This window comes from Ureaplasma urealyticum serovar 8 str. ATCC 27618 (assembly GCF_000169535.1).
Taxonomy (GTDB): Bacteria; Bacillota_I; Bacilli_A; order Mycoplasmatales; family Mycoplasmoidaceae; genus Ureaplasma; species Ureaplasma urealyticum.
In genome coordinates this window covers 230,685-288,355 of the sequence record NZ_AAYN02000002.1, presented here as the reverse complement: position 1 = coordinate 288,355, position 57,671 = coordinate 230,685, and the positions used below count along the sequence as shown (strand labels likewise).

Sequence of the window (57,671 nt, the reverse complement as noted above, 5' to 3'; positions counted from 1 at the left end):
AAATAAATAATTGTTATAATCTAATCCTAATCCTAAGGCATTTCATTGTTTATGAATATAATAAGTTTGTTCATCTTTTCAAATTTTTAATTTTTCTAAAAAAGCTTTTCTTCCTAAAACAAAACGATCAACTTGTTCGTTTGTTTTTAAAATTTTTTCAAATTTAGTTTGAGTTGCAATTCCAGCATGATCAGTTCCAGGAACGATAAAAGCATCATATCCTTGTAGTTTTTTATAACGCATTAAAATGTCTGGCAAGGTAAAATCGTAAGCATGCCCAATATGTAAATGTCCTGTAACATTAGGTGGTGGTAAAACAATTGCAAAAGGTGGTTTTGTACTATTTGCTTGAGCTTTAAATAAATTATTTTCTTGTCAAAATAGAAGTTTATTAGATTCAACTTCTTTAAATAAATAATTTTTATTTAATTTCTTCTTCACTACTCTTCTTCTCCTCTTTTTTTAAAAGCAATTGCTTTTGTCTAGTTTCAATCACAACTTTTTTCATTAATGCAAACAATGTAGCAACATTGGTATTTTTTTGAGCAGAAACACATAATAAACGATCAACACTAATATTTAAAAATTTCGCGATTTTTTGTTTATTGTTATCAAAATGTGATTTATTAACCTTATCAACTTTATTTAAAACAACAAAATGAGCGTAATTTTGGTTTTCAAAATAACGACTCATTTCCACATCATCATTTGTTAATACGTTAATATCGCAAATTTGAAAAACAGCACACAAATTTTGACGATATCCTAAGTATTGATCAATAATTGTTGCTAAATCTAATTGTTTATCTTTACTAACTCTTGCAAATCCATAACCTGGTAAATCAACTAATCGAAAACTATTAAAATCAAAAAAGTTAACTAATTGTGTTCTTCCAGGTGTATTTGATGTTCTTGCAATTTTTTCGTTTGCTAATGCATTAATTAAACTTGACTTACCAACATTTGATCGACCAATTACACAAATTTCAAATTGTTTATCTACTGGGTATTGATCAAAATATTGTGCAGATTTAATAAATTTTGCCATATATTTACTTTTGTTTTACTGCTCGATTATAAATTTCATTAATTTGTGATTCACTTGGCTTACGCCCTACTTGTTGATAAATCATACGAATTGTATCTTTTGAAATTGGCGGATTTTTCTTTAATTGGCGCTTCATAATTTTCATTGAAACAAAATAACCTATCACAAGTCCTGCAATTAAAAATAAAACAATTCCAATACCTAAACCAACAGCTAATGAATGCGCATGGGCGTTAGCATTATCTAAATCAGCTTGAGTAACAATATCTGTAGCTTCATGAATAATTGATGAAAAAACCTCTGATACCTTAAATAAAAAATTTGAAAAACTCATAATTACCTCTAAAATATAAAACTTATATTATATTCATTTAATACTAATATATAATACTTTTTTAATTATAATATTTTAATGATTATAAATATCTATTATAATAAAAGTCTAAGTTAATTTTTTAACAATTTACTTAGAATTAGATTAAAAACCATGGAGGTTTTAAGTGAAAAAAAATAATGAAGATCAGACAGACTCCTTTGTTTCGTTTGATCCACAAAATACAGATCCATTAACTGGTTTAAATGACGAACAAGTTTTAAAAAGTCGTCAAATTTATGGCTTTAATGAAATCAAAAAGAAAAAGAAATCAAATATTCTTACAAAATTCTTTAAACAATTTTTAGATTTCATGGTTATTTTACTTGTAATTGCCGGAATTATTACTTTAATTTTAGCAATTGTTAAACCCCCGCATGATATAACAGAATTAATTGTCCAATATGTTGAAGTTGGGGTAATAGGCTTCATTTTATTTTTAAATGCAATTTTTGGAACCATTCAAGAAGTTAAAGCAGAAAAAAATACAGAAGCATTATCTAAATTAACATCTCCTCAAGCTAAAGTATTACGAAACAACCAAATTTTAATTATTGATTCAAGAGAGGTTGTAATAGGTGATATTCTAATTTTAGAAGCAGGAGATTGAATTCCCGCTGATGCTCTATTAATAAATAGTTCATCGCTTGAAGTTGATGAAGCTGTTTTAACAGGTGAGTCATTACCAGTTCAAAAAGATGCTAAAGCAATTGTTAAACAAGGCGCAGGGATTGGCGATCGCTTAAATCAAATTTTCTCTGGAACATCTATTACTAATGGTACTGCTAAAGCAATCGTTACTAACATTGGAATGAATACTGAAATAGGTAAAATTGCTAAATTAATTAATGACCAAAAAGTTCAATTAACACCATTACAACAAAAAATTAATAAATTATCAAAAATTATAGGTGCATTTGCATCAGTTTTGTGTATAGCTGTTTTTATTATTTATATTTATTTAGTTGGAGGTGGAAATTGAGAAATTAATTGACATCCAGCTTTAGTAATGGCTATTTCATTATCTATAGCTGCTATTCCTGAAGGAATTGTTGCAATTGTAACAATTATCTTATCATTTGGTGTTAAACAAATGGCAAAACAAAATGCTTTAATTAAACGTTTACCAGCTGTTGAAACATTAGGAAGTGCTAATGTGATTTGTTCTGATAAAACTGGAACTCTAACACAAAATAAAATGACTGTTACTAAAGTTTTTACTAATATATTAAAAACAACAGATTTAATTAATGAAAAAGATGTTTATGAATTAATTAAATGAGCTTCTATTGCAAACAATGGTTCAAGAAATTTTAATGATAAAAAACAAGAATATGAATTTATTGGCGATCCAACTGAAACTAGTATTATTGAAGCAGCTCTTAAATTAAATATAGATAAAAGTGAACTAGATAAAGAATTTGTTAGAATTCATGAATTTCCATTCGACTCAACACGAAAATTAATGAGTGTAATTGTTAGGAATAATGATAATTATTACTTAGTTACTAAAGGAGCAATTGATGCTATTGAAAAAATTGTTGTTGAACCAATTACAAACGATGTTTATAAAGCAAATGATTTTTTAGGTAAACAAGCTTTAAGAGTTTTAGGTGTGGGAATTAAAAAATTAGCATTCTTGCCAACTAATTTTAATCAAGATGAACTTGAAAGAGAATTAGAATTTATTGGATTAGTTGGTATGATTGATCCACCACGTCCTGAAGCACAAGAAGCTGTTGAGATTGCAATTAAAGCCGGAATTCGACCTGTCATGATTACAGGTGATCATATTAATACAGCATCTGCAATTGCTAAACAAATTGGTATATTAAATGAAGGGCAAGAAGTATTAAGTGGGCATGAATTAAGTTCCATGAGTGATGAAGAATTAATTAATAATGTTGAGCGTTATAGCGTTTATGCACGTGTTTCACCAACAGATAAAATTCGTATCGTTAAAGCTTGACAATCACACGATAAAGTCGTGAGCATGACAGGTGATGGTGTTAATGATGCTCCAGCACTAAAAGCCGCTGATATTGGATGTGCCATGGGAATCACTGGTACAGATGTTTCAAAAGCTTCGAGTGATATGATATTAACTGATGATAACTTTGCAACAATTATTAATGCTGTTAGTTTAGGTCGTTCAATCATGGACAACATTAAACGTATCATTGTCTTATTATTGATCACTAATTTAGCTGGATTAATTTCATTAATTTTTGGAATCATTATTTTGGGTATTAACCCAATGTCTTCATTACAAATTTTATGAATTAATGTGATCGCTGAAACTCTACCAGGAATCGCATTAGGTGTACATTTAGCAGATGCTAATTTAATGCGTCATAAACCATTAAAGAAATCTGCTCCAATTGTTAATAAAAAAATGTGAATGACAATCTTTATTAATGGTTTCTTTATTGGTTTAATTTCTATTCTATTGTTTTATTTAGGGGCATCATCACATTTTGACTTTGATTTTATAGCAATGAGAAACGAGTTTAAAGAACTTGCTAATCTTGAAGCAATATATCAAAATGTGTGAAATTGATTAGGCGAAAATCATGAAATTACTAATATTGTTCATGAAAAAATTATAGCGATAAAAACACCAATTATGGCCGGATCGTCATTGACATTTATTTTCATGGGAATGAGTTTGGCTTTTAATGCATTAAGTTTAAGAAGTAATCACTCAATATTTATTAATTTTTGAAAAAACTCTAAATATATTGTTTATTCAATAATAATTTCTGTAATTATGATTATTGTTATTACTTATACTCCTCATTTAAATGAAGTATTTAATATGAATCCATATAATATGAATGGTTACGAGTGATTTAATGTGTTTCCATTTGTTTTATTTACAATTCCCTTAGGTATTTTTGAAGTAATAAAATATGTTAAATATTTAAAGCTACGCCGTAGTTTTGATTATAAAAATAAAACTTATGCTTCATTAAATCAAGAAATAAAATCATTAAATTTAAAAATTAATAATACAAAAATTAACTATGAAAAAGAATACTATAAAGCACTATTAAACAATTTAATTGTTAAAAGAAAAATTTTAATTAATAAGTGTCACAAAGAAATATAATTATTACAAATTTATAAAAATAAATCTAGTAGAATAATTAACATTCGCTAGATTTTTTATTTTAAATGTGTAAATTATTAAATTATACAAATTAATATATTATAAATATGTCTAAATTTTGTACAATTTAAGGTGAGGCTATGCAACTTTTTTTTACATTATAAAGATTTTTACTTCATGAAAACACGGTTTAAAAGAAATATTTTGTTAGCATTTTTAAGTGCTATTGTTACACCGGTTCCCGTTATATTGGCTTGTGTGTTAACAAAAACTAACAACGAAAACAATTCACAATGATTCAAAATTTTTTCAGAAATTAAAAACGAAGCTAATACAAAAATTAGTTATGTTTTTGCAAATAATCATAAATTAAATTATCTTATTGATAAAGCTAAACAAATAGATAATTTTATTAAGATTTTAAATTTAAATGAAAATAGTGGAAACAATTGACTTATATATGGATTTTCAAAAATATGAAAATTAATACAAGAGTTTGATTTTATTCTAAAACAAAAAACACAAGAATATAATAATTGATTAACTAAAGTAGATGACGTTATTAAATTATTAAAAGACAAAAAAATAGAACTTTTAAAATTTAAAAACAAAAATAATGTTAATGATGCTAATCTTAATTTAATTCAAAAAAGAATTGATGAAATTTTGGATAATTATACAAAAGCGCCAAATGATGAAAATATTGATGATATTAAAATAAGATATCAAAAAATTGTTGAATCATGTAATTATAACTACCAAAAATCAATTAAAGAAGAAACTAATAAAACTAAAAAAATTAAAGAAGAGATAAAAAATTTAAAAAAAGATTATTTCGACAAAATTGAAAATGGCAAAGAATATTACAAATTGTACGATGAAGAAATTGCTAAATTGCTTTATGAAGCTAATCAACTTAATGATAATATTCATTCAATTCTTGATCATATATTAAATAGAAAATCGCTTGAAAATAAATTTAATGATCTTAAAAAGGAAGTTGAAGAACATAAGAAAATATCAAAATATATTAAAGAAAATGCTAATAAAAATAACGAAAACTTTTGAGGTACATGAAGAGAGAATATTTTAGGAAAATATTTTGTATATCAAAATTTTATGGATAACACTAATGTTGCTATTTGGTATGGATTGGCATTAAAAATCGAAAATTTATCAAAACAAAACTTCATAAATAATAAAGTAAATGAATTAAAACAATTATTAGAAAAATGAAAATTGTATGGTCAAGCACTTATAAGAGATACATTTGACGCAATTGGTATTAGTGGGTTATTCTTTACTGTCAACACAAAAGTGAGAATGTTAGAAAATTATTCACCACTTATAGATCCAAATCGCCCTTCAAAAAAAGGTGAATATTACATTTTGATTGAAAAATTAAAGAATTTATTAAACGAAATTCAAGAAAGATCAAGAAAAGCGAGCAAAAATCTTCAAAATATTTACGATCAAGTTGTTAAAGATGATGTCGAAAAAATTCTTGAATATGTTAAAGCAAATGGTTATGGTTTTTCTCCGCAAGAAGCTTTTAATGAATTAATGACTTGGTCTAATTATTATTTAAATCAAATGCCAGAAATTTTCCAACATTATAAAGAAAAAATAATCAAACCTGTTCTTGATCAAATTAAAACAAAAGGTAATTCAGCAAGCGATGTTGTTAAATTAGAAGAACTATACAATTACAAGTACAATTATACTAATTTTTATGAACCTTATAATTTTGAAAGAGATTCTTTTTACTGAGAAAAAGATTATAAAAATAATGACAAAAACGAAAAGGTTAAAGATGATGAAGGGCGATATATATTAAAAAAACAAATTCCTCACCACCTGAAAAATGAATACGACACTGCGCGCTTGTTTTTAAAAATAGAAAGAACTATTGATGAAGTATGTAAAAAATACTCAATAACTAATCCTTTAAACTAAAAAACAATTAAACTTTTCTTAACCAAAAACGCTAAGAAAAGTTTTTTTATATTTTAATAATCATTTTTAACAAAAACAAACTGAATATGAGAGGTGTAAATATCGATTTTAATAAGTGATCTAATCTCTAAAACAACACTATTACTATCATAGTTTTCACTGAGTTTTTCATAATCAATTGATGCTAAAATTTGACTAGCAAATTTGGTGTCTTTTAATTTATAAGTAACTTTATAATAAAAATATTTTTGTAAATTAATAATTTCGCAAAGTTCAATAATTTCTTTTGCACATTGAGTATATGCACGAATTAATCCGCCAGCACCTAATTTAATACCACCGAAATAACGAATAACGAAAATAATAACATTTGTTAATGCTTTTGTTTTAATCATATTTAAAATTGGTAATCCTGCAGTACCATTTGGTTCTCCATCATCTTGTGCTTTCATATAATTAGATTGTGGACCAATAATGTAAGCATAGCAAATATGTGTTGCATCAGAATATTCATCTTGATATTTTTTTAATAACATTGATACTTCTTTTTTAGTATTAACTTTATTAATAGAAATATAAAATTTTGATTTTTTAATAATTACTAAGGAGTTTTGATCATTTTTAATTGTTTTAAATGACATGGACTTTTTTAAACTCTTCTAAATCAATACAAACTTGTTCAAGCTCGACAATTGTTAAATGCAAGTGCAATTGTTTATTTAAAATAAATTTTAAAATATTAATAATATTTTTATAAGATAATACTTTTTGATTGCGAAGTCATTTCAATAAATTTATTGAATAATTATTAACAATTTTTACATGTATACAAAAAACGATTAAAACTCCTAAAATTAAACCAACACCCATCAAGCTAATTAAAGGGTCAAAATAATTAGCTAAACCAAATATTAATAAAAAAATAAAAATTATTAATGATGATAAAAAAGCAAACGCATATTTTTTAATAAAGTATGGTTTATTTTTAGAATTATTCTGATTAATATAATCAATAACTTGTTGTGTGTAATTATTCATAATCTCTTTTTTATTTTGCTTTTTTCAATTAAATTATAATAAAAAAAGCATTAGAAATACTAATGCTCATTAATATTATTTGATTAATTAGAATCAATATCAACAAATGAAAAACGAATTGCTTTACCACCAAACTGATCTCCATAAACTTTAATTTCAAGTGGTGAATGAAAATTAATAGCATTGTAATCATATGAATTTTCAGTATAATTAGCCAAATTGAAATCGTGTTTTATTGTATGATCATTAAACATTAATTTAGGTAAAGTTTTAATTCATGGCACTAAACTAACTTGTCGTGAAACCAATTTTTTAGTTTTATCATAATTTTCTTCAATAAAAATTGTAAAAATAAAACCTTCTTTATTTAATAAAGCAAATTTAGCAGTTTTACTAAAATCAGTATATTCATCTAATTCTTCTGGTTTTTTATCTAAATTAGAACTTTCTATCACATATAAACCATCAATAAATTCATTAGAAGAGGCGCGATAGAAAGAACTATGATTATTAACTTTTGAATCTTTTAAATTCTGCACTGTTTCTTCGCTTGATTCTTGAAATAAATTATCATCAGGGTATAACATAAAAATTTGTTTTGTTAAATTAAATAAGAATCATAATCAATTTTCATTAAATAATTTGTTGTGAGCTTTACGAGCTTGTTGATAAGCAAAAGGATTACTTACTGATCCGCCACCAAAAGGATTTTTCTTTGGTTTGTTTTTTTTAGGGTTTTTATCATATACAGGTCCTTTATTAGCATCATTTTGTACAGTATTATAATAATTTAGTCAATTAGCAATTTCTTGTGTATAATCAGGTTTAATATTTTGTTGAGATTTAATATACTCTTCACGTTCTTTTTGATCTGGGTAAATACTTAATAAAAGATTGTGAATAACCTTATTATTTAAAAATGTTGTTCAATTATTTTGTGAATCAACACTTGTTTTTGTAGTAATTATACTATTATCTAGTTTAATTACATCATCAAGAAAAATTCTTATATTAATAGGTTTAAATAATGGATTATTACTTGTAATAACTAAACGATCATTTCATTTTATTAAACGAGGTAGTTTAATTAAAATTTGTTTATCTTTAATAATATAATCTTTAACTAATAAATCATTCTTTTGGTTTTTTTCATCAATTAAACTTACATTAAAAATCATTTTTTTATTGTTCTTTAATGATTGATCAAAAGCTAAATTAACATAATAATTTTTAAATCCATCACTAATAAAACTAATTTGATTACGTACTAGTTTTTGTTGTTTTTGTAAACTTGAATTATTACATGCACTAATAATAAAGGGAATAATAACTAAAGGAAGACAAAATAAACTTCATTTTCATAAATGTTGTTTCTTAAAAAATTTAGACATAACTATTCCTTTCATAAAAGTAACATTTGGGCTGGTATTCCATATTCATATTTATCAATCATATCTGTTTCAAATAACTTATAGTATTCTTTGCTTTGATGAAAAATAGCTTGATGGAAAATCGATGTTATTAAATCAATTGATAATTTATTTTTAGTTTTAGGAAAGAAATAAACTAATGGATTTAAATTCAAACGATTTTTGTTATTTGCAAAATCAATTTTAATATTAAATATTGATTTGTTTTTTGTGATATATAAATCTTTAAATGAACCAATTAAAATAGAAGTATCGCCTTCTTGTTTTTTATCTAAATAATTATTAATAAAATAATAATCTTCATAAGGTTCAAGATTAGTTAATCTTTGTAAATATTCTTTACTTGGTTCAACTATTTCTTTTGTTATTGGATTTGTTTGTTTTGGTAGTGTAAATCAATTATTAAAACTTAGTTCAAAATGATTTAAATTCATTAGAATAAAGTATCAATTTTGAGAAAATAATTGTTCGTAATCTTTTAATTTTTGTTTATATTCCAAAGAGTCTTTTGCCATTTTTTGTGATTTAAAATAATTACTAAATTCTATTAATTGTTTAATTAATTTTGTTTGATATTCTTTATTGTTTTGTTGTGTTAAATAATTGGTAATTTGCGCATCATCATTATTAAAAGCATCTAATAAAAGGTTTTTAATTATTTTTTGTGTAACATATGCTTCTTTTGAAATTTTATGAATGTTAATATCTAAATTATGATCAATATATTTTTGAAAATGATTTAATTCTTGTTGATTTGGTTTAGAATTAATTTTATTTTCTTGATGATATTCTTTTTGTATAAAATCACGAGCACCAACCTCTTTTTGATTTACATTTCTTAAAACATATCGTTTAAAGCCTAATTGATCTTTTAACTCTAAAAACATTTCATAACTAAATTTTTGAAAAAATGATTTTTTAACATTCAAAAAGTTAAAGTTATTAGTTTCATTATATTTTTGTTTAATTCGATCTAATCCTTGTTGATAAGTTGCTTGATCAAATTGTTGATTTTCATCTAAATTTTCTTCATAATAATTTTTATAGTTAGCAACATCTTTTTCAAAACTTTTTTCACGCTGTTGATCAATGTTTGTTTGCATTTGGGTTGCTATTGATTTTAGATCATTAATTTTTTGATCAAATTGGAAAAGATCAGTATCAAATCGTACATCAAAATGATTTTTTTTGTTAAATTTTAGTAAACGCAAAACTAAATGATCTCCAAATTGTAAATAATAAACATCAACGCTATGATAAACTTCTTGATCAAATGTTTTTTGTTTAACTTTTACATAATTTACTAAAGGCTTATTAATATCAATAACTTTATTAAGAATTAATGATCCACTAAAATCTTGCTTTTCATTTTTATAAGGAGCATAAAAATCTGGTTTATAAGGTGTGTATACAAATTTTAAAGCATTTAAATTTGTAAAAAATCAATATCAATTATTAGCAAGTGATTCAAAAATAGTTCTTTTTGCAATATTTTTCATAATTGATATTGCATCATCATCACTAATATCTAATCGATTAGGATTTAATAGTGTTAGAGCAAATTTTAAATCTAATAATTGTTGATCAGAAACATTGTTTTGATCATATATATAAGTATTTAATTGTGCTTTATTTTGGTTAAAAACATCTAAAAATAACTGTTTTGATAAATCATTAACAAAAAAGTTTGTTTCTTGATAAATTTTTGAAGTAATTTTGCTTTGATTTTTAGATACTAAAGATAATCCTGTACCTAATCCAACAGTTAAGCTAGTAATTAAAAAAACTGATAGCAAGCTTGATATTAAAATTTTTCTTTTTTGTTTTTTCATTAATGTGTAAACCTAATTTCTAAATAGTTATTGATAATAAAATATATTAAAAAATCAATAATCAAAAACACAAATTCAATAATGAAGAATATTATTTTTTATTTTTTTAAAAAAGGTGGAACAAAACAGCAAAAGTTTAATAACTATTTAATTATTACTTTTTTATATTTATAATTCTTCGTATTTTTAAATGACTTGTGTTTAGATGGTTTTTGATTTTTAAAATCATTTTTTATTTCATTATTTTCAAGCATATTTTGTTGTTTTAAAAAACCTTGATAGCCAGCTTTAAAACCACTTTTTTTATTATTTATAGTTTTTTGTTCATTGTTATAATTTGTTTTGTCACTAAATTTTTTATCGTGCTTTATTTCTTTTTTTAATTTTGTATTATCTTTAACTTTCACAGGATTGTTGTAGTAAATTTTATTTTTTTTTATCTTCATTCATACTAGTTTGCTCTCTTTATCTTTTAAGAAATAAAAAACCAGTTAAAAGCAAAAATGCAAAACTGGTTTTTAGATTGATTTAATTAATTATTAATTGTTTGATTAAACTAATTGTAAAACAGCTTCTTCTGTATTATCTCCTGGACGATTACCAAGTTTAATAACACGAGTGTATCCACCAGCACGATTAGCATACTTAGGACCTAATTCGTTAAATAATTTACGTAATAAATCATCAGCTGAGTGTTGGTTTGTTCCTAATAAAATCGCAGCTGCAGCACGACGTGAAGCAAGTGTGTTTTTCTTAGCAAGAGTGATTAAATGATCAACATGACGTTGTGATTCTTTTGCTTTTGTTTTTGTTGTCACAATTGAACCATGACTTATAACATCAGATACTTGTTGACGACTTACCATTTTTCTTCATGCACGTGTTTTACCTGGTTTGTTAATGTAACTCATATGAAATTATTCCTTTCTTTTAAAGTTTTAGTCTTTTTTTAACTCAAGTGAACGTTCAGTTAATTTTTGAATAATTTCAGTAACTGATTTACGTCCTAAATTCTTAATTTTTTCAAGTTGTGATTTTGTTAATTCAATTAATTCAGCAGTGGTATTAATACCTGATTGTTTTAAAGCATTATATGCACGCACTGTTAAATCTAAATCATCAATTGAAATTGAAGCGTTTTGACGTTTTTCTTCTTCTTCACGCTCACGCATAATAATCATTTCATTAATTGTTTTATCAATATTCATGATTGGTTCTAAATGCGCTTGCATAATCTTAGCAGCAATCGCAATTGCTTCGCTTCCTGATATCGTACCATTTGTTGCAATGTCAATTGTTAAAATCTCAGACATTGATGATTTTGAATCTTTAATCATTTCTACATTATAAGCGTAATGTAGGACTGGTGAATAGTTTGAATCGGTTGCGATAATATGTAGTGTTGAAACAAAATCTTTATTTGTATTAAAGTCGACACGACCACGTCCTGTTTTTGCAAAAATTTCAATTTCTACATCAATTGGTTTTGTTACTTCTGCAATGTATAAGTCTTGGTTAACAATTTCAAAACCTACTGGACATACAATATCTTTAGCTGTAATCACACCAGGTCCTTTGAAATTAATTTTCATTTTTGGTCATTTATCAATTAATAAATTGTTGAAATAGTCTTCACTATAAATTAATTCATCAATTTTAATTGCTAAATTTTTTAAGTTTAAAATGATGTGAGTGATGTCTTCTTTAACACCTTCGTATGGTTGAAATTCATGCGAATATCCCCCAAATTTAACAGCGAACATTGACGCACCGGGAATTGATGATAAACAAATTCGACGTAAGGCATTTCCTAATGTGTCACCAAAACCAATTTCAAGTGGGGCAATTTTAACAACTGTACGATTTTTGTCTTCGCTATTAATTGATGGCACATCAAGTTGGTATTTTAAAAATTTACGCATGTTATTTCTCCTTTTGCAATAATCAAAACCAAATTACTATCTTGGTTTTTTAGGTGGACGACACCCATTATGTGGAATTGGAGTAACATCTTTAATTTTTGTTACTTCTAAACCTGCTGCTTGTAGGCTACGAATTGCTGTATCACGACTTGCACCTGTTCCATTAACATGAACTTCAACAGATTTTAATCCCATATCAATCACAGCTTTTGCTGCTGCTTCAGCAGCAATACCTGCTGAATATGGAGTTTTTTTCTTTGTTCCTTTATAACCGATTGAACCAGATGATGCTCAAGATAAAACGCTTCCTTGTTCATCAGCCAAAGTAATAATCGTATTATTTTTAGTTGCATGAATATATGCAATTCCATTAGTAAAACTAAGTTTTTTCTTCTTTGCCATAGTTTGATTATTCCTTTCTTATTATCTAGTTTCAATCTTTTTATTAGCAACTGTTTTACGTGGTCCTTTACGTGTACGAGCGTTTGTTTTTGTTCTTTGTCCACGTACTGGCAAGCCACGACGATGACGGATTCCACGATATGAACCAATTTCCATTAAACGTTTAATGTCCATAGCTACAGTTCTTCGTAAATCCCCTTCTAATTGTAATTTTTCGCCATTTGCTTTAACAAAGTTTAAAGCTACACGACGAATTTCAGCAATTTGTTCATCAGCCAAATCATTTACACGAATATTTTCGTCTATATTAGCTAATTTTAAGATTTTTTGAGATGTAGATTTTCCAATACCAAAAATGTATGTTAATGAAATTACAACTCTTTTATCATTAGGAATATCTACCCCTAAAATACGTGCCATATTGTTTATGTTCCTTTCTTTACTATATATTAACCTTGACGTTGTTTGTGTTTTGGATTAGCACAAATAACACGCACAACACCTGATCGTTTTACGATTTTGCAATCTTTGCAAATTGCTTTAACTGAAGCTCTAACTTTCATTATAGTTTTCCTTTCATTTAAGTTTAGCTATCACGATGACGATACGTAATTCTTCCACGTGTTAGGTCATATGGACTTAACTCAACATCAACAGTATCACCTGGTAAAATGTTAATTTTATTAACACGCATTTTACCTGATACGTGGCTCATAATCGTAATGCCATTTTCTAATTGAACTCTAAAATTCCCGCCTTGTAAAATTTCAACAATTTTACCAAGCATTTTTAATTTTTCTGTATCTGCCATTTTTATTCCTTGTTTAAAATATATCCCTTAAGCTGTTAAAACTTCACAACCATCTTTTGTAATTAGAATCATGTGTTCTCAATGACAAGTCATTTGATGATTTTTAGATTTCACAGATCATTGATCATTTGGATCAATATAATAAGCATTTGATCCACTTAGAATCATTGGTTCAATACAAATTACCATATTCTCTTCTAATGTAACATTACGATACAATAAAGATCGATAATTAGGAATCAATGGATCTTCATGAATTTCATTACCACAACCGTGGCCAGCAAAATCACGAAGAATAAAATAACCGTTTTTTTCAATAAACTTTTGAATTACATTTGAAATTGCATGTGTTGTTACTTTTGGTTTAATAATTGCAACGGCTTCGTCGATTGATTTTTTACAAATCTCTGACATTTTTAGTGCTTCAACATTTGAGTTGTTAATAATAATGGTAAATGCCGCATCACAATAATGATTATCGTATTTAACACCAACATCAAATGTTACCTTATCACCATCTTTTAAGATGTAATCGGTTGGGACTCCATGAATAACGCACTCATTCACTGAAATACAAATATGACCTTTAAAACCTAAATAGTTGTGAAAAGCAGCAATTCCACCATTTGCTTCAATAACTTCTTTAGCTAATAAGTCTAATTCTTTTAATGAAACGCCTGCTTTGACTTGTTCATAAATTGCTTCACGAGCAATTTTTCAAATTCGTACAGCTTCTTTAATAGCAGTAATATCTTTTTCTGTTTTAACAATAACCATGGTTTTAACTTCATCTACTTTTTCTACTTGTTTTGTTTTAAATAATTATTGATGTCTTCATAAACATCTTTAATAGGTTGATTAGCATTGATTTTAATAAAACGTGGATTAGTTTTATAATGCTTAATCAAAGGTAGGGTTAATTTATCATATTCATCTAATCGAATACTTACAGCATCTTCATGATCATCAGCACGTTGATAAAGAGTAGCTTGATCATTATCACATACACCATCAACCTGTGGTTTTTTAAAATGAATATTATAAATTCCTGCACATTTTGGACACATTCAACGTCCAGTTAAACGTTTCATTAATTCTTGATGATTAATATCTAGATAAAAAATATAATCTAAATCACAATATTGTTCTAAAGCTAAAGCTTGATTAATTGTGCGTGGATAACCATCTAAAATAAATGATTGTTGATTTTCAATTAGTTCATCAATTGCTGATTTAGCAACTTGATTCGTGATTTCATCTGGTACTAATTTACCACCAGAAACATTAATCTCTTTAATTTTACGTGCTAATTCACTATCCTCTTTTAAAATTGCACGAAATAAATTACCTGTGGAAACGTGTTTTAATGCATTATTTTTAGTTAATAATTCACTAACACTTCCTTTACCACTCCCTGGGGGGCCAATTAAAAGGATTTTCATAAAATACCTCTATCAAATTTGTGACTTACTACTCTTGTCACTTTCAACACTTATTGTAATGGCTGTTTCTAATTCTTTTCTTTGGTAAGCGTATGATGTTGAAGTTGATGTCGATTTAATTGCATTTCATAATTCAAGCGTTGCTGTAACCATAATAATAATTGAAGTTCCTCCAAAAATTGTTGATGGTTGAATTACAGGAATTCCATGATTAATTGTTTTAGCTACTAAAGCAACTAAGTGAGGCAAGCATGCTAGAAAAGCAAGGATTGGTGCACCAATTCAATTCACACGATAAATTACTTTTGTAATATGTTTTTCAGTATCCATTCCAACTTGAACCCCTGGAATAAAACGACCAGCTTTTTTAATGTCTTCAGCCATTTTTGGTGGATTAAGTTGTACATATGAAAAGAAGAATGTAAATAATAAAATTAAAACTACATAAATTGCTAAACCAGTTCAAGAATCAACAATAAAATAATTATGAATCACATAATATCCCATACTTTGTTTATCTAAAAACTCAGCAACCTGTGCGGGAATCGCTAAAACAGATGATGCAAAGATCACTGGCATTACTCCCGCTGTCATAATTTTAATAGGAAGAAATGGTAGTTTCTCATGATCTAAAATTAGAGCTTGACCAGTTTGTTGAATTGGAATTTTTCTTGTTGAGTTATTAACAAAAACAACCCCAATCAAAATCATGATATAAAATAAAATGTATAAAATGAAACCGATGATTTGTGAAACTTTACTGCTTGTTAAACTACCTAGATTTGAAAAAATAGCAATAAAGTGATTAAATAATGAAGCAACAATTCCTGTAAGAATTAATAATGTAATTCCATTACCAACACCTTTTTTTGAAATTAGATCAGCTAAAAATAACGAAATGTAAGTACCACCAACCATTAAAAAAATGTATGTTACATAAAATAATGGTGAACCAATGGCAAACGGTGCGTTTGGAACAATAGAAATAAATCCATTTGCTCTTGTCATCAAATTAATAATAATGACAGCTTGCATTACTGCAAGTGGTAAGGTAATAATTCTTGTAATTACTTCAATTTTTTTACGACCACGTTCACCAGATTTAGATAATTTGGCGAGCGGTGGCACAAGCTCACTTGATAAAAGTTGCATAATAATTTGAGCGGTAATGTAAGGACCTATCCCAATTGCAAAAAGCGAGAATTGTGATAGACCTCCACCACCCAATAGGTTAATAATTGAAAAGAATGAACCTTGATTACCAAAATTACCATTTAATTTAATATATGGCATTGGGATAACAGATCCAATTCTAAACAAGATTAATATACTTAAAGTTACAATTAATGCAACTAAAACTTTTTTATTTTTAAAGATCATTAACAATTGTCTAAAAGCATTTTTTTTCTTCTGTTTGTTAGTCATTGTTAATCCCCTTATTTTGGTTTAGTAATAAATTATATATTATAAACTTCTATTACTCTAAAATTTGTGCTTTTGCTTTTGAATTGCTAATTGATTCCAATGCACCTTTGCTAAATTTGTGAGCACTTACTACTGTGCCACTTGGTAAAACTGCATTACCTATAACTTTGATTGGTAAATCTTCATTTTTAGCAATTTTGTTTGCATACATAAATTCAGCTGTTAATTCTTTTGTTTCATATTTTACTAATGAAATTAAAGTTACAACGTTGTATTTATTTGCAAAACGATCGTTGTTAAAACCAACTTTTGGCACACGACGATAAAGAGGTGTTTGCCCCCCTTCAAAAGCTAAACGTACCATTCCTGATTTACGTGCTTTTTGTCCATCTTGTCCACGTCCAGAAGTTTTTCCTAAACCAGAACCATGACCACGACCTACACGTTTTTCTTTGTGGTTTCTTGAACCTTTTTTATATTCTAAATTATGTAATTGCATGACAAACTCCTAATCACTATAATTCTTTTAAACTTTTGTCACGTAAACGTGCAATTTCTTGTGGTGTTAATTGTTGTAATAACCCATTAATTGTGGCACGAATAACATTCATTGGAGCATTAGCACCACGCGATTTTGTATAAATATCAGTAAATCCAGCCAATTCAACCACAGCACGTACAGGTCCACCAGCAATAATTCCAGTACCTTCAGGAGCAGGTAATAACATTACTTTAGCAGCTCCATGGCGACCATTTACATCGTGGTAAATTGAACCTTTTTTTGTTTGCTTAACTTTAATTAAATTATTGTTTGCGTTTTTAATCGCTTTTTTAATTGCATCTGGAACTTCGATTGATTTACCCATACCAAAACCTACAGTTCCATTTTTATCACCAATAACAACTAAAGCACTAAAACGCATCATACGTCCACCTTTTGTTGTTTTTGAAATTCGTTTAATTTTTACTACACGTTCTTCAAAATTAGATGTTGTTGTTTCACGTTTAAATGTTTTTGCTTTTGGTTGTGTATTTTCTTTTTTGTTAACTACTGGCGCAGTTACTGGTTGTTGTTTTTCAACTTTTTCACTATCTACAATAGTTTCTTTTTTAACATTGTTTTCCATATTATAACTGCTCCTTTTTAAAATTCTAATCCAGCTTCACGTGCTGCGTCTGCTAGTGCTTTAATACGCCCATGGTATTTAGCACCATTTTTATTAAAAATAACTTGTTTAAAGCCTTGTGCTAAAGCTTTTTTAGCAATATCAGCACCTACTAAACGTGCATTATCTTTATTACCATTTTGTAAATCTAATTGTACAGATGATGATGAAGCTAAAGTAATATTTTTGTTATAGCAAATTAATTGTGCTCAAATGTGTGCATTTGTTTTTGTAATAACTAAAACAGGTTTGTTTGCAGCTAATTGAAGGTTACGAATTTTAACATGAAGACGTTTAGCACGAAGTGCACGTTGTTTAGCACGACTAAAATTAATTCTTTTCATACTTTATGAATGACCTTTCTATTTTTTCTTATCTGCAGTTTTACCTGCTTTACGCACAATTCTTTCGCCCTTGTACATCACACCTTTACCTTTGTAAGGTTCAGGTTTACGATAAGCACGTACTACTGCTGCAAAAGCACCAACAGCAGCTTTATCTGATCCACTAATACTAATTTCTGTTGCAGATGGTGTTTCAATTTTTAAACCTGTTGGAATTTGAATTAATAAAGGGTGAGAAAAACCTAAACCTAAATTAAGTTTTGATCCTTCAACTTTCGCTCTAAAACCTACCCCTTTAACTTCTAATTCTTTTTTTCAACCAGTAGTTACACCAACTAAAGCATTAGCAATATTTGCATTTACTGTTCCATGGAACATTTTTGTTTGTTTTTCATCGTTAGCACGACTAACTTTAATAGTATTATCAACAACATCTACACTAATTAGATTCACTGGAAAATCAACACTTAATTTTGCAGTTTGACTAACAATATGTACTTTACCAGATTCAACACTAACATTTACATTAGCTGGAATAGTTAATTTACGATTTCCAATTCTTGACATAAATATTCTTATCAAACGTAAGCGATTACTTCCCCGCCTACATTTTCCTTTCTTGCTTGTTTATCTGACATAACACCTTTTGAAGTTGTAATGATAGCAATTCCTAAACCATTTAATACTTTTGGTAAATTTAAGTGTGTTGAGTAAATTCTTAATCCTGGTTTTGAAATTTGTTTAAAACCATTGATAGAAGATGTTGTTTGGTTTTTGTATTTTAGTTTAACAACTGTTTCAGATTTGTTGTTTTCAGTTGGACGAATATCATAAGATTTGATATATCCTTCTTTAACCAATAATTCTAAAATCGCTGTTTTAAGCTTTGAAGTTGCAAAACTAACTTCAGCTTTATGGGCCTTACGACCATTATTAATTTTTGTAATTAATTCAGCAATTGGATCTAAATACATATCTATCCTCCTATCAAGATGCTTTCTTAATTCCTGGAATTGCACCAGCGTAAGCTAAATCTCTAAAGCAAAGACGACATACACCAAATTTACGATTAACAGCATGTGGACGACCACATTTTACGCAACGAGTGTATTCACGAACTGCAAATTTTTGATGTTTTTTTTGCTTAGCAATTAATGATTTTTTCGCCATAAATTATTTGTCTCCTCTTACTTTTTGAAATGGAGCACCTAGTCCCACTAGTAATGCTTTAGCTTCTTGGGCTGTTTTTGCAGTTGTAACAAATGTTACATCAAACCCACGCACTGATTTAACATCATCATAAACAACTTGAGGGAAAATAATTTGTTCTTTAATACCTAAAGTGTAATTACCTTGGTCATCAAACGAATTATTTGAAATTCCTTTAAAATCACGTACACGAGGTAAAGCAATATTAAATAAAGTTTCAATAAAAGCTCACATACGATCGCCACGTAATGTAACTTTAGCACCAATACTTTGGCCAGCACGTAATTTAAATGTTGCAATTGATTTTTTAGCTTTTGTTTCAACAGGTCTTTGTCCTGTAATTAAAGTTAATTCTGAAATAGCTGCTTCTAAATGTTTTTTATCAGCAACAGCATTTCCAATTCCTGCGTTAATAACTACTTTTTCAATTTTAGGAATTTGCATTACAGAAGAATAAGCAAATTCTTTTTGCAAATCTTTAGCAACTTTATTTTTATATAAATCTTTTAAGAATGCCATAACTTATCCTTCCTTTTTATTTTTTATTTGCATCAAGTTCTGAACCACTTTTACGTGCTACACGAACTTTTTTGTTATCTTTAAGTAAATATTTAACTTTAGTTGCTTTACCTTTATCTTTTCCTTTAGGATCAACTAATGCTAATTTACATAAACGAATTGGAGCTTCTTTTTCAATAATTCCAGATTGTTCATGCGTTTGATCTTTCTTTTGATGACGTTTAATTTTATTAACGCCTTCAACAAGTGCTGTTTGTTCTTTAGGGTTAACTTGAATAACTACGCCAGATTTATTTTTGTTTTTACCTGAAATAACAACAACTGTATCGCCTTTTTTAATTCTGTTCATTATCTGCTAACCTCCTATAATACTTCAGGAGCAAGAGAAGCAATTTTTGTGTATCCACGATCACGAATTTCTCTTGCTACAGGACCAAAAATACGTGATCCTCTTGGTGTCTTATCTTCTTTAATAAGTACACATGCGTTTTCGTCAAATCTAATTAATAAACCAGATTCACGACGAATTGATTTTTTTGTTCTAACAATTACAGCTTTGGCCATTTGTCCTTTAGCAATTAAACCAGCAGGTGTTGCTTTTTTAACTGAGACAACTACAATATCGCCCACTGATGCATAACGTTTTTTAGAGCCACCAAGCACTTTGATTACTCCAACTTCTTTAGCACCTGTGTTATCTGCAACTTTTAGTCTTGTCATATGTTGAATCATAATCTTCTCCTTAGTTGCACTAACGTGCTCTTTCTAAAATTTTGCTAACTCTTCAATTTTTTGTTGCACTTAATGGACGAGTTTCAGTGATTTCAACAAGGTCACCAACTTTAGCATCATCATTATCATTGTGTGCGTGGTATTTTTTATGACTAATTACAAGTTTTCTATATATTGGGTGTTTGCTTTTAGTTTCAACACTAACAACAACAGTTTTTTGCATTTTATCTGAAACTACTAACCCTTCTAAAACTTTACGACGGCTTCTTTCCATTATTTATTAGCCTCCTTGTTGTTTAATTTTTCTGCTAATTCACGTTCATTTAAAATTGTTAATGCACGTGCAATTGTTTTACGAATCTCTTTGGCTGTATGAAGTTTTTCTGCTTCCCCATTCGCAGCTGCAAAACGAAGTTCTAATAATTTGGCTTTAAGCTCAATAACAATTTTTTCAAGTTCTAAGCTATCTTTTTTACGAAGATCTTGTGCAATACTACTCATTAGTTAGCTTCTCCCTTCTTAACAATTTTTACTTTAATTGGTAACTTATTTCCAGCAGCACGTAAAGCTTCACGCATTAATTCTTCTGAAACATTAGCAATTTCAAACATTACTGTTCCAGCTTTTACAACTGCTACTCATTTTTCTGGACTACCTTTACCAGAACCCATACGTACTTCTAATGGTTTTTTAGTTAATGACATATGTGGAAAAATACGAATTCACATTTTACCAGTTTTTAATAAACGTTTTGAAATTGCAATCCGTGCTGATTCAATTTGACGCGCATCAATTCATGCACCTTCTAGTGCCATTAATCCAAATTCACCAAAATCAACTTGTTTATTTCCTTTAGCTTTACCTTCGTAGCTTACTTTATGAGGCTTACGAAATTTTGTTCTTTTTGGTTGTAACATAATTTTATAATCTCCTATTCGCTAACTGCTTGCTTTGGAGCAGGTTTAGTATTTTTTGATCTTGATGAACGATTAAATGATCCTTTTTTTGGTTTTGAACTACGACTAAATTCTTTATTTGCAGCATGCGCAACACTGTTTACTAATTTATTACCAAATAATTCGCCACGATTAATTCAAACTTTAACACCAATAATTCCATAAGTTGTATGTGCTTCTTGCATTGAATAATCAATATCTGCACGTAATGTATGTAAAGTCATTACACCTTGTGTATATCCTTCTTCACGTGCCATTTCCACGCCACCTAAACGACCTGAAACGTGTGTTTTAATACCTCTAGCACCAGCTTTTAGAACTTTTTTAATTACCATTTTTTGAGCTATTCTAAATGAAACTCTATTTTCAATTGCGTCAGCAATTTCACGTGCCATTAATGAAGCTTGTAATTCTGGAATTTGAACTTCAACTACTTTTAAAGATACTAATTGTTTACGACCAACAATTTTGTTAATTGCTAATTCAATTAATTTCTTTTCTGATGCTTCTGTTCCAATTAATAAACCACTTTGTACAGCATATACATAAACATTTACCCGTTGTTGGTCACGTTCAATTTCTACATGATCAATACCAGCATTTTTATATTTTGTTGATAAATATTTTCTAATCTTATCATCTTCAACTAATCATTTAGCCATTTGTAATTGATCAGTTGGCACTCAACGAGATAGTCATTGTTTGTTGATTCCAAATCTTAGTCCATTTGGATTTACTTTTTGACCCATTTGTAAAATCTCCTTTATCCTATTTTAAATATTGGAATCCACTTGGACCTTTAGTCATGTTGTATTCGCTAAGATCTTTTGGATTACGGTATTTATATGCTTTTTTGCTTACAAGTGCATGTGCTTTATCTTTTCCTTCATAGTAAGCATCATATTCTTTTTTAGAAATTACAGATTGTTTGTTGTATTTTCTTCAAATTGATGAGATTGCACCAATTTCAACTGATTCTAAATCAAATTCACCAACAACTTTTTTAGTTGGGCTAGTTACATAAACTAGTACACGTAAAACTTTATTAACAGGTGTTGTTTTATAAAAGATTACATTTTTTTCTAAATCATCAAATAAAACTTGTGCATTCTTAGGTGATGTTGAAATCATAATTGTTTCAGTTGTTTCTTCTTCTTTTTGTGAAGCAGTTTTTTCAACAACTTTTAAAACTTGTTGTTCACGTTTTAAAAGTTCTGGATCAACGTTTTCGTCTTTTTCAACTGGTTTTGTTTCTACTTTGCTTGGTTTAGCAACTTTTTTAGTTTCAACTTTAGCGACTGGTTCAACTACTAATGGTTTTTTTGATTTTTTAGCTTTAATAGCTGCTAATTCTTTTTCACGTTCATTAACATCATCAGATAAAACAATTTCTAAATGTGTTGTACGTTTAAATAATTGATCAGCAGAACCCTTAGCACGTGGTAGTGTTCTTTTCATTGTTGGACCTTGATTAGCTACAATTTTGTAAATATATAGTTTACTTGGATCCATATCTTTAGAGTTATGTTGAACGTTTGAAATTGCTGAGTTAAGTAATTTCAAAACGATTGGAGCAAACTTCTTTGGTGTATTGCTTAAAATTCGAATTGCTTCATGTACTGGCTTGTTTCGAACTAAATCAATTACAAGAGAAGCTTTACGGTGCGAAATATGAATATTTCTTTGAATAACTTTATTTGTCATATCTATAAATTACCTTTCCTTCTAACGTTTAGCTTCTGTATGGTTTTTGAAATTACGTGTTGGTGCAAATTCACCTAATTTATGGCCAATCATATCTTCTGTTACGTAAACTTTTAAGAAAGTTTTACCATTATGAACTTCAAATGTTAATCCAACAAAGTTTGGAAAAATTTGACTTCTTCTAGATCATGTTTTGATTGGTTTTTTAGAAACTGATGCATTAGCTGCTTCAACTTTTTTTAATAAACTAGGATCAGCGTAAGCACCTTTTTTTAAACTTCTAGACATCGCGATTAATCCTTTCTATATTATTTACGACGACGAACAATCATGCTCGTTGATGATTTCTTATTGTTACGAGTTTTAACACCCATGTGACGTTTACCTCAAGGTGTACGAGGTGCATCCATACCAACTGGTGAACGACCTTCACCACCCCCATGGGGGTGATCATTGGGGTTCATTGCAGAACCACGAACTGTTGGACGAACACCTAAATGACGTGATTTACCAGCTTTACCTAAATTTTCAAGAATGTGTTCATCATTTGAAACAGTTCCAATTGTAGCACGACATTCTTTTCTAAACTTACGAACTTCGCCTGAGTTTAATTTAACTAAAATATATTTTTTAGTTTCATCAAAACCAAGAATTTGTGCACTAGCACCAGCACTTCTTGTAATTTGACCACCAGCATTTGGTGATAGTTCAATATTGTGAACTAATGTACCTTCTGGAATGAATTCAAGTGGTAATGAATTACCTAATAAAATATCAATGTTTTCATTTCCTGAAATAATTTTATCGCCCACTTTAATTCCTTTAGGAGCAATAATATAACGTTTTTCTCCATCAGCGTAAACAACTAATGAAATAAATGATGTTCTATTTGGATCATATTCAATTGATTTAATAGTTCCATAAATATTATCTTTATTTCTTTTAAAATCAATAATACGATATTTACGTTTATGACCACCACCATGGTGTCTAATTGTAATTTTCCCTTGGTTGTTTCTACCTGCTTTTTTAGGTAAAGTAACAAGCAATGATTTTTCTGGTTTACTTGTTGTTAAAATCGATTTGTAATCAACAACAACAGTTTGTCTTTTACCACTACTATGGTTTTTAATACGTTTAACTGCCATAATTGCCTCTTTCTAATTTGCTTTTCGACTGTTATTTTTAATTTTGTTCTAAACTACTTTGCGTTTGCTGCTTCAACTTCTTCTTTACTTACAGCTACTTTAACACCTATTGGCATTACTATATAAGCAATTTTTTTTGCTTTTGTATATCCTGGTCTAGCTGTTGAAGTACGAATTTTTGCAGGACCACGGTTTGTAGTACGAATTTTAAGTGGTTTTAAACCAAAAATCGCAATAAACGCTTCACGAATTTGGTATTTATTAGCATTTTTATCAACAATAAAAGTTAATGTTTCATGCTCGCTTTTATTACGAATAGAATAAGTTTTTTCTGTCGTATATGGATGTAAAATAACTCTTGTTAATTCCATGATTATTTACTTACCTTTCTTGCGTAATTTGTAAATGCTTCTTCAGCTACAACAACAACATTTGCATGCATTAAATCACGAACTGAAACTTGGTATCATAATTTTGTTGTAACTTTTTGTAAATTGTTTGTTGATTTTTTAATATTACTAAAATGGTCTGCTATTACTAATAAAACTTTTTGGTTTTCTAAGTTAGCGTTATTAATGAAATTTACCATTTTTTTAGTTGAAGGTGTTTCTAAATCGCTATTTGCTACTAAACCTAACATTTTTCCTTCATTTAATTTAATAGTTAATGCTGATTTGAAAGCTAATAGTCTTACTTTTGCGTTAACTTTTAAATTGTAGTTACGATTTGGTTTTGGACCAAATACCACACCCCCACCTGTTCAATGTGGGTTACGTGTTGAACCTGTACGTGCTTTACCTGTGTGTTTTTGTCTTCATGGTTTTTTACCACCACCACGAACTTCACCCTTTGTTAGGGTTGAATGTGTACCTTGACGTTCAGCTGCATTTTCAGCAAGCACTGAGTCAAACATTGCTTGTTTGTGAGGCACTTCAACAAAAAGATCAGAAGTTACTTCAAGTTCTTTTGCGAAGTTACCATCAATAGATAATAATTTAATTTTTGCCATGACTAACTCCTTATTTGTTTGCTTCACTTGATGATGCTTTATTAGCTAAGTAGTTAACAACTTGTGGATCGCTTACGATATGGCCAACTTTTTTAGCTGATTTTAATAAAACAATTGAACCTTTTGGTCCTGGAATAGCGCCTTTGATTAGGATTAAATTTTCATTTGCTTTAACATCTAATACTAGTAAGTTTTTAGTTGTTACTAATTCATGCCCATAATGGCCAGGTAATTTAGTTCCTTTGAAAACACGTTGAGCTTGACTACCCCCACGTCCTTTAGCAATAGAACCAACATAACGATGTGGATAACCAGCACCATGACCCATTGGACCCATACTAAAATTATGACGTTTAATTGAACCTGTAAATCCGTGTCCTTTAGTATATGCTTGTGCATTAACTAATTGTCCTGGTTCAAATTCACTAACTGTTAATTCAGCGCCAACTTCAGCAACAACGTCTCTAAATTCTTTAATGTGACGTTTTGGATCTGAGTTTGCTTTTTTGAATTGACCTAATAATGGTTTGTTTAATGCTTTTTCTTTTACTGTTTCATAACCAATTTGAATTGCATTGTAGCCGTCTTTTTCATTAGTTTTAACAGCTAAAACCTTATTTGGTTCAACATAGATAACTGTGGCAGCTACAGCTTTACCTGTTTCTGTAAAAACTTGAGTCATGCCAACTTTTGTTCCTAATAATGATTTCATTTTTTACTTGCCTCCTAATGAATTAAATTTTGAAAGTAACTTCAACACCAAATGGAACTGATAAACGTTTTAAAGCTTCCATTGTTTTAGGTTGTGGATTTTCTAAAATAATTAAACGTTTGTGTGTTCTTCTTTCAAATTGTTCACGACTTGATTTATTAACATGTGGTGATCTTAAAATTGTAAAAATTTCTTTTTTAGTTGGTAGAGGAATTGGACCTCTTAATTTAGAACCTGTTGAGTTAGAAATGTTTACAATTGTTTTTACTGTATCATCTAATAATCTATGGTCATAAGATTCTAATCTAATTCTTAATTCTTGATTCATAAAATGTTGTCTCCTTTTGCATCGATATATTATGCGAATCATAAGAATTGTGTATTAATGAGTTACCTGATACGTTTTATTGACAACGTTTCTTGGCGTATCAGCAATCTCAACAATAACAAAACCTTTAAAATTATACACGAAACAAAAGTAAAAAACAAGATAAAAATAAAAAAAATATACTATAACCAACAATTGAATAGTATATTTTTATCTAATTTTATTTCATTACTTTATTAACTAATTGATTAAATGCTTCAGGGTTATTAATTGCTAATTCAGATAGCATTTTTCTATTTAAACCTTGGCCATCTTTAGTAACAACATTAGCTTTTACTAATGCATTCATAAATTGTGAATATGTATATCCTAATTCACGAACTGCAGCATTAATTCTTGAAATTCATAATTTTCTAAAATCACGCTTTTTATTACGACGATCACGATATGCATATTCTGCAGCACGAATTACTGTTTGACGAGCAATTCTATATGAGGTATTACGTGTTCCTCATGAACCTTCAGCTTTTTCTAATCATCTTTTACGACGTTGACGTGTAACACTTCCGCCTTTTACTCTCATTGGTAATTTACTCCTTAAATACTATTTATAACTATTAAATTATTTATATTCTAACTATAAGCATTGAGTATATCTTTTTGTGTCAGATGTGCTCATAATTGCGTCTTTTCTTAAATGACGTTTAGCTTTTGTTGAACGACCTAGAGCTAAATGTGATCTATAAGCGTGTTTACGTTTTAGTTTACCATTTTTTGTAATACTAAAACGTTTTGCAGCGGCTCTTTTTGTTTTTTGTCTAATTTTAGCCATTATAGTTACCTTCCTTATTTTTTAATTGGTTCAATAATTGTTTCATATCGATAATTGCTAACTTTTTTATTAGCTTGAACAACTGTACCATAATCTTTAATTAAGTCGATGAATTTTTCATAAGCTTGTAAAATAAATTCATCTTTTGTACACATACGTCCACGTGCTTCAATCACAAATTTCACGTTGTCTTTATCTTCTAATCAACGTTTAGCATTTTCTGCTCTTACTTTTAAATCATGTTCACCAATCATTGGTTTGATTTTAATTTCTTTTACCTTAATAATTGTTTGATTTTTTCTTGATTCTTTTTGACGACGTTTTTGTTCGTATTTATATTTGCCATAATCTAAAATTTTTGTTACAGGAATATTGCCTTTTTTAGCAATAACAACTAAATCTAAATTCTTTGAAGTAGCTAAATTAAGGGCATCAATACGATTCATTTCACCTAAATTATTACCATGGTCATCAATTACAACCATTGTTCGAAAACGAATTTGATCATTAATTAAAGGTTGATTTTTACGTGCATCATTATTTGATGACATATGGCGTTGATTGTTTGGTGTATTCATTAAACACTCCTAATTAAAAATTAAATGTATAAAGAAAATCATTTATATCTATAACATGAATAAATGATGTAATAATCGAAATATTAAGCATTAACCTATTCCCAAATAAGTAGAAATCAGGTGAGTTTTACACTACTTTCTTTATACAGTATAGAATTATATATTATTTATGGGTAAAAAGCAACTTAATAAGTTAACTAATATAGTTTAGGAATAATAATATTTTTAGATTTATAAAATTCTTCTAATCCTTTATAAATTGATTCAGAAAATGATTTATCTTTTAGTACATCAACTGATTGTCCTAAAAATATCTTAACTAAATTTATTTGATTAGCATCTTTAGCATTTCAATAATTATAAAAAGCTTTTGAAGCTTGGCGTTTATTTAGATCTTTTTCTAAATAAAATGAATTAGATAATTCATATGGATATAGTTCATTTTTTTGATCAACATAAACTAATCCACCTAACATTTTTTGTAATTGTATAAATGATAAATTTTGATATTCGCTTTTTAAAACTCAATCACCTTGTTGTGATTTAGTAGCAACTTCATCTAATTTTTTAGTTCCAGTTTGTGATAAAAGTTTAAATAAAGGATCTTCTTGGATTTTTTCAACAATTGTTTTGTAATCATTTACTTCTTTTAAACCACTTAATTTGATCGCATCAATTAAATACTGATGTCCAGCCTTTGATAATTCAACTAACGCTGTATTATCAACATAGGTATTTTTATTAAAACTTGCTTCAGTGTGTGTTCCTAATTTATAAGCGTCTTTGTTAATATCATTAGTTAATTGTGCGCCTTCTGATGCTTTTAATAAAGCGCCTTTAAAAGCTAAATCTAAACGTTTAACAATAGAAAAAATGATTGTTTTACCATTAGCTAATGTTTTATTATTTTCGCTAATACGTGCTTTATTTGTATTATCATCTAATTCTTGTTCTGTATCAACACCAACAACAACGATTGGTTTACTTGATTCAGCTGCTGCTGTTGTTGCATAATCAATTTGAAGTCCGGCCACTGGTAAAATTAAATCAACATTATTAGAAACTAATTGATTAACAATTGCTTTTGCTTTATCTGATGTTGGTGAAAAATCTCCTGATTGATAATCTGTAGCAAAGACTTGTTCTACATTAATTCATTCTTTTTCTTCATTATTTTCTGTTTGTTTAACTTTTTTGTTTTTTAGTTTTTCATTTGCTCATTGAATACCAAATTTAAAACCTTGAATAAATCTTGTAGTTGATGGTAAATGAATACCAACAAATCCACCTCATGTTAATTTATTATCTTTACCAAAAACATTTTGATTACTATTTAAATAATAAGCTGCAGCAATTCCAGCTAAAAAAGCAGCTTGATCTGCACGATATGTGATTGATGCAATTCGATCTTTACCTGTTTGTAAATCATAAATTTCATCAATTAATATTGCTGAAACTTGTTGATTATCTTTTGGTGAATTAAAGTATTTTGAAATTGGATTCTTATGTCTAAATGAAATTAATCCTAACATACGTGCACCATCTTGAATTTTAGACTCATAGATTGCTTGATATGCATCATCACCATCACTTGATGGGCGACCATAAAAATTGTTTAAAGTTAAGTTTTTAGAATCAGATTTTGTTTTATTTTGACTACATGCAACCAATGCTGTAGGAACCAAAGCTACGCCTAATGTTCCAATAACTGATGCTAAAATAATTTTTTTATTTAATTTAATTTTTCTCATGATTTTCTCCAAACAAATTCTCATTTACACAAATTAAAAAGTTAATTATATATTTATATATACAAAAAAGGCGTAAAAAAGAAACGAAGCAGTAATTATCGTCTTTTTAGTGTAATATTTGGAACATTAAAGAGGTAATAAAAAATGACTTTAAACCAAAGTCATTTTTTATTTTATATTAAACTAGGTTCGTTTTGTTGTTTATAAAATTTATTTAATTGTACATAAATAATAATTGATCCGATTATAGGTATTATTCCTAAGCACCCTAAAATGCCAAAAACAAATGGCAAGACAAAGTTTTCTTGTCTTTTTAAATTTAAACCAACATTGACTGTTGTTGTTACAAATAAAGCAAAACTAGCAATTTCGATTAAAGCAAAAATTACTAAAAAAGCCACTCCAGCATTATACATAGCTCAAGCATTTACAACATTTGTTGTGGCTATATCTTGCGTTAAATATGGTGATCCATAATATGAGTAAACCATATAATAAATGCCAAGATGCACTAAAATAGCGCCAATTATTATAAAAACAACTACTCCTATACTTAAAATTAAATTTGCTAATGCAATATCTAAATCTTTTTTATTAACAATTTTGTTCTGATTCACGATTTATCCTTAATTTTGTCCTAATGTTTTTTTCATTCCATCAATTGAAACTTTTAATGAAGCTGTTAATGCTTTATACGCTTCATCAGATAATTTTTCACTCTTATTAATTTGTTTATTAATTTCTTCTTTCAAAGTACTAAAAGCTTCTTTAAGTACTGGCATTTTTGAAGCTAATTTGTCTAATCAACTTAAATATTCTTTATAAGTTTTTTCAAATTCTTTTTGGGCTTCACTCTTAGTAGAACATGAAGCAGCAACAATTGGAATAGCAACTAATAAACTAGTTGGTAGTGCAATTGTTAAAATTTTTTGTCATTTTTTCATATTTTATTTCCTAAACTATATTTTTTGTGTTTTATACAATAAATTATGTATTTAATTTATTTTGTTGAAAAACTTAAGCTAGCTAAAAGCTCTTCTGTAATTTTGATTGATTTATCATCATATCTAATATCTTCAATTACAAAATCACTATTAGCATCTAATCCATTTAATGTGAATTGATAGCTTCCAATAGGTTTTGATTTTTCATTGAAATTAAATTCTTTGATTGTATTTGTTGCTTTATTTTTAACAAAGAAGCTAAATTTTATTGCTTTGTCTTTTTTATTAATTAATTTGTTAGCACCAGCAATAATTGAATTACCATTTAATTTTAAGCTTAATGTTATATTGGCACTGCTACTATTTTGTTTTGTAATACTAATAGATTTTAATTCTTGATTACCAAAAACTTTTTTAGTGATATCGATGATTTTTTCCACATTTTCAATATGTTTTTCACCAACAGTAATTGTGAATGATTTAAATAAGGAATTGTTTGCAGTGATTTCTATTTTTTCACTAATTACAGGTACTCTTGGTAATTTAATTTGAATTTCTGAATAATCTTCTTTAACGTAAGGTCTTTGATTTTCTAATATTGCATTTTTAAGATTTGCAACATTTGAGATTTTTGAAGTAAAAGTTACAGATTTTAAAATTTCTTTTGTTGGTTCATTTAAATTTTGAGGGTCTTTAACTTTTAGAACAACATAATATGTTTTATCATCAAGTTTTAAAATTTTTTCTTGTACTTCATATTCAATTTTAGGTTTAGTTTTTGTAGTAAATACTTGATTATTACTTAAAATAACTTCTTTATTTGTTTGATATAAAATTTTGTCAATTTTATATGTTTGACCGTCTTGTAAATTATTTAGTTTTAAAACTAATTTTTGATTTTCAATTGTTGCAGATAAATTATTTGCTTCAACAACTTCATTAGTGTTTTGAATATTTTTTAAAATAACTTTAAAATTATCTAATGATTTAAAACTATCATTATTATCAAAAATTAATTTAGCTTCATTAAAACCTGTTTCAACACTTGATAAACTTAATTTATATTCTTCTATAGTTGATTGTTTATCTGGTTTTGGATTAGATTTCTTTTCGTCTTTACAACTTGTTAATGCTAATGTTGATAATCCACCAATTAATAATACTGGCGTTGTCATTAATAATCATTTTTTATGATTTTTCTTCATATTTTAACTTTCTTTTATACATTTAATAAATAAGAACTTTAATATTTAATTTGTTATCTTTATTTTAGATAATAATATGCATTTTCATTATATATATATATATAATATGTCAAGCGTAAAATAAAAAAATAAGCCAAAAATACTTTTTTAAAAGTATTAAAGCTCATTTTTGTTTTTTTAATGTTCTTCTTCTGGTGCAAATCTTGTTGCGATTTCAGCTGCTAAATATTGCATTTCATTCGCAACTAACTCTCTTTGCACTTTATCTTTTGTTGTTCTTACAATTACTTGTTTTTGTTGTAATAATTGTACATGACGTTCAAATTTAGCAAATTCTTTTTGATTTTTATATAAATGTCAATTATTAATTACATCTAAAACATTTTGATCAACGTTTGTTAAGTTTGAATGTTCTGATAAATTAATACCACGTTTTTTATTTCAAGCATAATTAATTAGATAAATAAATAATCCAAGTAATAATGTGCATACAAACATTGGTAATGCAATTGAAATGAATACATAATAAGCTTCTTGACCAGGGTATAATTCTGGAGCAGCTGGTAAGTAAGTTGCAACAACTGCAAATGTATTAACACCCATCGCTAATAAAGCTAAACTAATTTGTAATCAAGGTCATTTAACTCTAAATTCACGACGTAATCAATTAGCTTTAAACACATATCTTAAATATCCAATTAAGAAAATGTTGTATCCAATGTAGTACATTGAAATTTGTGAAACAACGTTTGAAATAAATGAAATATTAGTAATTGATGCTGGTGTTCCAGATGCTACGGCATTAATACCAATATAATCTTTAATTTTTTCATAAATTGCATTTACTTCACTATTAGCATGTTTATTAAAATCAAAATGTAAAACATTAGCTTGTGCTCCAGGAGCATGACTATGTTCGTAAATTGAACGTGCCATTAATTTAATTTCATCTAAATTTTGATTAGATAATAAAGCCATTGGTTCTTTTTGGTTTTGATCAATACGAATTTCGTTTGCTAACACGTCACTAATTGTTTGACCTTTGTATTGCATTAATGAATTATAACCAAACATATAAATTGCAAAAATGCACATTAGTAATGCAATTCATAAAATTGCTACTGTTAACGCTGACCCATTCTTTAAACGATATGTAACCCATACTGGGAAGTGAGCTTTACGCATTGCATAATTTAATCCGGTTGAAAGGTTTGACATTCAAACAGCAACTTCAACAAATACACCTATTCCAATAAAGAAAGTAATAGCTTGTAATCCTTGCATAGCCATTTTATTTGTTTCTACATTCATAACAGAAATAAATAAAGATGGATTTTTTAAAGGATCATTAACTTCTGATGTTAGTGTTAATAAATCAGAACGTGCTAAGTCACTACCTGTATTAATTGGATGGCCATACACAAATTGATACATAACTTGGTTAGCAGCAGCTGTACCATATTGAGTTTCAACCACTGAGTATGCATGTGCTAGTGTTTTATAATGAGCAACTGTTCCATCTGGTAGTTTAACATCAATTCCACTAACAGATAAGTTAAACATAATTGTTTGTACTAATCCACCATTGAATGATAATGTTGATGTTGGTACAGTCATTGAAATCATAACTGATCCAATAATAATGCAAAATAAAGCAGAAATTACAACAAACATCATGGCTTGTGGATATTTCTTAGATGGATTATCCATTCGATTAGCAGCAATAGCTGAAACTTCTACACCATGTAAGCTAAAACTAAATGCCATGAAAGATGCCATAACAACTGATGACATGAAAGTTTTATTTAATTCATAAGAAGTACCAGTTACACTTGGATCTAAATGTGGTTCTTTTTGGAAGTGTTTTCCAATAAAGTATAATGGATCTGGCATTGTTGCCACTGTATAAATTTGGAATCCTAAGATAATAAAGAATGGTAGTAAAATACCAATAATTAAGGCAACTTGTCCAAATTGGTGAGTTCGTTTTTGACCTAATAAACTCATAAAGATTAGACCTGCAACAACAACAATACCAATTCCATATAATGCCCCATTGTTAAAGTTTTTTGAGAAGTTAACTGATGTGGCTTGGTTTAAAGTTGTTCCCAACTTAAGTGTATTAAAATAATTATATCCATCAGCACCTGCGAAAGCAAATGAGAAGGATGAAAGGACGAATAAGATCATGGCCACAAATCCAAATGTGACTTGGAATTGTAATCAGGTTACAATAAACCCGTTTCGTGGACCTAATAAATTTCGCACCCAGGTAAATATTCCCCCCTCGGTCCAACCTTTAATTGTTGCCATTTCAGCGGCTGCAATCCCAATTGGAATGAATCAACACATAGCTGTAATAAAAGCAAAGATAATTGCAATTCAACCAGCTGTTGAAAGTGATGGGAATGTATAAAAAGCAATAATTGCTGAAGCTGTTAGTAAAACAAAACCCATTAAAGAAACTTTTTTGTTTTTTTCTAGTTTCTTTTTGATTTTTACTTCTTTTATTTTATTATTTATCAATTTTTTATCACCCTCTTATTCTAAAAATATTTGAAACTAATTTTATTTTTGATAAATCGCTTACGACCAATCAAAAATTTGCTCATAAATTCATTACTATATATAAAACCTAATTTCTAATTTAGATTATATAATAAATGCTAGTATTTCCTATGCTTTTTTAGCATAAAAACGTCGATTTTTAACATTTTTATTTTTTATTTTCACAAAAATTTATTCTGCATCATTTTGGTACATAATTTTGTTATAAATTCGACGATTTGTTTGTTCATTTAAATTTAAATAGCTAAACGTTGTTTGAATGTTTGCATGTCCCATTTGTAACATTACAGTTTTGGGATTTGCCCCTTTAATTAACATAAAAGTAGCAAAGCTACGACGTAATGAATGGGGAGTAAAATTCTTACCAATAATTTTTTTAATATATAAACGTAATGTTTTAGTTGTTTCAAATCCTTTTAGATTCTCATAAAACTTTTGTAATTGTTCAAAAGTTTGTTTTACAAAGAAAATTTGTCGTTTTTTATTTCCTTTACCTAGCACATACAAACGATTATTAACAGGTTCTAAAAAAAATAATTCATGAGCTCTAATTCCTGTTTCAAACAAAAATCTAATAATGGTTTTATATTTTTTAATTTCTAATGAATCATCATCTAAGATATCAGTTTTTTTATATAAATTATTTTTACTAATTACATCAAAATATTTCATTTCAATTTGTGGTAATTTTAATAATTTTAAATTTTGTAAATATCGTTTTAGTTTTTTAAATTCAAAAAAACTTAATAAAACGTTTTTGTGTAAATGAATTGTTCGTGGTTTAAAGTTACTATTAATAATTTTATTTCGTATTTTAATTCACGAATCTAAAACAGGTTCATAATGTTTTAATACCGATTCATAAGTACGAATTGTGTTAAGACTTAAATTTCTTTTTTTAGTATATCTAATAAAATCTTTCATATTATCTACTTTTCCTTTTTATGATTTCTTATTTTTTTATCTTCTAAAGTATGAAAAAAAATAAACAAGCATCTTTGAAGCGATCAACTTGTTTATTTTTTATTTTTTTTTAATAATAAAGATTTTTAATAGTTATTTCATCACGAAATTTTTGGCCGCTGGTTCTTTATTTAAGCCAGGCATACGATAAATAGTTGTTGTAATAGCAATGATTAATTTTGCAGCATAATTAATTTCAAAGCGTTCAATATGAATTTTAAAGTTCTTAGGATTATTTAATAATTTTGCATCATCAGAAATTGAATATGGTGTTTTAGCAATGCATAAATAAAAATCTAAATGTTCATAACGATTCAATTGTTCTTTAGCTTCATAACTTAATTCATATCCATCAGCACCATAAACATTTTCACATATTTTTTTTAATTTATATGATAAATGATCTTTAATATCATAAATTAATTTTAATTGATGATCATTAACTTGATTAGTTAAAGCAACTGTTTTTTTAGTTATCTCTTCACTTTTTTTTGAACCATAACTATAAGCATAAGAACGTGCGTGTTCAATTTGATTCTCATCTAATAATTTTTCTAAAGCTAATAAGTCTTCTTCGCTATCAGTATTAGTATTAACATTAATATAAACAATGAAAGGAACATTATATTTTTTAATGTGATTAATATGACATAAAACATTGGCAAAACCTTGCTTAATGTAGTCTTTTTCGTTTGTTTGAGCATGATAAGCGATTGATTTTAGACTAATAACTAAACCAATTAAATCTGGTTTTAAATCTAAACTAGCCATTTTAATGTTCATAAACTTTTCAAGGCCTAAATCGCTTCCAAAACCACATTCAGTAACAACATAATCACCTAAGGCTAAAGCGTTTTTGGTAGCAATTATACTATTGCAACCATGAGCAATATTCGCAAATGGTCCACCATGCACAAAAACTGGATTATCCTCGTTTGTTCGTACTAGATTAGCATATAATGCATCATCTAAAATTGTCATAATAGCTTTTGTTAATTCTAAGTCACAAATTCTAATAGGTTGATTAACAATATTGTAAGCAATAATTGTTTCAGCAAGTTTATTCTCAAAATCTTTATGATCTTTTGCTAAGCAAAATAAAGCCATTAAATCACTTGCAGCAGTTATATTAAAACCTGTTCTAGTTTGATAATGATTAAGGTTGTATTCAATATTACGCAAAGAACGATCATTAACATCTAAACATCTTTTAATTAAAATTTTTTGAGGATCAATCTGCATTGAAGATTTATTATGAATTTCATTTTCAATTACAGCAACAATTAAATTATTAGCTGCTGTAATGGCGTGAAAATCGCCACTAAAATGTAAATTAATTTTATCAAAAGGCTTTAAAAATGATAATCCACCACCAGATCCTGTTCCCTTCATACCAAACACTGGTCCCATTGATGGTTCACGTAACGCCCCAATAGCTTTATATCCATGTTTATTTAAAGCATCAACTAAACCAATAGTTGTCGTTGTTTTGCCCTCGCCAGCAGGATTGGGATTCATTGCAGTAATAACAATTAATTTTGGATCATTTTTATTTGTTTTTTTAATTGATTTAACTTTAGCAATTTCATTACCATAAAGTTCATAATCATCAATTAATAGTCCTTTTTTATTAATAACTTCTTCAATAATTTTTGGCATATAATGCACCTCCTTATTTTTTAATACTATATTTACGTTTTAAAATAGTATACATTAAGTAAAAAATTAAGCCTAAAATAATACTTAAAACTAAGAAGATAACTAATCCACGACGATTGGCTTGTTTTTTTAATTGAATTATTTCTTCACCACTAATAATTTCATTAACATAATAACTTTGAATACGATTGACACGATGGTGAGCATTAAATATTAATCATAAATGAATAATAAATGTTAAACCTAAAATAACGCCCAAGCCAATAATTGCTCATAAAGGGTTTTTATTAATGCTAGCTTTTTGTGTAAATTGTTCACTAACAATTGCTGGGATTTTAACAATTAAATCGCCAAAACGACTCCCTATTGCTGCGTTATAGTATAAATTCATAAAATAACTAACAACAAAAACGCCGAGAATCATAAATAGACTTGTTAAATAAAGGTATGAAGCAATTCAATTAACATTAATGTGCATTACAACTAGTTTACGATAAATCCCGACAATAAAATTTGTTGCTTTTGTTCGATCAAAATTATTTTGTTGGTAATGCATTTCTTTTTTGAAATTCGCAAAATTACTACAAGATAAAGCTAAAAAGAAAATCATTAAAACACAATAAACACTAACTGGTAAAAAAATCCATGGATTAAAATGATTAACAACAACTTCATAGACTAAATAAAAAAGTAGTCCCATACCTATTGCTAATAGCATTGTTCAGACAATAATTTTATTACGAATCGCATGAATTTCTTTTAAATAAAAATCAGGCGTGTTTTTTTGGTTAACTTTTTGTTCTAGTTGACTAAAAGTTAAATTATTTTCATATTGATTTTGATCAGCAATATCTTCATTATGATAAATAAACTCTGAAATATTTTGTGGAATGAATGATCTGGTTTTTTGAATAAATCCATTTCGTTTTTGACTTACAGATAAGTGTGGGTTATTTAAATCTTCTTGAATTAAATTTTGGTTTATTAATTCTTTTTTTGGTTCATAAATAATGCTATTTTTTTGATCAACTTCAACATCGCGCAGTTTTAAATTTGCATAATTTTGAGTTGGAGCAATTGTAATCAATTGATCTCCATCATCAAAATTTAAAGTTGGTTTTAATTTAGCACAATCATCTTGTTTTTTAATTAAAGTATATTGAGGATCATTGCTAGGATAAAAATTAGCATTATATTCTTTAGTTTCTAACAAACGAGCGTGTTCAATATCAGCACGAATTTTATTTTGATCAATTGTTTTATCATTATTATTTTTAATGGTATTTTTATCATCATTTTCATTAAAAACTTGTGTGTTTATTCGTGGCATTAACTCACCCCCATTTAAATTAAGAAAGAAATATTATTTCATCTTCTATAAATTATAAATAAAAAAGAAGTTAATTAAAAAACTAACTTCTCAATTAAATTTATTAATAAAACTATTTATTTACTTTTTGTGCATTCACGAGATTTAGATTGTCATGTGCAATCACTTTCGTGTTCCATAAAGACAGAAACTAATTTTGATGCTAAATCAGCTTTTTTACAACCACTTGCTTTTTGTTCTCAAACTTGATCAAAGCCTTCGTATGATGCCATTTCATCTTCTGAAGGGATAAGGAAATCAAATTTATATGCATCTTCGCCATGGTTGATGTAGTCAATATGACCTAATTGTTCACGTGCTGATAAACGAGGTTTACTTATATAAATAATTAAACAAGTGAAAGCAAATGCTCAAACAATAGCTAATGCTACTGCTCCTAATTGCAATCCAAATAGAAGACCATAAACTGGATTACCACTACTATCTAATCCAACAGCATTATATTTAATACCATTAGCAACTGTATCAGTAGCAAAAGCTCCTATTAATAATGAACCTACAACTCCACCCATTCCATGAACTGGTAAAACTTCTAGTGAATCATCGAAATGGAAATGATGTAATAATTTTGCGATTGAATAGCAAACTAACACACCCATAATAGCAATTGGCACAGATGCTCAGATTGGTACAAAACCTGCCGTTGGAGTAATTGTTGCTAATCCAGCAATTGCCCCTGTTACTAAACCAACAGTTGTTGGCTTGTGATTTTTATTAACAATTGTTTCTAACGTAATTCAACCTACCATTCCAATTGCTAAAGCAATAATGGTATTTAATCATGATGAAATGGCTTGTGAAATGTGGTTCGAACTATCTTTAACAAAACCTGCACCACCAACATTAAATCCAAATCAACCAAAGAATAGTAATGTTGCGCCTAATACAACCATTGGTAAATTGTTAGCACGATTTTTATCTGTAACTAACATTGTTCGTTTTCCCAACATAAATGAAGCAGCTAGTGCTCCAAAACCAGCAGTTGTATGAATTACAATACCGCCAGCATAGTCAATTACCCCAGCAGCTGCTAAGAATCCTTGACCTCAAATTCAATGTGCAAAAGGAATGTAAATTAAGTATTGTCATAGTACTAAAAATACTAAATAATTTTTAAATTTCATTCGATCTGCGAACGCACCAACCATTAAAGGTGGTGTAATAATTGCAAACGCTAATTGGTAAGCAAAGAATAAAATTAATGGTACCCCATTTGTGAAGTTTGCAAATACTAAAACTGCGCCTCCACTTCAACCATCTGCAAATAATAAGTTTCTAAATGCAAAATAAGTTGAAATATCACCAATTATTCCTTTACCAACAGAAGGCCCAAAAGCAAGTGAGAACCCTCCGAAAATTCAAATCAGTGTTGTAATTCCCAACGAAGCGACGCATTGATTAATAATTGTTAGCGTTGATTTACGTCTTACTAAACCACCATAAAATAATGCTAATCCTGGTGTCATTAATAAAACAAAAGCGATTGCTAAAGCTACTAGTAGTGTATTAGTAGGATTAAAACCAATTGCGTCAAGTGTTGATTGACTTGCGTCTGCAGGCACTCATGTTAATTCATGAGTTGAAAAATAAATATCTTTATTTAAACCTCAAGTTGACACAATTTTCACCTCGTGTTTTCTTTTTATTATTTATAAATATAATTTCGCATACAAATTCATCATACAAAAGTATATCTCTACTATTATATTACGTTAATACATAAAATCTTCATTTTTTGTATTAATTGAATAAAAAACTAAAGTGTTTTTGGCTTTAGTTTTTTTAAATAATTAATGACTACTTGTTGATTCACTAGCTTGCAGATTTGCTTTTTTAACTAATGGATGTTTAACGCCAGTTGATGAATGTCATGAACTATCAGCTAATTCGTATTGTTCCATTTCCTTTTCAGATGGAATTTCAATATCAAATGCATATGCGTCTTCGCCATGGTTGATGTAGTCAATATGACCTAATTGTTGACGAGCTGATAATCTTGGACGTGTAATGTATACTAATAAAATAGTAAACACAAATGCATAAACAGCAGCTAACAACATAGCACCTAATTGGACACCGAATAAAATACCTGTTGTTTCTGGTCCAATTGCTTCATACATAATTGAAGGGTTTACAGATTTAGATGCAAATGCTCCAATTAATAATGAACCTGTAACACCACCCATTCCATGGACACCTCATACTTCTAAAGTATCGTCAATCTTATGGAAATGATGTAGTGTCTTAGCACTAGCGTAGCAAACTAATACTGCAGCAACTCCAATTGGAACAGAAGCTCAAATTGGAACATAACCTGCTGCTGGAGTAATTGTTGCTAATCCAGCAATTGCCCCCGTTACTAAACCAACACCTGTGGGTTTATGATTTTTATTAAAGATTGTTTCAAGAATTGCTCAACCAATCATTCCAATTGCTAAAGCAATAATTGTACTAATTCAAGCGCTTGTTGCAAGTGATCAAACAGCAGCATTTCCACCACTTACAAATCCTGATCCACCAACATTGAATCCAAATCAACCAAAGAACAATAATGTTGCTCCAAGAATTGTCATTGGAATGTTGTTTGGACGACTCTTATCATTTTTAAGTAACACACGTTTACCTAATACTAATGAAGCAGCTAATGCCCCAAAACCAGCAGATGTATGAATTACAATACCACCAGCAAAGTCAATTACCCCAGCAGCTGCTAAGAATCCTTGACCTCAAATTCAATGTGCAAAAGGAATGTAAATTAGATATTGTCATAGTACTAAGAATACTAGATAATTTTTAAATTTCATTCGATCTGCGAACGCACCAACCATTAAAGGTGGTGTAATAATTGCAAACGCTAATTGGTAAGCAAAGAATAAAATTAATGGTACCCCATTTGTAAAGTTTGCAAAAACAATTCCTGCATCTCCACTTCAACCATCTGCAAATAATAAGTTTCTAAATGCAAAATAAGTTGAAATGTCACCAATTATTCCTTTACCAACAGAAGGTCCAAAAGCAAGCGAGAACCCTCCAAAAATTCAAATTAGTGTTGTGACCCCAAGTGAAGCTACACATTGATTAATAATAGTTAGTGTAGATTTTCGACGTGTTAGTCCACCATAAAATAATGCTAGACCAGGAGTCATCAATAAGACAAAGGCAATTGCTAATGCAACTAATAAAGTGCTAGTTGGGTTGAAATGTGCTAATGCTAATGTGTTAGCATCAGCTGTTGCTGGCACTCATGTTAACTCATGCTTTGAGAAATAAATATTTGGATCTATTCCTCAAGATGTAGTTGTAATCGTTGACACAATTTTCACCTCTTATTTATTTTTTTATACTTCAAATACAAAATAATGATTTTTAAGTACATATTACTATTATAGTACTAAAAAAATAAAAGACAACTATAAGTTAATCATAAAAATTGTTTTTTTAATAAACTATAGTTGTTCGTTTTGATTTTTATTCAAATATTATAGGCTTTTATCAATTATTATTGGTGTACTTATTTTTTATTTTGATTCCGTGTTTTAATTTCTAAAACGTCATTAGGTAATTTTTTCATTATTTTTAAATAATCATCATATCGTCAATTAACAATTTGATCATCATTAACTGCTTTTTTAATAGCACAATGTGGTTCATCAATATGTAAGCAGTTTGAAAATTTACAAAAACGAGCATAGTTTGCAAAATCACTAAATGCGTTTGCCATTTCATTTTTAGTTAAATTAACTTCTAAATTACCAAACCCAGGAGTATCAACTAAAAAACCATTAGCAAAACTAATTAATTTAGTGCTTGTTGTTGTGTGTTTTCCACGATTTAAAAATTGTGATATTTCTTGTGTACGTTGTTTAATGCTTGGATCTAATTTATTAATTAAAGTCGATTTACCTACACCCGAATTACCAGCTAAACATAACGTGTGCTTTTTAATGAATTTTTTCAATAATGAAATGTCATGTTCGTTTGTTAACACAAAAACTTTGTAATTATTTCTTTGATAATCTAGAATTAACTGATCTACTTTTTGTTTTAATGAATCGCTTGCTAAATCATACTTACTTAACCCAATTGCTACATTTTTAACATTTCGTGCTTCATAAAAAGCTAAATATTTATTTAATGTTAATGTATTTAAATCGGGTTGAACAATAGATGCTACCACTAAAACAATATCAACATTAGCCACTTTGGGACGAATTAATTGATTATAACGATCATAAATTTTCACAATCAAATAAACACCATCAACTAATTCAACTTCAATATCATCCCCAACCATTGGTTTTAGTTCATGACTATCGTGTTTAAAAATGCCCTTAGGAATGGCTTTTGTTTCAATTTTTAAGTCATAAATATATACATAAAAATTATTAACAATAACTGAAGTAATTTTGGCACGCATAACTAAATGGCTCCACTTTTTTTAAAAGATAAAATAATAATTAATAAAATAATTAAAATGATTGATAAGCAACCAACGAGAATGATAAATCATTTTTGTAAATATCATTTTCGATCTTTTCCTTTAATTTCATACAAGCCTGCGACATTCTTACGATAAATTCGCAATTTATTCAATGGCTTAATATAGTCTTGATTAAGACTTGATTCAGGATCCATAACATTATTTAAATCATCGATTAAAGTGTAAATATCTTTGTATAAAAGTTTATTGTCCTCTTTTTTTCAAGCAAAACAACGTATTAAAATATTGTCAATTCCTTTTGGAATTGTTTTATTAATTGACGATAATGGTTCAACATCATATGTCGTTCATTTTTCTAAATAATCACGATCATCTTTAATAGTATGTTCACTAAATGGATTAGTTCCAGTAATTAATTCATATAACATAACCCCTAAAGAATGAATGTCATAATTAACACCTAAAGCATCATTAATTAAACTTAAAGCGTTCTTATTTAATCCTTTACTTGCTTGTTCTTTAACTTTTTGACCAAGACTTAATAATTTAGGCGAAGCATAAATAATCGTACATTTAATTTCTTGGTCTTTTGTTAAATCTTCACGATTATAAAAAACTGATGCAGCCCCATAATCAATAATTTTAATTTTTGATAACGTTTTGTTAATCATACAATTTTCTGGTTTTAAATCACGATGAATGATTTGGGGATTACAGCTATGAAAAAAACTCACACCTAAAGCAACCTGACGAATAATTTCAACAGCTTTAACATAAGTAACTGTTTTAAATTCATCAAGATATTCACGCAATGTTAAACCATCAATATATTCAAAAACAATGTAAATTCGTTTATCATCAGTTTCTAATGAACCACTTTCGAAATATTCATAATATTCCATGATATAACTTCTTTTATCAGAGTTTGAATTCTTAATTAAATTTGAAATTCGTAATTCATCATAAACAACCATTTGTTGTTTTTCATCACCAATATCTAAAACTTTAACAACAATAAATTTAGTTTCATCAGATAAAAAACAACATAAATAAACTTTGCTAAAACCACCATCAGCTAGGTGTTTAACAACTTTATATTTATGGTTAAGAATTGAATTAGTTTGTATTTGTTCGCGCATAGAATTAAAAAATTAAAAAAGCTAAGGATAAATTATCATTACTACCATTATCAATGGCTTGATTTATTAGTTGTTGTAAAATTTGGTTATTTGTTTGTTGGTTGGTTACTATTAATTTATCATATAAATCATTTAGTTCAAAATAATTATGAAATCCATCAGATGTTAAAACAATAATTTCATTATGATGTAGTTTAGTAACAAATAAATCATAACTTAAAACAACATTACTTGTCCGTCCTACAAACTGTGTTAATGAAAATAAATTTTTTTCGTGTTTTTCATAAACTTCAGGGCCAACTTTTCGTTCATGTAAAACTTGTAATAAATTATGGTCACGACTAATTTGAGAAGATTGATTATTCGATAATAAATAAGCACGTGAATCGCCAATATTTAAAGTGTATACAAAATCATTAATAATAATAGATGCAACAACTGTTGTTCCCATATTATAAACATCTTTATCTAACAATACAGCACGATCAATTTCAATTTGAGCTAATTTAATAACTTTAATATATCACTTACGAATTTGTTGTTCATCATATTCATTAAAATTCGTAGCTAAAAAATTATCTTTAATTGTTTCTAATGTAATATGACTAGCTGCAGCGCCACCTTTATATCCCCCTAAACCATCACAAACAATTAATAAAGTTTGTTGATGTTCATTTTGAATCACTAAGGCACAATCATCGTTATGTTTACGCTGTGAGCCAATATCACTAATAAACCCAAAATTCATTTCTTACTCCTTAATTTTTAATTGTGTGAAACTAATGTCTAAGTCATTACTTTTACGCACACGTTTACTAATTCGTATTTTATTGATCGATAAAATGTTAAAAAATTCTTCTAAATTATCACTAGTTTTATGGTTCAAATTATAAGGAATTAAAAGCACATAGCATAAGATGTTTTTTAATAATTCTACTAATTCATTAGCATAATCCAAATTATCATTAATTTTATCAATCAATAAATATTCTAATACAACTCGATTATTAGTCATTTCTGTATATGTTTTAATTTGCTCAATTAGTTTAATAAAAGATCAATTTTGATTTGTTTTATTTAACATTAGTTTTTTATAAACTTGTGAGTTTGAAGCATTTAGACTAATAATTAATTCAATTTGATTTTGTAATTGTCCTCATTTAATTAAATCAACATCCACACCACTTGTTCAAACCACAATTTTTCTTTTACCAATATTTAAACCATTTTCATCATTAATGATATTAATAAAATTTGATACTGCTTCCATGTTTAATAAACTATCTTGTGATCCTTTTACAATAACATTAGTAATTTTGCCCAATTTATGTTGATCTAAAAATTGTTGCACTAATAAAGTTTGTAATACTAATTCATTAGTTGATAAATTAATAATTTCTTTTTTATCATTAATCCCAAAAGGATTTATCTTAATTAAAAAGCCATTTTCAAATTTAATGATCATACAATTAATAATTAAATTAATAGTTGTTAATAATTTAAATTTAATTGAACCATCAGAATTTGATTGATATTCATTAATTGTTAATAAATTATTATCAAAATTTTCTTTTAAAATGCTTTGATTACTTTTAGAAATATTAGAAAATTTATCAAAATCAAAAATTCGTTTTTGATAAATTCAAGAATAAATTTGTTTGCTAATGAATGGTTTTAAATTTAATTTTAATAATTCTTCTTTAAGTTCATTTAAAGATAGTGAATAAATTTGTTTTAAACTATTATCGTTTAATTTCATCTAAAATAATCTCCGCTAACTGGTCGGCTGCATGATCTGGATTATCATTAATAATGTTGTATTTATAATGATCTTTGATTGATAGTTCATGACTAGCTTTTTGAATTCGTTTTTCAATTGTTTCTAAAGTTTCAGTATTTCTTTTTAGTAATCGATTTTTTAATTCATCAAGACTAGGTGGTAATAAAAAAATAGAGATTAAATCGTCATTTTTAAATAATTCTAAAACCTGAAGTGCACCAACAACTTCAATTTCTAAAATTACATTTTTACCTTCATTCCTTAATTTTTCCACAACAAATCGTGGTGTTCCATATTTATTTCCAACAAATTCGGCTCATTCAATTAATTCGTTATTAGATATAGCTTTTTTAAACTCTTCATCATTAACAAAATAATAATCAACGCCATTGATTTCGCCTTCACGTTTTTTTCTTGTCGTCATTGAAACGCTATATGCTAAATTTAATTCTTTACGATCAATAATTTTTGATAAAATTGTGTGTTTGCCTACACCACTAGGTCCACTAAAAACAATTAATTTTCCCCGTTTCATAAATTAAATCCCTCTTTTTTTGTGTTTGATTGATTTTAATGCTTTTTATATAACATTTAAAATCACTAATAGTTTATAAGTTGTCATATTTATTTATAAGTTATTTTATATTATATTAAAAAGGTATACATCTAAATAAACAATATTTACTTATCTAATTATGTTATAATGTTTAAGCTGTGTATGATTTCAACTAACGTATGCAGCTTCAACCACTCAAAAAAGGTTTCTAAATAAATTTTTAAAATTTATACCTTATTGGTGAGTCTAAGTTGATAAGATATCAATTCTAAGGAGAAGTTTGTAATGTTTGCTATTTTTCAAACAGGCGGAAAACAATACAAAGTTCAACAAGGCGAAAAAATCTATGTTGAAAAACTAGATTTAGAAGTTGGTAGTAAAATTTCATTTGATCAAGTTATTATGGTAGAAGGTAGTGTTGGTACTCCTTTTGTAAAAAATGCTGTAGTTAATGCAACTGTGTTAAAACAAGGAAAACAAAAGAAAATTAACATTATTAAGTTCAAATCTAAAAAACACCATTTAAAACGTCAAGGTCATCGACAACCATATACACAATTAGTTATTGATTCAATTAGTGTTAAATAGTTTTTATGATTAAAATAAATCATTATCCAAACGCTTTACTAGTAAAAGGCCATGCAAATTTTGATGAACATGGCAAAGATATAGTATGCGCTGGAGTGAGTGCTATTATTATGGGTGCACTTAATTGATTTGATCAACAAAAAACAACAATTAAGGTTGAGCAAGGGTTTATATTAATAATTATTGATGATAACAATCAATTATATCGTCAATATCTAGAATTAATCATAATCCAATTAAAAGCAATTTATTTTAAATATCAATCTTATATTGAATTACACGAATATAAACAACAATATAAAAGAGGTTTATAATTACAATGAATAAATTATACTGATTAACTGATCTACAACTTTTTGCTTCTAAAAAAGGGGTAGGTTCATCTAAAAATGGTCGTGACTCAAATCCTAAATATTTAGGTGCAAAACTTGGTGATGGACAATCTACTAAAGCTGGTCAAATTATTTATCGTCAAAGGGGTAATAAAATCTACCCTGGTTTAAATGTTGGACAAGGTAAAGATCACACTTTATTTGCAAAAACTGCAGGTGTGGTAAAATACACTAAATTCATGGGAGACAAAACAAAAGTTAGTGTTCTTCCAAAAGAAGATAATAAATAATTAAAAGAGGACATCGTGCCTCTTTTTTTATTACTATTTTCTTTTTAGTTTTGTGCAAAGTTTAATTAATGATAAAATTTATCAGGATTAAAATTTGTTAGGAATAAAAAATGAAACAAGAATATAAACATTTAAAATATTTTTTTAGTCGTCAAGGTTGAAAAGTTTCAAATCATGGCCAATGAATTACGCCATTAATTGCTATTTTTTTTATTGCTTTTGCTTTATGAATGTTTGCATTAACAATTGATGTTCCTAAGTATAATGCAGCACTTATAGTAAATAGTAATTTTTATGAACAAAAACTGTTTGGTGGTTTTTATTATTTAGTTGGTGGCACTCCATATACAAGTAGTGCAGACACAATTAGTGTAAGTAATATCCACATTACAAAACAAGCTATTGCAGCTACAACGTTAACATTACTTTTTTATACTCTTTTATTGATAAATACATTAATAGGTCAATTTAAAGCAAAAAAGATAGTAGTAATTCCTTGAATTATTATGTTGTGTGCAACAATTTTATTAGTTAGTGGATTAACTGTTGGTTTTGGTTATAAATTAGATAATCAACAATTTGATCTACTAAGACGTAATCCCTTCGTCTTAAATGATCAAATTAGTGTTTTTTATAAAATTGCTTTTCTAAAAGATCTTAAATACGCAAATACTAATTTAACACAATTTGCAAAACCATTAATTGGACTATATGCTTTTGTTAATATTTTAAGTGCTTTAGCTTATTTCGTATTGGTATTTATAAACATTCCCAATGCTATTATTCAACAAAGAGTTTGATAGATTTAATTTTATAATTACCATTTAATTTTGTTATATTTATAATATATAGTTCGCATTAAAATAAATTTAATAATTAAAAACGGTTGTTAAATATTTAATGTGAATTATAAAAACTTATTTATGAGCATTACGTTTTAATTAAGTGGACTTTAATTAATAGGTTTAGTTAATAAATAAGCAAATAAAAAGATGTGCGATCAATAATTGATTACACATCTTTTTTACTATTAACAATTTAATTTACTAAGCTAATAAATTATGTTTTTTAAGTGTTTTTAGTGTTTTAGCTGAAACTAATACACGTTGGCTACCATTTTCTGTTTTAATAGTTGCTTTTTGTAAATTAACATTTCAACGACGCTTTGAATGATTCATAGCATGTGAACGTGTATTACCACTTAAAGGACCTTTTCCTGTTAATTGATCTCTTTTTGCCATCTTTTTAAACACCTCCACGTGTTAAAATTATTTAAATATTTAATTTATGTTTGATTAATCTTAATATTATAAAATATTTATAGTAATATAACAAAATTTTTTATAAATATAAGACGAATTTTATGAGATAAAAATATGTATAAAGAAATTTTAATAAAAAATAGTAGCGCAAACTATATCGTTAGCGATCCTTTTGAAAACATGATTGACGCATTTCCCATTATTTTATTTGAAAATAACAATTATGTTTATTATTTAGCTGGCCAAAATGCTTATTTACCATCACAAATGCGTCGCTGAAAAAATTGAGATGAAATTTTAGTCAATAAAAATGATTTATCAAAAGAAGATTTTCTTTACAAAGATATTTATATTAATTTATTTCAAATTTACATTACTAAAAAAACTAATTTAACTAAATATACAAATAATCAATTAAATTTTGTTTTAACAAAAAATGACTTTAAAAAAGAATTGTGAGATAAGTTAATCTATATACCAATTAAAAAACTAATTAACACTCAAAAACCACAAATTTTATTATTTGAAATTTTTAAAAAACAAGATCAAAAATACCATAGTGCATTGCTTTTTGCTAACAAAAATGTTTTAAAAAAATTTTATTTAAATTCAGCTACAAGAGTTAATTATGAAGATGTTATTAATTTAGCATTTGAGAAATTAGAAACTTTGCAAAAATTATCAAAAACAACAAAGGTTAAAAAACATTTAACAAATTTAAAGAAATATTAAGTTTATATTTGTTTTGTTTGTCTAAAAACATAAATAATCATTTTATAATATAATATAACTTTTGAAACTATAAATATAAAAATTAAAGTATGGGAGCGGGGTATGTTAAAAAAAACTAAATTTGATAGTCAACTTGTTAAAAGTTTAATTACATCCTCTATTTTAAAAGTTCCTGGAATTTTTAGTGTTGACATAAGCGACAAATTATCTGATTTTAATCAAAATCGTTTTGTAATTAAAATTAGTTTGCATGAAGATGTTGTTAATGTTTTAAGTGTGGCAAATGAAGCACGTAATTTAGTGTATTATGAATTATCAAAACAGCTAAATGATGATAGTGTGGTTATTAACATCATTATAAATTGTTAAAATGGAAGTGTGATATGAAAACAATTAAGTTAGATCTTTTTCAAAAAATGTTATACGCTGGTGCGAAAATATTAGAAATTGAGTGCCAATATATTAACGATTTAAATGTCTTTCCTGTTCCAGATGGTGATACTGGTTCAAATATGAAAACAACTACAGCAGGAGCAATTGTTGCTATTAAAGAAGCAGAAATCACTAATTTTTCCCAACTTGCTAAAATTTTTAGTCGCGGTCTATTAATGAACGCCAGAGGTAACTCTGGTGTTATTTTAAGTCAAATTTTTCGTGGGTTCATGGATGCTTTAAATAACGATAGTGATGAAGTTAATATAGATCAATTAAAACAAGCTTTTAATAGTGCAAAAGATAAAGCTTATGCAAGTGTTTCAACTCCAATTGAAGGAACAATTTTAACAGTTATTCGTGTTGTTAAAGAACGAATTAACGAATATGATAATTTTGATAGTGTTGAAGATTTATTCGCATTTGCTACAAAAGAAGCAGAAATCATTTTAGAAAAAACACCAGAAATGTTGCCTTCTCTAAAAGAAGCTAATGTTGTTGACTCTGGTGGATATGGTTTAGTTAGCTTTTTAAAAGGAATGTACCAAAGTCTAACAAACATTTTTGATGAAAAATTAATTATTAAAAACGAAGAAGAAAACATTAAATCAAAAACAAAACCACTTGATCTTGAAGTTGTTCATAAAGAAAAAGAAGAAGGTTTTGGTTATTGTAGTGAAATCATCTTATCATTAAAGAAAAAAATTGTACCTAATTCAGCAAACAAAAGTTTTTTTGAACTTGAAAAATATAAAGCTGAATTGGCCAAAATTGGTGATAGTATTGTTGCTATTCAAGATGAAGATCTTGTTAAAGTTCATTTACATACTCTAACACCATATAAATTTTTACAAATATCACAAAAATATGGTGAGTTTGATAAAGTTAAAATTGATAATATGACAAATCAATTTTATGAAAATTTAGAACGTAAGGGATTAAGTACTAAAAAAGAAAACAAAGCAACTTTAAATATGGAACAAAAAATTATTGCAACAGTTCCATCTGAAAAATTTAAAAAGATGTTTATTGAAGAACATGGCATTGAAAATGTTATAGTCACTGAAACAGAAGGTGCCCCATCAATTCAACGTTTTGTCGATGAAATTAACACAACTAATGCTGCACAAGTTTTTATTGTTACTGATGATTCAAATATTGTTTTAGCAGCTGAACAAGCTTCAAAAATTGCCGCTGAAAATAATGTTTTAGTTTCTGTAATTGGTGCTTATAACGTTTTTGAAGCACTTTTAGCAATTTCGCATTTTGAACAACAAAATGATTATCGTACTAATTTTAAAACAATGAATAAAATAGTTAAAAAAGCTCGTAGTGGAGTAATTAGCACTTCAATTAAAGATGTAAAATATCCACATATTACTGTTAATAAAGATGATTATATTGGTATTATTAATAAAAAAATTGTTGCTTCTAAAAAAACAGCTTATGAAGCTTTATTAACAACAATTGAAATGTTAATTGAAAGTTTAAAAAAACCAGAAATTTGTTATATATACTATGGTATTAACGCCTCGCAAACTGATGTTCACCAAATTGAAAAATACATTTCAGAAAAATATGGAATTATTTGTGATCTAAGATATACTGGTCAAAGTTTATATCATTACTACATAGGAATTCAATAATATTATGAAAAAAATTAAAATTTTATTAGATACAATGGGTTATGAGAATACTTTAGAACATGTGATTAAAGCTGCTAAAGATTTTTATTATCAACATGAAGATGATTTAGAAATTATCTTAGTAGGAAATGAACAATTAATTAAGCCGTTATTAGATAATGATTGACGTTTATTCCCTATTGTACATACTGAAGTAAGTATTGAACAAAATGACACTATTTTATCAGCTCGTAAAAAACAAAATTCATCAATGCATTTAGCTTTAAGATATTTAAAAGATAAACAAGCCAATGGAATGCTAACAGCTGGAAATTCTGCTGTTTTTGTTTATAATGCTTATGCTACAATCGGATTATTAGAACATATTAAAAAACCTGCTTTTATGCCTTTTGTCCCAACAATTGATGGTGGTGTTACAAATTTATTAGATGTGGGTGCATCAATTGATCTTGATGGTAGAGATCTATTTAATTTTGCAATCATGGCTAATACAATTGCTAAAATGCGTACTCCAAATCCTCGTGTTGGTGTTTTAAATATTGGTACTGAAGATCATAAAGGTTTACCATATCATCAAGAAGCTAATGAATTATTAAAAACATCAAACTTAAATTATGTGGGTTTTGTAGAACCAAAAACAATTTTAGAACGAGAAGTTGATGTTTTAGTTGCTGATGGTTTTAGTGGAAACATTGCTTTAAAAACAATGGAAGGTGTTGGTAAAACAATTTCTAATTTTTTAAAAAATGAATATAAAAAACCAAAAAACCTTTTCGCTGCTTTATTATCAAAACCAATTTTTAAAAAAATGAAAAAAGCATTTGATTATAAAGAACATGCTGGAGCTTTTGTTTTAGGATTAGATGGCATTTTAGTTAAAACGCATGGTAGTGCTGATTATCAACAATTTATGAGTGCTTTAAAAATTTTGTATGAAACAATTAAAGCAGATGTTTTAAATGAAATTAAAAAAGATTTAAATAATTATTATGGACAATAAAAAATTTTTAGATTTTTTAAAACAAAATAGAATTGAACCAAAAAATTTATCTATTTATCTTGAAGCATTAACACATAAATCTTATGCAAACGAGCATAAACTTACTAAAAACTATCAACGTTTAGAATTTTTAGGTGATGCTTGTGTTGAATGGGTAATTAGCAATTTTATTTTTAACTACAAAATTAAAGATAATGAAAAAATGCGTTCTTTAGATGAAGGTGAAATGACTCGAGCGCGTTCTAATATGGTACGAAGCGAGATTTTATCATATGCTGCTAAAGATTTAGGATTAACTGATTTTTTAATGATTGGTGTTGGTTTAGAACAAGACCAATCGGCTCGTATGGAAAAAATCTATGAAGATATTTTTGAAGCATTTATAGGTGCTGTAGCTCAAGATCAAGGTATTAAAAAAGTTTCATTAATTCTTGAAAAAACTTTAATTAAATATTTTAGAGAAGGTCAAATTAATTATCAAAAAGATTATAAAACGATTTTTCAAGAACAAGCCCAACGTATTAATAAAAAACCTATTATGTATAAATTAGTACGTAATGAAGGCGATAAAAAAGAAGTCCATTTAGTTTGAAATGATTTAATTTATGGAATTGGAATAGCATCAACGCGAAAAGAAGCAGAAATTTTAGCAGCTAAAAATGCAATTTTAAAACTTGATGATTATACAAAAAAAGCATAATTATGTTAAAATTATTAGATATTGATTTCTTGCATAGTTTGATTTAAAATCTTCGAAATTAAACTAAGTTAGGAATAGATTAAAAAAATATACAAATTCAAGGAGATTATCATGGCAGTAAGCAAACAACAAAAACATGATTTAACAGTTAAATTTGGTGGTTCTGCATCAAATACAGGAAAAACAGAAGTTCAAGTAGCAATCTTAAGTGCTGAAATTGATTCATTAACAACACATATGATTGAAAATAAAAAAGATAAAGCTTCAAAACGTGGTTTATACAAAAAAGTAGCTCAACGTAAAAAATTATTATCATACTTACAACGTGTTGATATTGAACGTTATCGTGCTTTAATTAAAGAATTAAACTTAAGAGGATAATTAATATAATTCTTATATAAAATATTGAAAACTTTATTGCAATTTAATTAAAAATGGCTATTATCAAATGGCCATTTTTTATTTTTAATAATTAACATTTCTTAGAATGAAAAGCCTTTTTAAAAAATTCAATTATTCCATTATTTCTACAATTAAAATGATTAAAAAATTATTTTTCTAATGCAGTCTTGCTTTTTCATATATATATAATGAGAATGCAAGACAATTTAAATTAATAAATAAAAATATTTTAATAATGAGAAATAAATATGAAAAAAAATTATAAAAAATGAATGTTGGTGGCAATGTCATCGATATTAGTTGGTGGCATATTTATGTCGGCACTAACAGGATGTAAAAAGGAAATAAATTTAAATGATAAAATAATCGTAGAAAATGTTGCATTAGTTGATCAAGATGTACAAGCAAAAAAAGCTAAAATTAAACTAACATTTGCTCAACCAATTGTTTTAGAAAACAAAGCGCAAGCATCACTTAAATTAACTTTAAACAAAAAAGGCACTCAACAAACTAAAGTAGTAGATTTAGTGTTAAGTGATGATAAACTAAAAGCCACTACTGAAAATCTTGTTGAATTTGCAACAGATGTTTATAATGTAACAAAACTATCATTAAACAATACTGAAGCTAATGTGAATAGTATTAAAAGTAGTGATTTAAAAATTGATGTTGTAAGTAGTGTTGCATTAGTTGATCAAGATGTACAAGCAAAAAAAGCTAAAATTAAACTAACATTTGCTCAACCAATTGTTTTAGAAAACAAAGCGCAAGCATCACTTAAATTAACTTTAAACAAAAAAGGCACTCAACAAACTAAAGTAGTAGATTTAGTGTTAAGTGATGATAAACTAAAAGCCACTACTGAAAATCTTGTTGAATTTGCAACAGATGTTTATAATGTAACAAAACTATCATTAAACAATACTGAAGCTAATGTGAATAGTATTAAAAGTAGTGATTTAAAAATAAAATCATCATTGGAAGAAGAAATTAATTCTTTAATAATTAAAAAAGATATAATTGATGGTATTAAAAATCCTGATTTTATAACTCTTGATGATATTAGATATTATTTAAACCATAGCTTTAGATATCTAAGGTTAAGTGGTTTAAAAAATAAATTGGAAAATTCAATTAATGATAATTACTCAAGTGGAAGATATATTTCAAAATTAGATGATTTTATTGGTACTATTGATAAAAATGAAGAGGAACATGTATTAAAACTTAAATTTAATCATTTAATATCTTATATATTGATTTTAATTGAAGATAAAGATAAAGATGAAAAATTAATGGAAAAAGGTCTTGATTTATTAAAACAATATTGTATATTAATCAATTCAAAACACATTAATAAAGACAAAATTAAATCTTTTGTAATTCAATTAAAAGATGCAATTTATGACTATTGTGCAAAACACAATATTTTTACTAAAAAAATAATCGAAAACAAAATTGCCTTTAAATATATTGATTTTAAAAATACCAATAACAATGAACCTAATTCGTTTATTGGTGAATTTGAACTAGAAATGGGTTATAACATTAAAAATGGTTTTAGGGAAATAAAATATCAAGAATATTATGATGATGGATCAAAAAGTATCGACTATAATGATCCTATTGTATTAAAGTTGATATTTACAAACCTTGATAAATCAAAAATTTCATTAGATCAATATAAAAATAATCTAGAAGAAATACGAAACAATATAGAAATAATTGAAATAAGAAAATCTCAATTAGAAAAATCACCACAATTGTATTTAAACCAAAGATTTAAAGATAAAAATTATTATTTAATGACTGTTGCATTCAATTATAGATTTATGTATTTTTTTGATAAATTACTAAATATAAACTCAGGCATTCAATTAAATGATGCAATATACCCATTTAATTATTCTAAAGTTAAAAAAATACAAGAGAATAAATTGCAAAATAAAGAATTGAAACTGTCAAAAGAAGAAGAACAATTATTAGAAAAATATAAGATACTTAAACAACAAATTACTAAAATCTCTTCAGAAATTGTTAAATCTATTAATATTAAAAATGAAAATGGAAATAATGACAAAATTGAATATTTAGATCTTGACGAAGAATTTAACATGATACCTAAGCCTGACGAAGCAATTGTAAGTAATATTGAATTTATTGAAGTCAATACAAAAGCGAAAACAGGGAAAATCAAATTAACATTTAACGCTCCAGTCAAACTAACAAATGAAGATCGAAAAGATCTAGTATTAGATTTATTAAGATCAGGACCACATGGAAATTATCATAGTGAGTCTATTAATTTGGTATTAAGTAAAGATAAAATGAGTGCGACAGCTAATTTAAGCGAATTAAGAGAAGGAACTTATCAAGTATATGGGTTAAAATTGAATGAATGAAATATTAATTTAAACGATAATATTAGAAATAAAAAATTAAAAGTTGAAACAAATGCAATGAAATAGTATTAACAACTAAATAATTTTAGGTTGTATATCTATTATCAAACCAAATATCAATGAAAATAATTATTATATAATTTATAAAAATTTGTGTAAATTTTAAATAAAATTATGGTAAATCTCTTTTATTAATTATTTATATAAAATAATTGGTACAAAAAGATATATAAAACCCTATCATTATGCAAAAAGACCTTATAATTTTATTGTGTGTTTCTTTTAGATTTCGTCCTTTTCTTAAAAGAAGTGCAAATTAATTATTAAACTAAATGCCTATTATCCTTATAATTTGTCGCTTATTATAAGGAATGTTCTCCAAATTCATTATTATTTCATTTTCGCATGAGTTTATTAATTAATTAAAACAAAAACACTTGTTTAATATATAACAAGTGTTTTTTTATTTAATTAGTAAATTAAAAAATAAATAAAATTATTTATGTAACATAGCCTCATTGATAATTTTTAAATTAAGTTTATGAATTTGCTTTTTATTAACTAGACGCATTTTTAATAATCTAAAAATTAATGAGTTTAATACGACAGCAATATCACTAGTTGTCATAATTAAAACAGAAATAAATGGTGGAATAATACCAATTAATGCTAGTGGAATGAAAATTAGATTATAACCAAATGCTCATAGTAAACTACTTACAATAAACATCTTAGTAGTTTTTGTTAGTTTAATTACTTTGTAAATATTTAAAATATCTGGTTTGATTAAACTAATATCAGCAACTGCATTAGTTGCTTTATTAGTTTCACCAATTGATATAGAAACATTGGCTTGTTTTAAAGCTAATAAATCATTAATACCATCACCAACATACATTACTATTTTTTGATCATTTTGAATTTTTTTAATAATCTTAGCTTTTTCTTCTGGTTTTACTTGAGCATAAAAATGTTTAATTCCTAATTCATTTGCAATTTTTTGAGCAACTTTAGTATTATCGCCAGTAATCATATAAGTTTCAATATTATTTTCATGTAATACCTTAATTGTTTCATAAGCATCAGCACGAATTTCATCTTCAAAAACAAGAATTGATTGCACCTTTTTGTTAATACTAAAAATAATATTTGAAGCTAATAAATTAGTAGAAGTAGAAGATTTTTGATTGATTAATGAAAAATCAAATTGATTTTCATTCGCATAATGTTCTGATGTTAATTCATAAACATTACCATCAATATCTTTAGCAATAATTCCCACACCTGCAACCTCTTTAATATCAATTAATTTTGTACTCATAGAAATGTTATTAATAATGGCATAAGTTACAAATGATTTAGCTAGTGGATGTAAAGAAATTGATTCCATTTGATAAATTAAATCTAAAAATTGATCATTTCCTATAACTTGTTTTAATTGTAATTTTCCATAAGTTAATG

The 57,671-nt window shown here is 27.2% G+C and carries 70 protein-coding genes and 1 other annotated feature (2 of these 71 cut by a window edge); of the genes, 13 read left to right on the top strand and 57 right to left on the bottom strand.

Annotation, left to right across the window (positions count from 1 at the left end; all coding sequences use genetic code 4):
* The 3 genes in view from UUR8_RS01320 to UUR8_RS03890 are tightly spaced (at most 4 nt apart) and all read right to left on the bottom strand, a layout consistent with a single transcriptional unit that may run on beyond the window.
* Positions 1-441: the 5' end (the start) of a valine--tRNA ligase gene (locus UUR8_RS01320; RefSeq protein ID WP_004025784.1), read on the bottom strand. It extends 2,184 nt beyond the left edge of the window; only the first 441 of its 2,625 coding nucleotides appear in the window; the start codon lies at positions 439-441; its stop codon lies beyond the left edge, outside the window.
* Positions 422-1,048, bottom strand: coding sequence for a ribosome biogenesis GTP-binding protein YihA/YsxC (yihA, locus tag UUR8_RS01315; RefSeq protein WP_004025617.1), 627 nt, complete (start codon positions 1,046-1,048; stop codon positions 422-424). The genes UUR8_RS01320 and yihA overlap by 20 nt, the downstream gene beginning before the upstream one ends.
* A gap of 4 nt (positions 1,049-1,052) precedes the next feature.
* Complete coding sequence (locus UUR8_RS03890; protein WP_004026114.1) at positions 1,053-1,382, bottom strand: YneF family protein; 330 nt, start codon at positions 1,380-1,382, stop codon at positions 1,053-1,055.
* Between the two features lie 166 nt (positions 1,383-1,548).
* Between UUR8_RS03890 and UUR8_RS01305 the strand changes: the two genes are divergently transcribed.
* Both UUR8_RS01305 and UUR8_RS01300 read left to right on the top strand, forming a co-directional pair.
* A complete protein-coding gene (locus UUR8_RS01305) occupies positions 1,549-4,533 on the top strand; it encodes a cation-translocating P-type ATPase (protein WP_004025972.1) in 2,985 nt (994 codons plus the stop codon).
* A 177-nt stretch (positions 4,534-4,710) separates the two neighbouring features.
* Entirely contained in the window at positions 4,711-6,489 is a 1,779-nt protein-coding gene (locus UUR8_RS01300; protein ID WP_004025919.1) for a hypothetical protein, read from the top strand.
* A gap of 53 nt (positions 6,490-6,542) precedes the next feature.
* Here UUR8_RS01300 and UUR8_RS01295 read toward each other — a convergent pair whose 3' ends face one another.
* The 52 genes from UUR8_RS01295 to gmk all read right to left on the bottom strand — a co-directional run bounded on the left by UUR8_RS01295 (position 6,543) and on the right by gmk (position 46,403).
* Complete coding sequence (locus tag UUR8_RS01295) at positions 6,543-7,130, bottom strand: IMPACT family protein (protein ID WP_004025859.1); 588 nt, start codon at positions 7,128-7,130, stop codon at positions 6,543-6,545.
* Positions 7,120-7,527 carry a hypothetical protein gene (locus UUR8_RS01290; RefSeq protein ID WP_004025995.1) on the bottom strand — a complete coding sequence of 136 codons (408 nt, stop codon included), beginning with the start codon at positions 7,525-7,527 and terminating at the stop codon, positions 7,120-7,122. The genes UUR8_RS01295 and UUR8_RS01290 overlap by 11 nt, the downstream gene beginning before the upstream one ends.
* An 83-nt stretch (positions 7,528-7,610) precedes the next feature.
* Complete coding sequence (locus tag UUR8_RS01285) at positions 7,611-8,918, bottom strand: aromatic motif membrane protein (protein WP_004025517.1); 1,308 nt, start codon at positions 8,916-8,918, stop codon at positions 7,611-7,613.
* 2 nt (positions 8,919-8,920) lie between these two features.
* Positions 8,921-10,789 (bottom strand): aromatic motif membrane protein, encoded by a 1,869-nt coding sequence (locus tag UUR8_RS01280; protein WP_004025567.1) that lies wholly within the window; start codon positions 10,787-10,789, stop codon positions 8,921-8,923.
* 143 nt (positions 10,790-10,932) lie between these two features.
* On the bottom strand, positions 10,933-11,235 hold the full coding sequence (locus UUR8_RS01275; RefSeq protein ID WP_038100154.1) for a hypothetical protein: 303 nt from the start codon (positions 11,233-11,235) through the stop codon (positions 10,933-10,935).
* A gap of 105 nt (positions 11,236-11,340) precedes the next feature.
* Positions 11,341-11,700 (bottom strand): 50S ribosomal protein L17, encoded by a 360-nt coding sequence (rplQ, locus tag UUR8_RS01270; RefSeq protein WP_004026179.1) that lies wholly within the window; start codon positions 11,698-11,700, stop codon positions 11,341-11,343.
* Between the two features lie 27 nt (positions 11,701-11,727).
* Complete coding sequence (rpoA, locus tag UUR8_RS01265; RefSeq protein ID WP_004025702.1) at positions 11,728-12,711, bottom strand: DNA-directed RNA polymerase subunit alpha; 984 nt, start codon at positions 12,709-12,711, stop codon at positions 11,728-11,730.
* 36 nt (positions 12,712-12,747) lie between these two features.
* Positions 12,748-13,113, bottom strand: a complete 366-nt coding sequence (gene rpsK, locus UUR8_RS01260) for a 30S ribosomal protein S11 (RefSeq protein WP_004026006.1) — start codon at positions 13,111-13,113, stop codon at positions 12,748-12,750.
* Positions 13,114-13,134: 21 nt separating this feature from the next.
* Positions 13,135-13,533, bottom strand: coding sequence for a 30S ribosomal protein S13 (rpsM, locus tag UUR8_RS01255; RefSeq protein ID WP_004025797.1), 399 nt, complete (start codon positions 13,531-13,533; stop codon positions 13,135-13,137).
* Positions 13,534-13,562: 29 nt separating this feature from the next.
* Positions 13,563-13,676 carry a 50S ribosomal protein L36 gene (gene rpmJ / locus UUR8_RS01250; RefSeq protein ID WP_004025773.1) on the bottom strand — a complete coding sequence of 38 codons (114 nt, stop codon included), beginning with the start codon at positions 13,674-13,676 and terminating at the stop codon, positions 13,563-13,565.
* 23 nt (positions 13,677-13,699) lie between these two features.
* On the bottom strand, positions 13,700-13,924 hold the full coding sequence (infA, locus tag UUR8_RS01245) for a translation initiation factor IF-1 (RefSeq protein ID WP_004025652.1): 225 nt from the start codon (positions 13,922-13,924) through the stop codon (positions 13,700-13,702).
* Between the two features lie 27 nt (positions 13,925-13,951).
* Positions 13,952-14,701: a type I methionyl aminopeptidase gene (map, locus tag UUR8_RS01240; RefSeq protein ID WP_004025565.1), complete on the bottom strand. Its 750-nt coding sequence runs from the start codon at positions 14,699-14,701 to the stop codon at positions 13,952-13,954.
* Positions 14,702-14,724: 23 nt separating this feature from the next.
* On the bottom strand, positions 14,725-15,366 hold the full coding sequence (locus tag UUR8_RS01235; RefSeq protein WP_004025873.1) for a nucleoside monophosphate kinase: 642 nt from the start codon (positions 15,364-15,366) through the stop codon (positions 14,725-14,727).
* A 9-nt stretch (positions 15,367-15,375) separates the two neighbouring features.
* Positions 15,376-16,791: a preprotein translocase subunit SecY gene (gene secY / locus UUR8_RS01230; protein WP_004026188.1), complete on the bottom strand. Its 1,416-nt coding sequence runs from the start codon at positions 16,789-16,791 to the stop codon at positions 15,376-15,378.
* 52 nt (positions 16,792-16,843) lie between these two features.
* Entirely contained in the window at positions 16,844-17,290 is a 447-nt protein-coding gene (rplO, locus tag UUR8_RS01225; protein WP_004025962.1) for a 50S ribosomal protein L15, read from the bottom strand.
* 16 nt (positions 17,291-17,306) lie between these two features.
* Positions 17,307-17,918: a 30S ribosomal protein S5 gene (rpsE, locus tag UUR8_RS01220; RefSeq protein ID WP_004026225.1), complete on the bottom strand. Its 612-nt coding sequence runs from the start codon at positions 17,916-17,918 to the stop codon at positions 17,307-17,309.
* A gap of 17 nt (positions 17,919-17,935) precedes the next feature.
* Positions 17,936-18,301, bottom strand: a complete 366-nt coding sequence (gene rplR, locus UUR8_RS01215; protein ID WP_004025963.1) for a 50S ribosomal protein L18 — start codon at positions 18,299-18,301, stop codon at positions 17,936-17,938.
* An 18-nt stretch (positions 18,302-18,319) separates the two neighbouring features.
* Positions 18,320-18,868 carry a 50S ribosomal protein L6 gene (rplF, locus tag UUR8_RS01210; RefSeq protein ID WP_004026019.1) on the bottom strand — a complete coding sequence of 183 codons (549 nt, stop codon included), beginning with the start codon at positions 18,866-18,868 and terminating at the stop codon, positions 18,320-18,322.
* A gap of 8 nt (positions 18,869-18,876) precedes the next feature.
* Entirely contained in the window at positions 18,877-19,275 is a 399-nt protein-coding gene (gene rpsH, locus UUR8_RS01205; protein WP_004025683.1) for a 30S ribosomal protein S8, read from the bottom strand.
* Between the two features lie 10 nt (positions 19,276-19,285).
* Entirely contained in the window at positions 19,286-19,471 is a 186-nt protein-coding gene (locus UUR8_RS01200) for a type Z 30S ribosomal protein S14 (protein ID WP_004025816.1), read from the bottom strand.
* A 3-nt stretch (positions 19,472-19,474) separates the two neighbouring features.
* A complete protein-coding gene (gene rplE / locus UUR8_RS01195; protein ID WP_004025603.1) occupies positions 19,475-20,029 on the bottom strand; it encodes a 50S ribosomal protein L5 in 555 nt (184 codons plus the stop codon).
* 16 nt (positions 20,030-20,045) lie between these two features.
* Positions 20,046-20,378 carry a 50S ribosomal protein L24 gene (gene rplX / locus UUR8_RS01190; RefSeq protein ID WP_004025812.1) on the bottom strand — a complete coding sequence of 111 codons (333 nt, stop codon included), beginning with the start codon at positions 20,376-20,378 and terminating at the stop codon, positions 20,046-20,048.
* 14 nt (positions 20,379-20,392) lie between these two features.
* Positions 20,393-20,761 (bottom strand): 50S ribosomal protein L14, encoded by a 369-nt coding sequence (gene rplN / locus UUR8_RS01185; RefSeq protein WP_004026223.1) that lies wholly within the window; start codon positions 20,759-20,761, stop codon positions 20,393-20,395.
* A 19-nt stretch (positions 20,762-20,780) separates the two neighbouring features.
* Positions 20,781-21,035 carry a 30S ribosomal protein S17 gene (rpsQ, locus tag UUR8_RS01180; protein ID WP_004025503.1) on the bottom strand — a complete coding sequence of 85 codons (255 nt, stop codon included), beginning with the start codon at positions 21,033-21,035 and terminating at the stop codon, positions 20,781-20,783.
* Positions 21,035-21,262, bottom strand: a complete 228-nt coding sequence (gene rpmC / locus UUR8_RS01175) for a 50S ribosomal protein L29 (protein WP_004026203.1) — start codon at positions 21,260-21,262, stop codon at positions 21,035-21,037. The genes rpsQ and rpmC overlap by 1 nt, the downstream gene beginning before the upstream one ends.
* Positions 21,262-21,678: a 50S ribosomal protein L16 gene (gene rplP / locus UUR8_RS01170; protein WP_004026134.1), complete on the bottom strand. Its 417-nt coding sequence runs from the start codon at positions 21,676-21,678 to the stop codon at positions 21,262-21,264. Before rplP ends, rpmC begins: the two co-directional genes overlap by 1 nt.
* 14 nt (positions 21,679-21,692) lie before the next feature.
* Positions 21,693-22,466 carry a 30S ribosomal protein S3 gene (rpsC, locus tag UUR8_RS01165; RefSeq protein WP_004026040.1) on the bottom strand — a complete coding sequence of 258 codons (774 nt, stop codon included), beginning with the start codon at positions 22,464-22,466 and terminating at the stop codon, positions 21,693-21,695.
* A gap of 19 nt (positions 22,467-22,485) precedes the next feature.
* A complete protein-coding gene (gene rplV, locus UUR8_RS01160; RefSeq protein ID WP_004025878.1) occupies positions 22,486-23,421 on the bottom strand; it encodes a 50S ribosomal protein L22 in 936 nt (311 codons plus the stop codon).
* A gap of 21 nt (positions 23,422-23,442) precedes the next feature.
* On the bottom strand, positions 23,443-23,709 hold the full coding sequence (rpsS, locus tag UUR8_RS01155) for a 30S ribosomal protein S19 (protein ID WP_004025915.1): 267 nt from the start codon (positions 23,707-23,709) through the stop codon (positions 23,443-23,445).
* A gap of 20 nt (positions 23,710-23,729) precedes the next feature.
* Complete coding sequence (gene rplB, locus UUR8_RS01150; RefSeq protein WP_004025838.1) at positions 23,730-24,569, bottom strand: 50S ribosomal protein L2; 840 nt, start codon at positions 24,567-24,569, stop codon at positions 23,730-23,732.
* Between the two features lie 53 nt (positions 24,570-24,622).
* A complete protein-coding gene (locus UUR8_RS01145) occupies positions 24,623-24,940 on the bottom strand; it encodes a 50S ribosomal protein L23 (protein ID WP_004025740.1) in 318 nt (105 codons plus the stop codon).
* A 2-nt stretch (positions 24,941-24,942) separates the two neighbouring features.
* Positions 24,943-25,578: a 50S ribosomal protein L4 gene (gene rplD / locus UUR8_RS01140; protein ID WP_004025646.1), complete on the bottom strand. Its 636-nt coding sequence runs from the start codon at positions 25,576-25,578 to the stop codon at positions 24,943-24,945.
* 10 nt (positions 25,579-25,588) lie between these two features.
* A complete protein-coding gene (gene rplC / locus UUR8_RS01135) occupies positions 25,589-26,290 on the bottom strand; it encodes a 50S ribosomal protein L3 (protein ID WP_004025649.1) in 702 nt (233 codons plus the stop codon).
* 22 nt (positions 26,291-26,312) lie between these two features.
* On the bottom strand, positions 26,313-26,618 hold the full coding sequence (rpsJ, locus tag UUR8_RS01130; RefSeq protein ID WP_004025692.1) for a 30S ribosomal protein S10: 306 nt from the start codon (positions 26,616-26,618) through the stop codon (positions 26,313-26,315).
* 220 nt (positions 26,619-26,838) lie between these two features.
* Positions 26,839-27,201: a 50S ribosomal protein L20 gene (gene rplT, locus UUR8_RS01125; protein ID WP_004025782.1), complete on the bottom strand. Its 363-nt coding sequence runs from the start codon at positions 27,199-27,201 to the stop codon at positions 26,839-26,841.
* Positions 27,202-27,255: 54 nt separating this feature from the next.
* The gene (rpmI, locus tag UUR8_RS01120) at positions 27,256-27,450 is read right to left on the bottom strand and encodes a 50S ribosomal protein L35 (RefSeq protein WP_004025597.1); all 195 of its coding nucleotides are present in this window, start codon (positions 27,448-27,450) and stop codon (positions 27,256-27,258) included.
* Between the two features lie 14 nt (positions 27,451-27,464).
* Positions 27,465-28,028, bottom strand: coding sequence for a translation initiation factor IF-3 (gene infC / locus UUR8_RS01115; protein ID WP_004025505.1), 564 nt, complete (start codon positions 28,026-28,028; stop codon positions 27,465-27,467).
* A 197-nt stretch (positions 28,029-28,225) separates the two neighbouring features.
* Positions 28,226-29,779: a BMP family ABC transporter substrate-binding protein gene (locus UUR8_RS01110; RefSeq protein ID WP_004025593.1), complete on the bottom strand. Its 1,554-nt coding sequence runs from the start codon at positions 29,777-29,779 to the stop codon at positions 28,226-28,228.
* A gap of 173 nt (positions 29,780-29,952) precedes the next feature.
* Positions 29,953-30,396 (bottom strand): hypothetical protein, encoded by a 444-nt coding sequence (locus tag UUR8_RS01105; protein WP_004026053.1) that lies wholly within the window; start codon positions 30,394-30,396, stop codon positions 29,953-29,955.
* Between the two features lie 9 nt (positions 30,397-30,405).
* The gene (locus UUR8_RS01100) at positions 30,406-30,723 is read right to left on the bottom strand and encodes a hypothetical protein (RefSeq protein WP_004026153.1); all 318 of its coding nucleotides are present in this window, start codon (positions 30,721-30,723) and stop codon (positions 30,406-30,408) included.
* Between the two features lie 56 nt (positions 30,724-30,779).
* Entirely contained in the window at positions 30,780-31,928 is a 1,149-nt protein-coding gene (locus UUR8_RS01095) for a hypothetical protein (RefSeq protein ID WP_004025951.1), read from the bottom strand.
* Positions 31,929-32,105: 177 nt separating this feature from the next.
* The gene (locus UUR8_RS01090) at positions 32,106-34,454 is read right to left on the bottom strand and encodes an amino acid permease (protein ID WP_004025992.1); all 2,349 of its coding nucleotides are present in this window, start codon (positions 34,452-34,454) and stop codon (positions 32,106-32,108) included.
* A gap of 213 nt (positions 34,455-34,667) precedes the next feature.
* Positions 34,668-35,420, bottom strand: a complete 753-nt coding sequence (locus tag UUR8_RS01085) for a tyrosine-type recombinase/integrase (RefSeq protein ID WP_004025557.1) — start codon at positions 35,418-35,420, stop codon at positions 34,668-34,670.
* 132 nt (positions 35,421-35,552) lie between these two features.
* Entirely contained in the window at positions 35,553-37,118 is a 1,566-nt protein-coding gene (locus tag UUR8_RS01080) for a formate--tetrahydrofolate ligase (RefSeq protein ID WP_004025842.1), read from the bottom strand.
* Between the two features lie 13 nt (positions 37,119-37,131).
* Positions 37,132-38,448, bottom strand: coding sequence for an MSC_0882 family membrane protein (locus UUR8_RS01075; RefSeq protein ID WP_004025627.1), 1,317 nt, complete (start codon positions 38,446-38,448; stop codon positions 37,132-37,134).
* Positions 38,449-38,564: 116 nt separating this feature from the next.
* The gene (locus UUR8_RS01070; protein ID WP_004025946.1) at positions 38,565-40,127 is read right to left on the bottom strand and encodes an ammonium transporter; all 1,563 of its coding nucleotides are present in this window, start codon (positions 40,125-40,127) and stop codon (positions 38,565-38,567) included.
* Positions 40,128-40,298: 171 nt separating this feature from the next.
* The gene (locus UUR8_RS01065; RefSeq protein WP_004026023.1) at positions 40,299-41,822 is read right to left on the bottom strand and encodes an ammonium transporter; all 1,524 of its coding nucleotides are present in this window, start codon (positions 41,820-41,822) and stop codon (positions 40,299-40,301) included.
* A gap of 197 nt (positions 41,823-42,019) precedes the next feature.
* On the bottom strand, positions 42,020-42,925 hold the full coding sequence (rsgA, locus tag UUR8_RS01060; protein WP_004025802.1) for a ribosome small subunit-dependent GTPase A: 906 nt from the start codon (positions 42,923-42,925) through the stop codon (positions 42,020-42,022).
* A gap of 2 nt (positions 42,926-42,927) precedes the next feature.
* Entirely contained in the window at positions 42,928-44,088 is a 1,161-nt protein-coding gene (locus UUR8_RS01055) for a serine/threonine-protein kinase (RefSeq protein ID WP_004025519.1), read from the bottom strand.
* Between the two features lie 4 nt (positions 44,089-44,092).
* Positions 44,093-44,836 (bottom strand): PP2C family protein-serine/threonine phosphatase, encoded by a 744-nt coding sequence (locus UUR8_RS01050; protein WP_004025590.1) that lies wholly within the window; start codon positions 44,834-44,836, stop codon positions 44,093-44,095.
* Between the two features lie 3 nt (positions 44,837-44,839).
* On the bottom strand, positions 44,840-45,847 hold the full coding sequence (locus UUR8_RS01045; RefSeq protein ID WP_004026056.1) for a 23S rRNA (adenine(2503)-C(2))-methyltransferase RlmN: 1,008 nt from the start codon (positions 45,845-45,847) through the stop codon (positions 44,840-44,842).
* Positions 45,831-46,403, bottom strand: a complete 573-nt coding sequence (gene gmk, locus UUR8_RS01040) for a guanylate kinase (protein WP_004026078.1) — start codon at positions 46,401-46,403, stop codon at positions 45,831-45,833. The genes UUR8_RS01045 and gmk overlap by 17 nt, the downstream gene beginning before the upstream one ends.
* Before the next feature lie 200 nt (positions 46,404-46,603).
* Positions 46,604-46,682, top strand: a sequence feature (ribosomal protein L21 leader region).
* A 27-nt stretch (positions 46,683-46,709) separates the two neighbouring features.
* On the opposite strand from gmk, the gene rplU reads away from it, so the two are divergent.
* The 4 genes from rplU to UUR8_RS01020 all read left to right on the top strand — a co-directional run bounded on the left by rplU (position 46,710) and on the right by UUR8_RS01020 (position 48,437).
* The gene (gene rplU, locus UUR8_RS01035) at positions 46,710-47,012 is read left to right on the top strand and encodes a 50S ribosomal protein L21 (protein ID WP_004025926.1); all 303 of its coding nucleotides are present in this window, start codon (positions 46,710-46,712) and stop codon (positions 47,010-47,012) included.
* A gap of 5 nt (positions 47,013-47,017) precedes the next feature.
* A complete protein-coding gene (locus UUR8_RS01030) occupies positions 47,018-47,326 on the top strand; it encodes a ribosomal-processing cysteine protease Prp (RefSeq protein ID WP_004026020.1) in 309 nt (102 codons plus the stop codon).
* Positions 47,327-47,331: 5 nt separating this feature from the next.
* A complete protein-coding gene (gene rpmA / locus UUR8_RS01025) occupies positions 47,332-47,634 on the top strand; it encodes a 50S ribosomal protein L27 (RefSeq protein WP_004025739.1) in 303 nt (100 codons plus the stop codon).
* Positions 47,635-47,744: 110 nt separating this feature from the next.
* Complete coding sequence (locus tag UUR8_RS01020; RefSeq protein WP_004025569.1) at positions 47,745-48,437, top strand: hypothetical protein; 693 nt, start codon at positions 47,745-47,747, stop codon at positions 48,435-48,437.
* Between the two features lie 243 nt (positions 48,438-48,680).
* Here UUR8_RS01020 and rpmB read toward each other — a convergent pair whose 3' ends face one another.
* Positions 48,681-48,875, bottom strand: coding sequence for a 50S ribosomal protein L28 (rpmB, locus tag UUR8_RS01015; protein WP_004026215.1), 195 nt, complete (start codon positions 48,873-48,875; stop codon positions 48,681-48,683).
* A gap of 135 nt (positions 48,876-49,010) precedes the next feature.
* Here rpmB and UUR8_RS01010 point away from each other — a divergent pair, with 135 nt between their 5' ends.
* The 7 genes from UUR8_RS01010 to UUR8_RS00980 all read left to right on the top strand — a co-directional run bounded on the left by UUR8_RS01010 (position 49,011) and on the right by UUR8_RS00980 (position 56,276).
* A complete protein-coding gene (locus tag UUR8_RS01010; RefSeq protein WP_004026109.1) occupies positions 49,011-49,628 on the top strand; it encodes an Mbov_0400 family ICE element protein in 618 nt (205 codons plus the stop codon).
* 102 nt (positions 49,629-49,730) lie between these two features.
* Positions 49,731-49,997: a hypothetical protein gene (locus UUR8_RS01005; protein ID WP_004025749.1), complete on the top strand. Its 267-nt coding sequence runs from the start codon at positions 49,731-49,733 to the stop codon at positions 49,995-49,997.
* A 14-nt stretch (positions 49,998-50,011) separates the two neighbouring features.
* Entirely contained in the window at positions 50,012-51,706 is a 1,695-nt protein-coding gene (locus UUR8_RS01000) for a DAK2 domain-containing protein (RefSeq protein WP_004025888.1), read from the top strand.
* Positions 51,707-51,710: 4 nt separating this feature from the next.
* On the top strand, positions 51,711-52,706 hold the full coding sequence (gene plsX, locus UUR8_RS00995; RefSeq protein WP_004025547.1) for a phosphate acyltransferase PlsX: 996 nt from the start codon (positions 51,711-51,713) through the stop codon (positions 52,704-52,706).
* Positions 52,696-53,406 carry a ribonuclease III gene (rnc, locus tag UUR8_RS00990; RefSeq protein WP_004025836.1) on the top strand — a complete coding sequence of 237 codons (711 nt, stop codon included), beginning with the start codon at positions 52,696-52,698 and terminating at the stop codon, positions 53,404-53,406. The genes plsX and rnc overlap by 11 nt, the downstream gene beginning before the upstream one ends.
* A 111-nt stretch (positions 53,407-53,517) precedes the next feature.
* Positions 53,518-53,787 (top strand): 30S ribosomal protein S15, encoded by a 270-nt coding sequence (gene rpsO / locus UUR8_RS00985; protein ID WP_004025791.1) that lies wholly within the window; start codon positions 53,518-53,520, stop codon positions 53,785-53,787.
* A 269-nt stretch (positions 53,788-54,056) separates the two neighbouring features.
* Positions 54,057-56,276 (top strand): hypothetical protein, encoded by a 2,220-nt coding sequence (locus UUR8_RS00980; protein ID WP_004026046.1) that lies wholly within the window; start codon positions 54,057-54,059, stop codon positions 56,274-56,276.
* Between the two features lie 430 nt (positions 56,277-56,706).
* On the opposite strand, the gene UUR8_RS00975 is transcribed toward UUR8_RS00980, so the two are convergent.
* Positions 56,707-57,671: the end of a heavy metal translocating P-type ATPase gene (locus UUR8_RS00975; RefSeq protein WP_004025609.1), read on the bottom strand. Its footprint extends 1,165 nt past the window's final position; the window shows 965 of its 2,130 coding nt (coding positions 1,166-2,130); its start codon lies beyond the right edge, outside the window; it ends in the stop codon at positions 56,707-56,709.